Source organism: Marinicella sediminis, from assembly GCF_002000055.1.
Taxonomy (GTDB): domain Bacteria; phylum Pseudomonadota; class Gammaproteobacteria; order Xanthomonadales; family Marinicellaceae; genus Marinicella; species Marinicella sediminis.
This window is the reverse complement of sequence record NZ_MVBD01000011.1, coordinates 57,672-115,342: the sequence shown is the minus strand read 5'-3', so window position 1 is coordinate 115,342 and position 57,671 is coordinate 57,672. Positions and strand designations below refer to the sequence as shown.

Below are 57,671 nucleotides of genomic sequence, written 5' to 3'. Positions count from 1 at the left end.
GATTGTCGTCATGGCAGCCGGGTGCGGGGTTAAGTTCTCAGCTGAAGAATCGGCTGATGATGCGTTTACACTGTCATCTGTTGAAATCACCCTTGATCACTCAGGTGAAATCATTGATACCGGATATGAGTTATCACAGCCTCCTTGCAGCGAACTCCGACAAAACATGAGTAACCAACACATCACAACTGATCTGGAAGTTGTGTTTCATAATGAATTCATACCTTCACAGGCACCCATTGAACAAATCAGCAACCACATCAACCGACTGGCCAGAGGTGGTCAATTGATTTATGGAGGATTTCCATTGTCTGCCGATCACTTCGAACTGTTGTCAATCACATTCAATGAAATAATGGTCAAAGAATATCACGGCATCCGAATTCACCTGACCTTATTGTGCGATGTCAATAAGACCGATCCAGCCATCATTGCATCACCATTTAAAGTGATGTTTTTTCTGTATCCGAATGGTGAGATCTCAGAACTGTATGGTTATTTCAAAGGTGAGTTTGAAACCAGCTGCAGCCAATGAAACAGTGAGTGAAGCACCAGCAAAAAAAAGGGCCGCCCTTGGGCAGCCCTTTGATCTTACCTTGAACAGCCGTTTAACTGGCTTCTTTTCTCGCTTTGGCTGCCGCAATCACCTCTTCAGAGATGTTGTTTGGACACGCGCTGTAGTGCGAGAATTCCATTGAGAACTGACCACGACCAGATGTCATCGTACGCAATGAACCAATGTAGCCAAACATTTCTGACAACGGCACATCCGCTTTGATGCGAACAGCTGTGGCAGTTGGGTCCTGAGATTTAATCATGCCACGTCTTCTGTTCAGATCACCAATCACATCACCCACGTGATCGTCTGGTGTGAACACGTCAACTTTCATGATAGGCTCCATCAATTGTGGCGAACATTTCTTCACAGATTGACGATAAGCACCCTTGGCAGCTGCTTCAAACGCCATGGTGGATGAATCCACTGCATGGTACTGACCATCTTGCAAGGTGAATTTCAGGTCTTGCAGCGGGTACCCGGCCAATGGACCTTCTTCCAGCATGCTTTGGAAACCTTTCTCAATCGCCGCCCAGTATTCCTTAGGTACGTTACCACCGGTTACCGTCGATTCGAACTCATAACCTGAACCCACTTCACCTGGCTCAATGGTGTAATCAATCTTACCAAACTGACCGGAACCACCCGATTGTTTCTTATGGGTATATGAGTCAGTGATGGGCGCAGTGATGGACTCACGGTATGCAACCTGAGGCTGACCAACTTCCAATTCAACACCAAAAGTACGATGCAGGATGTCCACTTTGATGTCAAGATGCAATTCACCCATGCCTTTCAGAATGGTTTCACCTGAATCTTCATCTGTTTCCACCTGGAAAGATGGGTCTTCTGCAATCATTTTACCCAGCGCGTTGCCCATTTTTTCAGAAGCACCTTTGTCTTTAGGAGCCACAGCAATCGAGATCACAGGATCAGGGAAAATCATAGGCTCCAGGGTACAAGGATGTTTCACATCACACAGCGTGTGACCGGTTTGTACATTTTTCATACCAACCACAGCCAGGATATCACCAGCCTGCGCTGAATCCAGCTCATTGCGGTCATCAGCATGCATTTCCACCATACGACCGATTCGCTCGGTTTTACCAGTGGCGGCATTCAACACGGTATCACCTTTGTTGATTTTACCTGAGTAAACCCGGATAAAGGTCAAAGCACCAAAACGGTCATCCATGATTTTAAACGCCAGGGCGCGGAATGGCTCATCAATAGAAACAATGGCTTTCTCTCCTGTTGGCTCACCCGTTTCTTCATCTGTTAAATCCTGAGGATCAACTTCAACAGGGCTTGGCAGGTAATCCACAACCGCATCCAGAATCAATTGCATGCCTTTGTTTTTGAAAGCCGAACCACAGTAAGTCGGGAAAAATGCCAAGTCACGGGTACCTTTACGGATACATCGCTTGATGTCTTCCATTGACACTTCTTCGCCTTCCATGTAAGCCATCATCAGGTCATCATCCTGCTCTACGGCAGTTTCGATCAGTTGCTCGTGGTATTTTTCCACTTTATCAACCATGTCAGCAGGCACGTCCTGGATTTCATAATTCTCAGGTTGACCAGTGTCATCCCATACCCAGGCTTTCTTGCTCAATACATCTACCACACCAACGAAATCATCTTCGATACCAATGGGCAGTGTCATGACCAGAGGATTTGCGCCCAGGACTTTTTCTACCTGACCAACAACCCGGTAAAAATCAGCACCCATGCGGTCCAATTTATTGACAAAGATCAAACGGGCTACACCGGATTCGTTGGCATAACGCCAGTTGGTTTCTGATTGCGGCTCTACACCACCAGATCCACAAAACACACCCACACCACCATCAAGTACCTTCAGGGAACGGTATACTTCAACAGTGAAGTCTACGTGGCCCGGGGTATCAATGATGTTGAAACGGTGATCCTTCCAGAAACATGTAGTCGCCGCAGATTGAATGGTGATACCACGTTCTGCTTCCTGATCCATAAAGTCCATGGTTGACTCACCATCGTGAACCTCACCCAACTTGTGGATTTTACCGGTTAACTTAAGAATCCGCTCAGTGGTGGTGGTCTTACCCGCATCCACGTGAGCAAAGATACCAATATTTCTGTATTTTGCTAAATCTGTCATGACATTAATCTTGCGTTTTTATCACAGGGATAAAGTTAATAAACTGGTCTGTTATACGTTAAAGAGACCTTTGGCTAAGTGGCTGAAACCAATCAACATTCACTGCTTGAAATGATTCAACTCTTTAGACAAAAGTCTCTCTAAAACCTGACTAAACCTTAAAGTGCGCGCATCTTACTATAAAAGTGCCCCAGAGTTAAGGAATTCGTGAGATATTGGGCTATTTTTTTGCTTTTCAACCGAAAAAAGCCTGTCAGGCAAAAAACGCACCTGACAGGCATGAAATCACCCTTGCGGGCATTGTGATGTCAGAGGTAAACCACCAATCCCACCATCACCGCAGTAAGTACCAGTGACAAATGGATCACACCTTTGACACTGGCCATTGGACCCATTTTGCCAAACAATGCGTTGAGTTCTATCACCACTGCCAACGCCAGTGCTGCCAATAAGCCGTTAGACCAGCCACTGGTCACTGGAATCATTCCGGCCGCCACCGCGGCACCATGCTTGGATGCCAGCATACAAAACAACATGGGTGCTGAAAATAAAGTATTGGTTCGCGAAGCCAAACCTGCCTTGGCGGCACATGAGGCCACATCACCTGAGGTCAGGCCAAGAACCACTTTTTGGTTGGGCCAGATGACCAGCCACACATTGAGCATCATGAAGGTACCCAGCAACGCACCCAACAAGATCCAGCCGTTGACGGAGGCTCCAAGTACACCCAACAACACAACACCGGTGATAAAAGTCATCATGGCACCCCAACGAAACCACCACAGTGCCCGAGTGGCCAACTTGGCTTTCACATCAGGCAATGCTTCCTGAGCGGCTTCTTTGAAATATTCACCTTGAACGAAATTGAAATAATACAGCAATCCAATCCATGTGATGCCAAACAAACCGTGCCCCCAACGGGCCAACAGATCCACCCAAACGTTATCCATGCTACCTCCTCTTGTTATTAAAAAAATGTTAAAGCATTGTAGTTGAGAATGCCATGACGGGTCAATTAAAATATTGATATACAACACTTTTTACCCACTCACTCTGATTATCCCTAACACTCAGGTAGGCACAAAAACGTCCTGACATCATCTGCTGTTGTCAGAAAATGACGACATAAGCACTGTCATTTTCACACAACACAATGGTCAATCCGCTATTCAATCATCTCCAACAAAATCATAATATGTGCATCACAGTATATCTGTATTCTATTATTATTAACAAAGGGAGAAAAGACATGAAACGCAATCATTTAGAACAAACCCAGCAACGTTCAATCATCCGCCATCATTTAAGACTGGCACTCAGTCTGACATTATTGTCAGGTGCAGGCTTGGCAGACGAAGCCCACCTGCATGATGCCGCCACCCGCATATCCAATGACATGGCGGTTTTTGAAGACACTCGCTTACTGGCAAAAGAACGTGGAGTCAACATCAAAGATGTACGCCAGGCATTGGCGTTCCAGGATCAGTTCGCCAGCTATTTCGCCGAGCTTTTGGAGAAATATCCCAATCAAATCGCCCGCGTCTGGCTGGAACCTGCACCCTATCAGGATGCCCACATTCAGTTTGTAGGCAAAGCACCTGCCATTCAAGCACCTGCCAATGTAAACTTGTTTGGAGGTGGCAGCTACAGCATGCAGGAACAACAAGAACGCGCTGCACTTTTGTCAAAACTCTTGCGAGCCAATAACCACAGCAACTTCCTCACTTACTTTGATCAGCAAAGCGGACAGATCAAACTGGAAATGAAAACCAGCAGGGCTGCAAAAGCCATGTCATTGACGGATTTGTCTGATACTTTGTCGGCTGGCTTCAATGGCCTGGATATGGACGACAACAGATTGGCAAAAAGTCTTTCGATCAATGACATTGACTATGAGGTCATCATTGGAGAAGGTGAGATTTATGATTTTGACTATGCACGTGGTGGTGAATGGCTGACTGATGATGGTGGTAAAGAATGCACCAGTGGCTGGGCTGTTTCCGGCCCCAACGGAAACGGCATCATCACGGCAGCACACTGTACGGGGCTAAATGGTTTGGACCACCACTACACCACTTCAGACCCGACCATGACATTTCGTTCTCAGGAACGTGGCAACGGTGATGTGGAATATCACACCACCAGTCACTCTGAGGTCGCAGAATATTATGCCCGCGAAGATGAAGTCAGAGATGTCACTGGTATCAAATGGACCATCCTGATGTTACCAGGCCAATCAGTATGTGAATACGGCCGTTCGGACAATGTTCGCAGCTGTAATCATGATGTGATTGCCACCGGGGTCACCACCACCTTCACCGATGGGGTAACCGTCAGCAATCTGGTACGGGTTTCCGGTGATGACTCCATTGGTGGAGACAGCGGCGGTCCTTGGTCGTGGGGTACGGTGGCCTGGGGCGTGCACAGTGGCTCCAACGGCAGCACGTCTGTGTTTACCCCGGTACAACGGGCACAGTCAGAGTTGAATGTCACCATCCTGACTCAATAAAGCTGTATCCACAACCCACCGCAAAGCCTGGCATCTGCCAGGCTTTGTTGCATTAACATTTCTATCGGAACAAACAAAAACCATTACCTGAAGCCAATATGCTGCCATGTTGGCTTTAACTCTCTGGTGATTGCTCACGCTGCAAAGTATTTGCTGATGACTGACTCTGCTTGACGCATTGAATCAAGAGTTCAGAACATGTCTGTATCGAACTCCATGACTTAAGAACCACGAATGACAGGCTGTCATTTGTTAAAATAGATGACTTAGCGTCCTGAATATGGGTTACCCCTTGACAATACGCATGCGTATGGTGACAATTAAAAACATCCTTTTTATCGACTGAATACTTATGATTTTCAAAGACTCCAAAGTCGCTGTGATTGACGGCTTAAGAACACCGTTCATGAAAGCCCCAACTGGCAAAGCCCAGGACCTCAAAGCCTATGATCTGGCCAGAGAGGCCATCAATAACATCAAACACCGTTATCCTTTTTTACAGGATGAATGTGACCTGGTGACCATGGGTACTGTGATACAGAACGCATCAACGTCCAACATCGCCCGAGAATCTATGATTGGAGCTGGACTGAATCTGAACACTCCTGCTTACTCAGTAACCATGGCCTGTATTTCCGCCAATGTCGCCATCACCAACAGCGCCATTGCGATTCAGTCAGGTTCAGCTAAAATAGCCCTGGCTGGCGGCGTGGAATCATCATCAGATGCCCCGGTCCGAATCACACACAAACTAAAGAAAACCCTCCTCCAGGCACAAAAAGCCAAAGGCATCAAAGGTTTCTGGCAAGTCTTTAAAGACTTCAAATTCAATTCACTGGCTCCTGAAGCACCTGCCATTGCTGAGTTTTCCACAGGACTGACCATGGGCGCGGACGCCGATCAGCTGGCCGCCAAATTTGGTATCAGCCGAAAACAACAAGACGAATTTGCCTTGCGTTCTCATCAAAACGCAGCAGCAGCCTGGGAAGCCGGTGAATTTGATCAGGAAGTCTGTCCTCTACCCATTCCTCCCACATTTGATGTGGTTAAACAAGATGACACCTTCTATGCCAATTCATCACTGGAAAAACTGAGCACCCTGAGGCCGGCTTTTGTTCGGCCACATGGCACCATCACTGCTGGGAATGCCTCACCCATTACCGATGGCGCGGCAGTGAGTTTGCTGATGGATCTGGATGAAGCCAAATCCCGAAAATTGAAACCTCAGGTGGTGATCGAAGGTTTTGCTTTTTCTGGCCAGAACCCTCAAGGTGAATTATTGCTCGGACCTGCATACACCATGCCTCAATTACTGAACGAAGCCGGATTGACAATCGCAGACATTGATGTTTTTGAAATACATGAAGCATTTGCCGGACAGGTACTGGCCAACCTGGCGGCCCTGGAAGACGAAACCTTCTGTAAAGACAACCTGGGCCTGAATGGTGCTTTTGGCACCATTCCGATGGACAAGGTCAATACACAAGGTGGCTCTTTGTCGCTGGGACACCCGTTTGGAGCCACCGGCTCACGGCTGTTGACCAGCGCCACAAGAAGACTGGTACAGGAAAAAGGTAAATACGCGCTGATCAGCGCTTGTGCAGCAGGCGGACTGGGTTCATCAATCTTACTGAAGAGAATAGGATAATCATCATGGCAAACTTTACGCTCACCAAAGACAACAACATCGCCACCATCTGGATGGACCAAAAAGGATCCGAAGTAAACACCCTGTCGGTTAAGATGCTCGATCACTTCAGCCAACTGCTGGATGACATAGAAAGTGACAGCGAAATCAAAGCTGCCGTACTGATTTCCAGGAAAGACAATTGCTTCATTGCCGGTGCTGACATCAAAGACCTCATGGCCATTGAAGACTCCAAGGAAGTGGAAAACCTATCACGGGAAGGCAACAAAATACTGTTGCGGCTGTCCAGGTTAAAAAAACCTGTGATCGCAGCCATCAATGGTGCTTGTCTGGGCGGTGGCCTGGAAGTGGCCATGGCTTGTCACTATCGGATTGCCACCACCGACAAAAAAACAGTGCTGGGCTTACCAGAAATGAAAATCGGCTTACTGCCAGGTGGCGGCGGCACTCAACGACTGGTCAGATTAACCAATCTGCGCTATGCCCTGGATGCTTTACTGACCGGCAAAAACATCTACCCTTTCAGCGCCAAAAAATCAGGCTTGGTTGACTCACTGGTGCACAAAGAAGGATTGCATCAGGCTGCGCTGCAAGTGGCAGCCAGACCAATCAAGCGCAAGAACAAGAAATTGAGCCTGATAGACAAAGCCCTGAACACCTCAGCGGGTCGAAACTATGTATTGAAAAAAGCCCGCGAGACTGTGATGCGTAAAACCCGTGGCAATTACCCGGCTCCTTTGAAAATTCTGGACTGTGTGGAAACCGGCCTGGAACACGGTCTGGAAGCAGGCCTGGAAGCCGAAGCAATTGGTTTTGGCGAATTGCACGCCACTCAGGCATCAAAGAGCCTGATCAATCTGTTCATGGCCATGCAGGAAAACAAAAAACTCAAAAACAACACCAAAACCGAAAATGTTGACAGCCTGGCCATGATTGGTGCGGGCTTTATGGGTGCTGGCATCACTGAAGTATCCATCAAAAATGGATATGACGTGGTGCTCAAGGACATTTCTCACGAAGGTCTGGCCGCCGCTTTAAAAACCATCTGGTCTGATTTCAGCAAGCTGGTCAAGAAAAAAGCCATGGGCGCCGTGGAACGTGACCGACTGATGTCACGGGTGAAAACCACCATCAATGATGAGGATCTGAATGCCTCAGATCTGATCATTGAAGCTGTGTTTGAAGACATCGAGTTAAAACAACGGATATTAGCCGACGTGGAAAAACGATGCAAAAAAAGCACCATTTTTGCCACCAACACTTCCTCACTGCCTCTGGAACACATCACTGCCAATGCCGCCCACCCTCAAAATGTCGTGGGCATGCATTACTTCTCTCCAGTACCCAAAATGCCTTTGCTGGAATTGATTGTCACTGACAAAACCTCCAAAAAAGCCAGACAGATGGCGACCAACGTCGGAATTAAACAAGGCAAAACTGTGGTCGTTGTTAAAGATGGACCAGGATTCTTTACCACCCGTGTTCTCTCAGCTCTGACCCACGAAGCCATCAAGGTACTTCATGACGGGGCTGAAATTGAACAGGTGGACAATGCCATGAAAGACTGGGGATTCCCTGTTGGTCCGTTGGCACTGATGGATGAAGTAGGCATCGATGTAGGTGCGCACATTGCCAGGGGCGCGCTGGGCGACATGTTCACTGAACGCGGTATCGAACAGGATGACACAGTACAAAAACTGGCTGATGCCAAATTGTATGGGCGCAAAGCAGGTAAAGGCTTCTACACCTATCCGAAAAAAGGCCGGAAATCCGTTAACAAAGACATTTATCGTTTTTTTGGTGGCGAGGAACGCAAACCCATGGCCAAACAGACCATTCAGCACAGAATTGGCCTGTCCTTCGTGAATGAGTGTGTTCGTTGTCTGGAGGAAGGCATCTTGTTTACCGCCAGCGATGGTGATTTGGCTGCCATACTGGGCCTTGGCTTCCCGCCGTTTACTGGCGGCCCATTCAGCTACATTGACCATCAGGGAGCTGATGAGATTCTCAAAATCCTGCAGTCTTTGAATGAGCAGCACGGTAAACGTTTTGAGCCTGCTGACTTATTGGTCAAACACGCCAAGGATAATACCCCGTTTGTTGGCTGACTGAATGCCCAACAAAAAACGACCACAAGCCCATCAGGACCTGCCTGGTGGGTTTTTTTGTTACACAATAACAGTCGTTCTCAGGCGCTGAGCTGATTATCCGGGCCGCCTCCAGGTTTTTTGGACACGTCATCTGCATGGTCTTTGTAGTTAGCCACAACCACGGCATTTTTGCCATTGCTCTTGGCTTTGTACAGCGCTTTATCTGCCCGGTTAAGGGTGTCATTCAATAATGATTCCTGCCGTACCCACTGTGCCACACCCAAAGAAACCGTCAGGTTGATTTTTAAATTCTGATTGATGATGAAGGTGTGTTCAGCAACTATTTTAACGATCTTGTTGGCCACCTGATGAGCTTCAAATAAACCAGTGATTGGCAACAACACCACAAATTCTTCACCACCCCAACGGTAAACGCTGTCTGATCGTCTGATGAAGCTGTTGATCAGAGCACTGAGTTGCTTGAGCACTTCATCTCCGGCCACGTGACCGTAGCGGTCGTTGATTTCTTTAAAATCATCAATATCCAGCATAATCACTGAAAAATCACTGCCCGAAGTCAAACAGAAATCCAATTCACGATTCGAATTGATGGCAAATGCCCGTCTGTTAAATAGTCCGGTTAAATCATCTGTGAGGTTTTCATGAATCATGACCTTCTTGACTTTCTTGTGGTAGCGCCCCCACTTGGTCACCCCATAAGCTCCCATGCTGTAACCAATGATCAACATCATCCCAGATACGTACCAGACCAGATTTGAAGGAATCTGGTAAGCAAAAGAAATCGCCACCAATGACAAGGCAAGATAGCAAATAAAGAAACTCATGGCCATGGCACGGCCATTCAGCTTTTTGGCATTCAAGTCATTGACGATGAAAAAGTAATACGTCAGGGTGGCCAAAAAGGCATACACTCCAACCAACACCCAATCAGGTTGTTGCTGTCGACTAAAGAAAAAATCAAAACCAAACACCACCAAGATACCCAAGGCGACAAAAAGCCCAAGATAAACGCCAATTCGCATGGCCATTGAAGACTGCTTCTTAGCTGTAACTGTTTGGTTCATACACGACACACTGTACTTATTGAAATCATTATAGCCGTAAAAAATGATGATTTTCTGTGATTGACCTCTCATTAGACCCAGCACACAGGCGCCTGGCTGGCATCAGGACAAAAAAAAAGGCCGGATAAACCGGCCTTCTCTTTGCAATGGTGTTGTATCTGTCGCAGTATTAACGTTTCGAGAACTGGACTGAACGACGGGCCTTTCGCAGACCGACTTTCTTTCTTTCCACTTTACGTGCATCACGGGTGAGGAAAGAGTGCTCTTTCAGCTGAGGCTTCAGCGACTCATCTGATTCCAGCAATGCCCTGGACAGACCCAGGCGGATTGCACCAGCCTGACCGGTGGTACCACCACCAACCACTGTGGCTTTGATGTCATACTGTTCCAGCATGCCAAGTTTTTCCAAAGGCTGTCTGACCACCATTCTGGCGGTTTCACGTCCAAAGTAATCACTGATTTCTTTGTCGTTAATGATGATTTTGCCTGAACCAGGAGTCAAAAAGACGCGCGCAGATGATGATTTTCGTCTGCCAGTTCCATAATATTGTTGAGTTGCCATGATAGTCTTATACCTCTAATACTTTAGGTTCTTGTGCTTCGTGCGGGTGATTAGGACCAGCATACACTTTCAGTTTACGGTACATTTGACGGCCCAGTGAGTTTTTCGGCAACATGCCTTTAACTGCTTTCTCCAGAACCCGTTCAGGGTGTTTGGCCAACAAATCTTTCAGGTTAATTGATTTCAGGTTACCCACGTATCCTGTGTGGTGATGATACATTTTATCATTCAATTTATTACCGGTTACCGCTACTTTTTCAGCGTTAACAACCACAATGTAATCACCGGTATCTACGTGAGGGGTGAATTCAGGTTTGTGCTTACCACGAAGCCTTAAAGCAATTTCAGAGGCCATGCGACCCAAAGTTTTACCTTCGGCATCAATCAAAAACCATTCGCGATTGATTTCTTCTGCTTTTGCGCTAAATGTTTTCATATTAATCTACGTTTTTTTAATTATTGGGCTTGTCCGGAGATTGTGCCCTCAGACCACGCCATTTACAAAGAGCGGGAATGGTACTTAATTCGGCGTTTGGATGCAAGTATTTTGTTGATTAATTTATGTACCTGGCGCTGCTTTGCCCACGATTCATTTCAACATAAAGCAGCATCACTCCAGAGCGTACGTATTCAGTGATTTCATAAAAATCCAACTCCTCTGCTTCCAGGCCCTCCAGGTCATGGTCAATCCGGGCGATCTTATCCATATCCTGGATGAATTCCTGACCGTCAGCACTCAACTCAGCGGTCACCAATCCAGCTGTTCCCAAGCCGGACAGAAAAGTGGCCACCCACTCACTGAGGATTTCCACCCTTTGTATCAAAGTGCTGTCATCCTGAGGTAACAATAACTCAAATGAATAATCATCTTTGGCCAATTGCTCTTTGGCATAATCAAACACCGCGGACATGACGTGCTGCAAATTAGAATCACTGGCATTTTCAATGCAGTAGTCATCACTGATGTGTTTCAGCCAATGTTCAAATGGCAAAGCTTTGTTGGCACACAGAGCAGCGCTGGCCTGGGCATGTAATTCTGACGGCGATGCCAGCACACCGATTCCTTTCAAATGTTCGGCAAATGGCTGATAGGGAATCATTTTCTCGTTTAATCCTTATTTTGTGATGTATTTTATGATATTTTTCATTAACTTGTGATATTTTTCTCACAAGCTTGTTGACCTTTTCGGGTGAACAATCTATATTGATTCATTGAACATGGCTTATTGTGCCAATTTTAATCTCAACATGCGGCGACCACAATGGAAGATTTAAAACAATTAGAACTCACCGTCAATCAATTGATTGAGTTCCTGGACAAAATCAAAGCTGAAAACCATGCGTTGAAAAGCAAAATGGAAGAGTTGTCGCAGGAAAAATCTTTATTGATGCAAAAAAATGACCAGGCCAAAAACCGCCTGGAGTCTATGATATCCCGATTGAAGACATTAGAGCAAACCGCATGAGTCAAGCAAAAATCAAAGTCCGCATCCTTAACCGGGAATACCAGTTTGCCTGCGAGGATGATGAGCGTTCATCTTTGTTATCTGCTGCAGACTACCTGGATAAAACCATGCAAAGCATCAAGGACAACAACAGCACCATGGCGGCTGATAAAATTGCCCTGATGGCTGCGTTGAACATTTCACACGAACTGATTAAGTCTCAATCCACCAACCAATTTTACGACACCGAAGTATTAACCACCGTCAAAAAACTCAACGATAAACTTGAACAAGCCCTGACCAACGATTAAAATAACTTCAATGGTGTTGACTGCCGTGTTCGAGGTATATAAGCATATGCCTTGGCCCTAATTATATTTAACAGGAATCTTTTTTTTAATGTCAGTGTGCATGCTCATCAATAGATGTGAGAAGCCTGAGACAGTGATGGAATTTTCCGCCTTGTACCTTTGGTACCAAGGACGCCAGTATATCACGGCACAGGTGGTCAACATCACCATCATTCCGACAACACTTCGTTGCCATTACCATGCTAAAAACTGAACTCAGGGCAGATTTACGACAACGTCGTGCTGCCATACGTGATGACGAAAGGAGCGGCCTCAACCGCCGCCTGATCAGACACATCAGCGCATCTTCACTTTGGCAGGAAGCCAGACATGTGGGCCTGTACCTGGCCTTTAACCGAGAAGCAGACATCACTGCCCTGCTCGAGCAATCAGACGACAAAAACCTCTACCTGCCAGCCATTTCGGGCAAGCTGATGCAATTTCAGCCAGTGACCAGTCAAATGCAGATGGAAACCCTGTCTTACGGCCTGCAGCAACCTGTTTTTATCCCGGGTGCATCACAACCGGACATTGATCTGTATCTGATGCCTTTGCTTGGTTTTGATGGCAATGGCAACCGACTGGGCATGGGCGGAGGATACTATGACCGTTATTTTGCCGAACATCATGCGGGTATACGTGCCGGCATTGCATATGCCTGCCAACAGGTTCAGCAATTGCCCACTGACCCCTGGGATGTTACACTTCAGCACATCTTCACCGAACAGGGACACCATGAATTCTGAACAACTGAAAAAACAAGTCGCCGAGGCTGCATTGGCCTACATCAATGATTACGACATGGTGATTGGTATCGGCACCGGCTCCACAGTTAATCAACTGATTGACTTGCTGCCTCAAGTCAAAAACCGCATTGAAGCGGTGGTTTCCAGCTCTGAAGCCTCAACCGAAAGACTCGAAGCCCTTGGCTTCAACGTCAAAGCACTGAACCAGACCGGCGACTTATCCCTGTACATTGACGGCGCAGATGAATGTGACGCCCACAACCGCCTCATCAAAGGTGGTGGTGGTGCCTTGACCCGTGAAAAAATCATCGCCGCGGCAAGCAAACAATTCGTTTGTATCATTGATGAAAGTAAGTGTGTCGATTTGCTCGGCGCCTTTCCTTTGCCCATAGAAGTGCTGCCCATGGCCCGCAGCTTTGTGGCCAGACAAATGGTCAAACTCGGCGGTCAACCGATTTACCGGGAAGGCTTTGTCACTGATGAAGGCAATCAGATCATTGACATCCACAACCTGAAAATCCTTGATCCGGTGGAACTGGAGCTGAAAATCAACCAAATTCCCGGGGTGGTCACCAATGGACTATTCGCCGGCCGCAAAGCCGACGTGACCCTGATCGCGCAAAACGACGGCACCGTCAGAACGCAGTGATCAACTGACATTAAAAAGATGTTTGCAATGGTTGGGCTTGGTACCTCAGCCCTACCTGCGTGGTGCTGTTTTGACACATGTGAAAACGGGTATTGAAGTCCACGCTTCGTGGTACCTTTTTAAGCGTCGGCTTCAGCCGAGGTCAATGAATGAACTTGTGCTCATCAGGACTCAAAAATAAACAATCCCAACAATTCATCGTCATCCAGGGCAAAGCGCAGTTCCTTGAAAATGCGGTCGGTCTTGATTTGGGTGGGGTTGAGTTCACGGGTGAACTGCATGTCCCGGTCCAGCCGGTATGACACCACCACCGACAGGTATGCCGGATCACCGGTGGTCTCAAATTGTTCAATCCGAAACGCCGAAACAGCCTCATTTTCGATCTGCTCAATCACCGCTTTGCTGTTTTCATACATCTGTTCAAGTTTCATGTTCACTTCCACTCCTGGTGCTGTTGTCTTTTATTGATATTGAGACGCCACAGACATTATCAAAGGCCAACAGCCAAAAAACTGAACCACAACACAACGTCAGGCGACATGCTGTTATGATGAATTTCTCAAAATACTCAGATGTTCACAGCCTGATTCAGATTTTGCGTTATGATGCGTTCTTTCTTAATGAGACAAGGAGCAATCATGAACAAAGCAATGATCCTCGGACTGACCGTCAGCCTGTATGCCAGCAACGCCCTGGCCGGCGCCTGTGATGCCGGCAGCCCTGAAGAAATGGCTGTCTTGTACGGTGTGGACACCACTGCGGTGACTGAAGAGGTGACTTACGAACGCAAAACCACCTCTGAGTGCATGTGGACCTTCCAGGATGCCCAAGGCCACGAAATCAGCATCACCTACCGCACCTTTGATAAAACCGAAAAAATCACCAATCCTGATTTTTTCAAAAACAACCAAAAATACCTGGTGGACAATGGTAACAAGGTCGGCAAAATCGAACTGAGCTACCATTTCGAGCCTTTTGAGAACACCGAGCACGGCATCCTTTCCAATGAATTTGGCAGCAAGTACACCCGCACCCTGCAATACATCTGGATCGAAGGCGAACAACGTCGCCTGGGCGTTACCTACAACACTTCAGTCAATGACGAAGGCCACGTGGCCACACCCACTGAAGCGGGCATCCGCAAAGCCGTGGCCATTTTTACTGATTGAATCCACAAAGAGCGAATCCCTGGCGTAATTCCAGGGATCATGCATTGCGTTTGACAACGTGGACTGAAGAACACGCTTCAGAATAAACGTTGGAGCGTCGGCTTCAGCCGACGTCACTACAGATCAACCACCAAAGATAAAATCAATCGCTGCCTGACCGGCACCAACTGTTCCCTGATACAACTCTGAATACTTGCACCTGTGACAGGTGATGACCCGGTATTTCTCGTTTTGGACATCAAACAAAGCACTGATGCCACCGCCTGAGGCCCTGATCTGCCGCTCTTCATATTCCCTGTGACCACAGGCCCGACACTGATAATCAGCAGTCGGCTCCCTGAGTTTAAGCTCAGCCTTCAAATCGCCCAGTAAACCCAGGTATTCATCAGAATTGACTTTGGAAAGGCGGATGTGCTCCACCAGGGCATCATAAGACAGGCCCTTGATGTCTTCTTTTTGAATAATGGTTTGCATTGATAACTCCTTGTTTTTATTTCATCAATAAACCCAGCTTAGCATTGATCATTGCCTGCTGACATGTGCCAGAATATTCATTACCTCAGAAATCACCTTCACCAATCAAGCGTCGGTTTCAACCGACGGTTTTGTCTGTTTGCCATTGGCCTTATCTACTCAACATTGTCAATACTGTGAATCAGTCAGAGCTGATGTCACGAGTTGAGGATAACGTGGACTGAAGTCCACGCTCCAGAACAACTGTTGGAGCGTTGGCTTCAGCCGACGTTGTAATATATGTTGGCCCAGAGTCCTGACCAAAGAGCATGTTATCAGGGTAAAGGGTATAATTTGGAAATGGCCTTATGCAGTTTAAATGAACCGGGTTGATCCACCGACTTGGTCAATTCATCTGCATATGATTGAATCACAGCAGTTAACTTTGTTGCTGAGATGGCTGATCCTGAATAGTGAACCTGGGAATTCAACCTATTGGCTAAACGCCAAACCTGATGAATAAAAGATTCCAGATTCTCAATGGGCATGGAAGCCAGCAAATAACCCAACTGCACTTCATCAATCACAGGGTCTTCATTCTTGAAGTAAAACAACTCCTGTCCATCAGAGAAGGTGTAAACATTAATTAAGGTATCCGTTTGACATTTTTCAACCTGGTCTGAACGCAACATGTAAAACACATCTCCCTCAGAAAAGCCGGTTCTTTTGAAACCCAATTCATACAGAATTTTTGCCAGTTGTGAAAACCGCACATTCAATGGACTCAATGAAACAAAAATTTCTTCATATTCTTTCAGATTCATAAGATCAGTGCCTGTTCTTCATGCCTGGGTTCAGCTACCGGCCTGGCGCATCAACCATTGTTTGATCAATGGCATGAGGTTTATACCATCCTTACACGTACTCCGCAGCCACCTCAACAAGATGCATGCCATGTAACATCATGAAGGTGTTTTTTACATGATTTCAAGTTTCGACCCAAACTCTTCTCCATCGTCATCAATAAAGCTCATTTTAAGTATGGTTTTTCCAATGTCAAACCAGATGGCTGAAGGAATGAGTTGATCAGCATCACCTGTGCACTCTATGCTGTTCACCTGACAACCCAGTACATCATGCTGCTCACCAAGATCAATAACGAGGTCATCTTCCAGATCTTCTGCAATGACTGCTTGTTCCCACTCTTCCCAAAAGCCAATGAAGGCATCCAGGAAAAATCTTTGCCACAGTTTTTTTTCTTTCAACTTAAGTAAAACCAGAATCAACTCTGCAGGGTCATCAGAGGAATAGATTCCGTAAAAAGCTTCCACCGTCAGACCCGATAAAACATGACAATTGAAGGCAGAGTCATTAACCAGTCTATCACCTTCCATTGTAAACCCCCTTCAAATAATAATTGAACTCAGAATGCTCACTTGCGGATTCCATCTGCACTCATCATTGCTCAATGATATCATCAGGCCTTCAGATTATCCACACTGGCTTATTTCCAACTGGCCACACAAGTATTGAAATCACCTCACCAACGCTCTGTGCATTCTGACAGTACGAATTTGGCTGCGCAAAGATTGATGTCATGAGTTAATGCAAAAGTAGACTTAATAACACGCTCCAGATTAAACCTTGGAGCGTCGGCTTCAGCCGACGTTGAAGTGTTTGCAGGTCATGCCCCCCCAATGACCATCGTCAGTATGGTGGGTCAAACCAATCTGATGATACAAGCTGATGAAAACGTGGACTGAAGCCCCGCTCCATAGCCGCTCTGTTCAATATGGCAGTAAACGATGAATACGGGTTCAGCTACCGGCCTGGCGCATCAACCATTGTTTGATCAATGGCATTTGATTGATGGCATTCATGCCAGTACCACGAAGCCAGCCTGCGACCGGTTGCTGACTGGTGAACAGGTGATGTAAGACGTTCATCATTTCTGAGGTCTTAAATACTTCGGCCTGCCGCTCTCGCTGGTATTTACGCAAAGCGCGGGCCAGGGATTCAGGATCCCTGAGGCCATATGTACTGATCCTCCTGATCAGACACTGTCCGTCCTCGATACCCAGGTTGACACCCTGCCCAGCCAAAGGGTGAATGGTGTGGGCTGCATCACCAACCAGCACCACCCGACCTTGATGATAATGACGGGCATACATTTGACGCAATGGAAAGGCTGCCCGTTCACTGATCAGACTCAGTTCACCCAGGTTTCGGTTAATGTGGATCTGCAGGGCACGTTCAAATCGGGCCACATCACAATTCAGCCAGTGGCCCACCTGATCATTGGGTAATGACCAGACCACAGAAAATAAACCAGACTCATTCATCGGCAGAATACCAACCGGCCCGGATGCATTGAATGATTGCAGCGCGGTGCTGGCTGGTGCGTCACTCAATTGAATCAGACAGACCAGACCTTTTTGTTCATAGTCTTTGGTTTTCAGTGGTATGTTCAGTGATTCACGAACCGTGGATTGCGCGCCTTCAGCTACCACCAACAGTCCAGCAGACAGCTGTTCCCGGTCCGCTAAGCTGACCCGCACTTTGCGTTCACTTTGTGACCATTCAGAGATCGAGGTTTGTTGAAAAACCTTGATGTCCGGGCAGGTGCTAACAGCCTGCCATGCTGCTGCCACCAGGTGATCGTTTTCGATGATCGCGCCCAGAACACCCTCCCCACTTTGCTCAAAAGCCAGTTCACCGGTTGAACGGTTATCCCAGACTTGCATGTGTTTATAGTAACCCAGCCGTTCAGCCATCAAGCCAGTCATCACGCCCAAATCATCCAACACTTTTAAGTTGTGCCGTGAAATCGCAGATACCCGAAGTTGACGTGGTGATTCAGCGGAAAATACAGGTGCTGAATTGCGGTCCAGTAAGGCCACTGAAAAGCCTGCTTTGGCCAATCCAAGTGCAGTGATGGCACCGACCATTCCGGCACCGCTGATGATGACATCAGTATGGTTCATATCAGTAATTCAAACCTCCGGCCAATTCATACAGCCTTTTTTTCAGCGTTGGGCTGCTGTCGATCGCCAACAACCCCAATGAACGTAACCCGGCGATCACCGGCTCATCAATTTTAAACCAGGTCATCAGATCATCGGTATAGTTCAACACCTGTTGCTGATCAGGCAATGAAGCCACCTGGTATTCAGCCAGTAATTTTTCCGCACCTAAATCACCGCCATGAGCATGGGCTTCTGTGAGGAGTTGGGTCAACCTCCTGACTCCACGAACCGCCAGATTCAGTCCCTGGGCTGATACCGGACTGACGGCATGAGCCGCATTACCCATCAACACCACGCGGTTGGCATATTGCCGCTCTACCCTGACTTGGTGCAACGGATAACTGTGGCGCTGTCCAATCTGCATAAAACGCCCAAGGCGCTGACCGAAAGCGGCCTGTGCAGCATTTATGAACCTGCCTTCGTCCATGGCCAGTAAGCGGCCTGCCTGTTCATGTGTATTGGACCACACCAACCCCATTCGATCACCAAAAGGCAACAAGGCGAATGGACCTGTACGGGTCAGCCTTTCATAAGCGCGATTGCGGTGCGGCTGTTCGGTTTTCAGGTTACAGATAATGGCAGTCTTTTCATAAGCTTTGGTGTGAGTTGGCAGATTCAGTTGTTGCCGGATTGATGATTGTGCACCATCCGCTGCTATCAGCAACCTGGCCTGCAATTTTTGGCTGAGTTGTTGATGCTTGAACTGTACTGTCACATGCTCATCACTGACTTCGAATGCGGTCAATTCAGCAGGCGCTATGAGGTGTACGCCAGTCGTCTTTTTGACTTGTTGCCACAACACTCCTCCCAACACTTGTGCTTCCACAACATGCCCGAGGGCTTCAACGGAGAATTCATTTTTATCGAACAACACGGTACCAAAGTGGCCCTGGTTGGACACATGAACCTGATCAATAACTGCAGCAGATTGACTGATCGACTGCCAGATGCCCAGATCCTGCCAAAATTGCCTGGATGCCGGGTTGACCACCAGGGTACGGCTGTCAAAACTGTTGTGATGCATGGTCTCTTTGGGCAAACTGGCTTCAAGCATTGCCACCTTGATACCGCTGCGAGCCAACCTGAGAGCAGTGGCCAGCCCAACCATGCCACCACCGACAATGATCACATCGCAGCGATGGTCCTGATCAATGGAGTTATTGTTTGGCGTCATCACTCCTCATGGCACCGATTTTGGCAAAGTACTCTTTGGGTACATTGGTGACATATTCATTGGAAAAACAAGATGAATCAAACCGGTCAATTTTAGGATTACCTTCCATGCAGGCAGCCTCAAGATCCTCAAGGGTCTGATAGATCAATCCGTCAGCACCCAATAATTCACCAATTTCTTCTTCGGTGCGGTTGTGGGCGATGAGCTCTTCAGCCACTGGCATGTCTATGCCATAAACATTGGGATACCGTACTGGTGGTGCTGCTGAGGCAAAAAACACTTTTTTGGCACCGGCTTCACGGGCCATCTGGATGATTTGTCTGGACGTTGTGCCCCGCACAATCGAGTCATCAATGAGCAATACGTTTTTATTGCGAAATTCTAATTCCACCGCGTTGAGTTTGCGTCGTACAGATTTGATGCGCTGTTCCTGACCTGGCATGATGAATGTCCGGCCAATATAACGGTTTTTTATGAAGCCTTCACGAAATTTAACCCCCAGACTGTATGCCATGGGAATGGCACTGGTGCGGGATGATTCAGGAATCGGAATCACCACATCGATGTCTTCATCAGCCCAACGCTCCTTGATCCTTTCTGCCAGTTTTTCACCCATCCGCAAGCGGGCTTTATAAACCGATACATCATCGATCATCGAGTCAGGTCTGGCGAAATAAACGTATTCAAACACACACGGAGACAATTGCGGGTTCTCAGCGCATTGACGGCGGTGCAACTGACGATCATTGGTAATGATGATCGCTTCACCTGGAGCGACATCATCCAGCAATTCAAAATGATGCAAATCAAGGGCAATGCTTTCAGAGGCCACCATGTACTCATCGCCCTCAGCTGACTTGCGCACCCCATAGACCAAGGGCCGGATACCATTGGGGTCACGGAAAGCGACAATGCCATAGCCGGGGATGATCAACACATTGGCATAAGCGCCTTGACAGCGTTTATGCACCCTGGACACTGCGTGAAAGACCGCTTCAGGGGTGATCATCAGGCCAGAAGCATTCTGCAGTTCATGGGCAAATACATTCAGCAGTACCTCAGAATCTGAGTGGGTATTGATGTGTCGTCGATCTTCGGCAAACAGTTCTTTCTTCAATTGCTCTGCGTTGTGCAAATTGCCATTGTGAGCCAAAGCGATGCCAAAAGGAGAGTTCACATAAAATGGCTGAGACTCTTCATAATTACTGGAGCCGGCAGTGGGGTATCGCACATGGCCAATACCGGCATTGCCCTTAAGTATCTGAGCACTTTCTGATTTAAACACGTCACTGACCAATCCATTGTTTTTGACCAGTTCCAACCGGCCATCCTGACAAGTGGCGATACCAGCGGCATCCTGACCACGGTGTTGCAAGATGGTCAGACATTCATAAATGGTTGAGGCAACATGATTGTTGCCAATGATTCCAACAATTCCACACATTATTGCTTGGGTTCCTGTTCTTGGGTATTGGACTGTTCATCGGGGACCGGGGTTTCCGCTCCCTGATGGTCGGGCGATGTCAGAGTCTCTTTGAGTTTTTCTGCATCAATAAAAGAAAAATAACCGGCCAGATCTTCGGGCATTTTAGACTTCACCCAGTCGGCCATTTTAGAAAACTGAGGCTGTAATCTGGACTCGTTCCACCAGGGATCCTGGGTAAATGGCGTGGCCTGTAAAAACAACACCATCGCAGTGACTGCAATGATGCCACGTCCCAATCCAAAAAACATGCCAAAGAACCGGTCTGTAGACCCCAAACCGGTTTTGCTGATCATTTGTCCGACCAGATAGTTAATGATGCCACCAACAATCAAAGCAGCCAGGAACAAACCGATAAAAGCGATCAGGTGCCTGGCTGATGGCAACTCTATGACGTTACTTAACCAGCCAGCGCCATCATCCACAAACGTCCAGGCCAACCAGAATGCTCCCACCCAGATCAGCAATGACAACACTTCACGAATCAATCCCCTGAACAAACTCACCACCACTGAGACAATCAGGATGGCAATGATGGTCAGGTCAAACCAGTTCATCAGTTGACCAGCGTGCCCAGTTCATGACTTTTCACCAAACCATCCAGCTTTAACCGGGTTTTGATTTGTTGCTGCAGGTCTTCAGCATCCTGGCGTTCCATCAGCGGCCCCACCCTCAGGCGATACAACTGCACCCCTTTGCTGTTGGTGACCACATCAACGAACCCGGCAAATCCTGCGGCAGACACTTTATTGCGCAATTCAATGGCGTTGTCACGGGAGGAAAAACTTCCCAATTGAACCACCCAACCCAATTGCCCCTGTTCGGCCATAGCGGATACTTCATCTGCCCCCAGAGTAATCACTTTGGGGGTGCCAATGTTCAACTTAAGTCTGTTCACCGCTGACACATAGTCTTCGGCGCGGGACTTATTCTGGTACATTTCCTGTGACCAGACCCGGTACAATTTCAGTCCTGCATTGAATTCCACTATGGCTTTGATGTTATTCTGCAGCAGGCTACTGCGTACCCGTTCGGCATTGGCTTGTTGTGAAAAGCTGCCCAACTTGACGCGATAAACTTCGGTCAATGATTTATCCAATACGGCAGCACCCCGGTCCGAAGTCGGTTGTTGTATTGGTTTTTGCGGCGTGGTTTCAACGGGTTTTGCAACCTCAGTTTGCGCTACCACTGGCTCAGGGGCGGGCTTTTTAACAGGCGGTTCTTCAATCACCTGATCATTGCCCTTGGCTGGTGGTTGTTCGGCAACCGTTGCAGATGAATCGACGGTATTGGCCACGGTAGTTTCAATGTTTCCCTGTGCTTCAACAGGCTCATTGGTTTCTTTTGGGATCAGTATCGCCTGCTGCTGCTCAACGGCCAGTTCGGCTTCTGCTGGCGGCAATTCGACTTTTTGAGCAACCGGCTTATCAATGTCAAATTTTTTAACCTCCAGGCCATTGTCTGGTTCCTGGGGGATGTTGATGCTGATGTTTTTGTTATGCTTTTCTTCAATGTTGCCGTCGAACAACATCGGCACGAAAATCACCGCCAGTGCAATGATCACTGAAGCTCCGATCATGCGCTGTTTTAATTCCTGATCCATGATTCACCTTTATTGATTTTGAAGGGTACTCAATAATGAGACCAGCTCATCGAATGAAAGTTGCTGTTGACCAAATTCACGGTCTTGCAAGGCCTTCACTGCATACTCGTTGTTGGCCAGCTCATTCTCACCAATGATTATAGCGAACCTGGCACCAGATTTATCGGCTTTTTTGAATTGTGATTTGAATGATGCTTTACCCATGTTGACCATCATGTTCAGTCCTGGAATCCTGGCCCGGATGTCTTCTGCCAGTTTGATGGCCACTGCAGACGGGATGCTTTTATCCCTGATCAGGTACACATCAGTTTGTTGCTCGGGATGCCACAGCTCATGATCAATGATCAACTCCACCAGGCGGTCAACGCCCATGGCAAAACCGGTGGCAGGAGTGGCTTTACCGCCCTGCATTTCCACCAGTCGGTCATATCGGCCACCGGCACATATGGTTCCCTGAGCACCCAGGTCATCAGTGATCCACTCAAACACATTGTGGGTATAGTAATCCAGCCCACGGACCAGCTTGGGATTAATCTGATAATCCAGACCGCAGGCATCAAGGATCTCACACAATTCAGCGAAATGCGCCCTGGCATCCACACTGAGGTGATCCTGAATCATAGGCGCTTGCTCAATCACCGGCTTTAATGCCGGATTTTTAGAGTCCAGAATCCGCAGAGGGTTACTGTACAAGCGGCTTCTGGCCTCCTCATCCAACAACTCCAGGTGGGCTTCAAAATGTTTGATTAACACCTCACGATACGCATCCCGACAAGCTGGTGTACCCAGCGAATTGAGCTCCAGCCGAACGTTCTTTATGCCCAATTGGTCCCACATGTGCCTGGTTAACAACAAAAGCTCCGCATCAACATCGGGTCCTTCAAAACCAAAAACTTCTACACCCACCTGAGAAAACTGCCGGTTGCGGCCTTTCTGGGGTTTTTCATATCGAAACATCGGGCAGTTGTACCACAGCTTTTGTGGGTCATTGAATAACAAGCCATTCTGCAAGGCCAGCCTGACCGTAGACGCGGTCCCTTCCGGACGCATGGATACCGATACACCTTTGCGGTTTTCAAAAGTGAACATCTCTTTTTCAACCACGTCAGTTACTTCACCAATGGCTGAATGGAACAAGGCAGTTTCTTCAAGTATCGGAAAGCGAATTTCCTGATAGCCATATTCACTGAGGATGCGGGTCACAGTGGCTTCCAGTTTTTGCCAGACCCATACCTGATCGGGAGTTACATCGTACATCCCACGCAATCGATTGATTTTTTTACTCAAAACTTAATCCGTTCCTGAACAGTGAGGTATGATCCGGGAAATTCATTCACTTCCCGGATGTGAAGTGAATATGGCCACAACGATCATATCGTTTAATTTTACGCTCGACCTGTCAAAGTCATGCTGACGCGGGTCAGTTCATTACTGTCACATCAGATCGGCGGATAGACTGCAGAACAGGCCAGCTTATGCGGGCTGATCCAGCAGTTCACTGGTTGCTGCGTTTCAGCGTATGATTTTGATTGAACACACCATCAACCATCAACCATCAACCAGGGTTTTGTGGCCAGTCGAAGTCAGCAATGTCACGACGCATAAATGGCTGTAAATCTATATTGGCATCATTGATCATTAACCGGGTATTCCTGGCATTACCGATCCGCACATGAACCGGTTGGGCTGAGTGAAACTGACGCACACCCGGCTCAAGCAAATCATGAACAACATTCTCTCCATCGGTTGTTTTGATGGAAACCCAGGCCTCCTCGAGAATTTCTAACTCGATGGAAAAACCAGCCATTTGTTGTAATTCTGTGTCATCAACATTGAGCTGTTCATCAACGGCACTGTCATCATCACTGATCGAGGCTTCATCCGTGACTGATGGCTGTACAGATTCTGAACCAGACTCGTTGGTTTCGACTTCCGCCGGCAGTTGCTGAACCTGCATATTGACTTGCGGTAACAACGACGAATAGGTCATTTTGGGTTTCTTGTCAGTGGTTGCATCATCACTGCTGGCATCACTGTCCACCAGCTGCAGATCACTCACATCAATGGCCCCGGCAGGTACCGACCATTTATCCCAGACAAAATAGAAGCTCAACGCCAACATGCCTAACAAAGCCGTGCCTACGGCGTATTTGCCAAGGTGATTAGAACGACTTCTGACCCGTGCCAAAGGACTGCTGGCCATACCATCTGCTGATTTGAAAGATTGCACAGTCAGTAAATGGGCGGGCACCTGACTGAGGATGTGCTGCGGATCAATGCCCAATTCTTTGCAGTAATTGGTCACATGTCCACGAATGAATGTGGGCGCCCCCAGTTTTTCAAATGCGCCTGACTCAATGTAACGGATAAAATCACTGCTGACTTTGATGTGGTCAGCCACCGTTTGTATGCTTTGTTTCTTGTCTTCGCGATATTGCCTGAGCTGGTCAATGGCAATATGACTTTCAAGGTTGGTTTGAGTGTTCATGTTGTGTTTGTGTTTTTTATGATTTTTTTAATTTTCTCAGCTGCACCAGGTATTCATTGGCCAACCGGTCATTCCCCATTTTTTTCTCAACTTCGTATGCCACCTTAAGCACTTTTTCATCCAGCTCAGTCAAGGACTCTAATCGCTGAATAAAGGCCCGGGCCCGCATACTTTCACCCTTCCCCGCGGAAACAATAACCATATTATAAATAGATATGATCATGTTCGGATTCGCTTCCAATGCCTTTCTGAAATGATACTCGGCTTCAGCCTGCTGATCAGCTTTCATCAGACAAACACCAATATTTTCATGAACCGTCTCAGGAGTCCGGTAGAAAGGATTGGCCAGTGTTTTTTTATAGTACCCTACGGCTTCCAGATACTGGCCATTCTGGCACAGATAGGTTCCGTAATTATTGAGTATGTTCGGGTCATTCGGCGCGTATTTGACCGACAACTCATAGTGTCTTTCAGCATCTTTCTGGGCATTCATACTGGTGTAAACCAGCGCAATGGCAGAATGCGCAATCGCCAACTTAGGATTGTGCGCCAAAGCCCTCTTTAATTTTTCCAGAGCGGTGCGGTAATCTTCTCTTTCCAGGTAGGCCACACCCATTTTAACGTTCAGCATGGCTGGGCTGTTTTCCGGTTCCTGCTGGCTGTCTGATTCCTGATATCGCCGGGGTTGACTGGTTTGTGCACATCCTGCCAACACACACAACACACACATCAGCCATATCCATCTGTATCGCTTCATACCACCTCCAATTGTAATTTCTTGATTTGAGAGGAGCGACGGGTGCGATCCATGAATTCTCCGGCCAACTGACCACAGGCGGCAGCGATGTCATCACCACGGGTTTTTCTCACTGTGGCAATGAAGCCTTGTTGCATGCAAATTTGCTTGAACCGTTCAATGGACTCTGGCTTCGACTGTTTGAAGGCTGTGCCTGGAAATGGATTGAATGGTATGAGGTTGATCTTACTGGGCACATCTGACAACAGGCGACACAAGGCACGCGCATGCTCCGGCTGATCATTCATGCCATCAATCAAAGTATATTCAATGGTGATGCGGGTTTTCTTTTTGCCTTCCAGAAAGTCTTTACAAGCACCCAACAATTCAGCGATGTTGTATTTCTTATTCAGTGGAACCAATTGATTGCGCAATTCATCGTAAGGCGCATGCAATGAAATGGCCAGAGCCACATCAGCATCTTCATTAAGCTGCCTGATGTACGGGACCAGGCCTGCTGTACTGACCGTGACCCGACGGTTGGCAAATCCAAACCCAAAGTCATCTCGCATGATGTTCAATGCCGGCAGTACATTTTTGTAGTTTGCCAGCGGCTCACCCATGCCCATCATCACCACGTTGGTGATTTTACGGTTTTTATGGTGGTGCCCCAGTTGTTTGGCAGCAACCCACACCTGGGCAATGATCTCGGCAGTGGTCAAATGCCGGTTAAACCCCTGTGCCCCGGTGGCACAGAAGGTACAATTGAGGGTACACCCTACTTGCGATGAAACGCACAGAGTGCCGCGGTTTTTTTCAGGTATATAGACTGTTTCAACGGCATTTTGCTCATCAACTTTAAGCAGCCATTTGATGGTGCCATCAGTTGATTTCTGTTCACTGAGTAATTCAGGCATCATCAAACTGTACTTGGCTTTGAGCTGTTCTCTGAGTTTGATGCTGAAGTTACTGAAGGCATCAAAGTCCAATTGATGCTCGCCATAAATCCACTTCATTGCCTGCCCTGCACGGAATTTTTGCTCACCCATTCCGGTGAACAAATCTTCCAGACCAGTGCGGTCTAGGTTCAGTAAATTTATGGCGTCATTTTTCAATTTATTTCGTGTCTGATTAATTCAATTCAATTGAAGAAAAGAAGTAAGCAATCTCAACAGCAGCTGTTTCAGGCGCATCTGAACCATGGACAGCGTTGGCATCAATGCTTTCTGCAAAATCAGCCCTGATGGTACCGGCCGCCGCTTCTTTCGGATTGGTGGCACCCATGATGTCGCGATTTTTACTGATGGCATTGTCACCTTCCAGCACCTGGATCATCACCGGGCCTGAAGTCATGAACGCAACCAATTCACCAAAAAAAGGTCTTTCTTTATGCACAGCATAAAAACCTTCAGCCTCTGCCTGACTCAGGTGTTTCATTTTAGCAGCAACGATTTTCAGTCCTGCATCTTCAAATCTTTGGTAAATCTGGCCAATGACGTTTTTCGCAACAGCATCAGGTTTAATGATTGACAAAGTTCTTTCTTTAGACATTTTTTACTCCAAATGGGTACATAAATCAAGATTTTCTTTTAATATCTGAGATTTACGTGCATATTTAAACAATCTTCTTAACATGTGATCAAGCCTGATTTCAAACGGTTGATGAACAACCCCGGCTTTACCACAAAAAAACCCGCGCATTGTAACAACTTTATGGTTTATAAGGAACCGCAATTAACGTTTTTTACCCGCTTACAGCGCCCTGATCACAGCACTTCTGACAGTCAGTCAGCATCGCCCAGCACAAGATTCTGAGCACGTTGCGGACTCAGAAACATTCTGGGCTGAAAAAAATTAAAACAACCGTTTGAATTGCCATGCCCTGACATCTCCTATAAAATGCCTGCATCAAAACAAATCAGTCGTAATTTATGACCACGCTATCTACCAAGGAACGCATCCTCAACAGCACGGAAAAACTGATCGCCGAAAACGGCTTTGCAGAGCTGTCTATTCGTAAAATCAGTCAGCAGGCTCACACCAATCTGGCCGCCATTAATTATCATTTTGGCAATAAGCAGCAGCTGATTAACCAGGTGTTGGAACGACGACTGAACAACCTTTTTCAAGTCAGGGAAAAAATGCTGCACGACCTCAATCAGGGTGACAGCCAGCAAACCTGCAACCTTGAACAAATACTACACGCTTTCATAGCCCCGGCGCTGTACATGATCAATGATCGCCACCAGGGCGGAAAGGTTTTCATGAAAGTGTTGGCCCGGGCTTATGCCGAGCAAAGCGAATCTTTGCACGAGTTGCTGGCCACCCGCTACACCCCGATCATCAAAGAATTCGCCGAAGCGATTCACCTGGCTTGCCCGCATTTACCCAGACAAACCATCTTCTGGCGCTTTCACTTCATCATTGGAGCTTTGACTTACACCATGGGTGATTTTGGCGCCTCAAGTTTATCCAAACAAATGCCGGAAGCCGAATACTTCAATCAATCAGTAGAGGAGCTGATCCAGTTTGCCGTGGCTTCACTGACCAAGCCTTCGGCTCAATGACCGTATATTTACTGACTTTATTTCTTCTCGGCCTGGTACATGCATTCTACCTGTTGCCGTTCTGGTTACTGTCTGTACTGTGGTTTCTGACCCCATTTGTTTACTATAAGCTGCAGTTCATCACCAACACCCAGGGCATCATCACCCTGTTTCTGTTATTGAACATCATCATCATAGGCAACATCCGCTACATCCGCATGTTGTTCATCACCTTGCCCATACTGCGTATTTTCAATGCCAAAGACCGCATCAACTGGCAACGCTTCCAACAAATTGATGACGGCTGGTTGGTCACTGATTTTGAAAAATCAATTTACAATGGCAACCCCAACTTTAAATTCAAGCCAGCTGAACAAAATCCGGTATCCAGCGCGGCGAAAAAATTTGCTGATCAGATTCTCAAACACAAACACGACAACGTGGTCTCGTTCAGACAATCCATCAAAGCGAGTCAATATACTGGTTTGACCGTAGACCGGAATTATGGTGGCGAGGGATTTAATCGCCAGGAAATGTCTTATGTCCTCAACCGCATTGCGCAACTGGATCCGCTGCTGGCATCTTTGATTGGCATAGTCAACACCGAGTCGGTGATCAGCATCATTCATAAAAATGGCACCAAAGAACAAAAACGCGTTTACCTGCCAGCCTTTTCTGCGGGTGAAAAACAACCCTTTTTAAACACCACCTTTTTGTATGAATTGCTGGAAAGCGGCAAATCTTCCATTGAAGGAAGGGTTGACATAGAAAGTCATCAGGACGGATCAGTTCACGGGATCCGACTGAGTTTTACCGACATCATCATGTTGGGTACCGCCGAATCTTCGGTCTTCTATCTCGCTGTCAACCTCACAGACTTTGCCAACGAACTGAGCGAGCGAACCCGCCTGGGAACCGTTTTGTGCATCCTGGATGCAGATCAGGATCGCATCGAAATCAAACAGGGCAATGTGGCTTATAAAGGCTTGTTTCATTACTACAGTTGTTCGGCAAAAGACATTTTTATTCCACTCAGCCAAATTGTCGGTGGCTTCAAAAACCTGGACATGGGAATCCGGCAAATGTATGAAAAGCAAGCATCAGCTGCCAGTATCTGGCCAGCCGCTGTTTCCCGGCCGGTGCATGACAGCACCGCCTTCATTTCCTGGTTCTTTGCACACATCAAAAAACAAAACTCCAGAGCACTGCTGAACTACAAACTGGTCCGAAAACAACTCAACCGACAATTCAGCCACCGGCAAAGGCTGATCAATATCCAACAGATGGCACTGATCAACGGTGATGCCCAATTGATGAGCTATACCAACATCCTGTTTAAAAACTCCATTTTTGACATCAGTCTGCATCAACTGACCTGGTTACGCACCATCCTGGGCTCAAACGCCCACCAGATCAAAAGCGAGAACAACCTCAATCAATATTTCCGGGTCAAACACCTGAGTATGGAACTGGATGGCAACAGTCATGAAATCAACCAGTTACCATTGATGAAAAAAGTCGCATTGTCAGCCCATCCCTGGTATGCCAAAGAAGTGGCGGTACTGAGCAAACCTGGTGTCGATATCAAAGCCATGGACTACTTGCTGTTCAAACACCTGGCGTTCATCATGCATAACTGTGCTCGGGTCTGGGTGTACGCTTTTCGCACATCCTGGATGGGCCGTTTTATCTGGCGCAAATCCAAGCACAAAAACCTGGTCAGAAGGATGAGCAGCAGCTTTGCATTCATAGCTGACCTGGCGCTGATAAAATGGTCTCTCAAAGAGGAAAACAACACCGAGTTCACAGGCTATCTGGCACAATGTAATCAACAATTGTTGATCCAAATGGCGGTGTTGCGACAATACCTCGACGGAGACAACGACGACAACACCAAATTCATCCTGAAACAATCCATGCGCGACAGCTTTTACCTGAGTCAGAAAAACCTCAACCAGACCGTTAACAGTGCTTTCGGGAGGCTTTCTGCCCTGTTGTTGAAAATCATGATCTTCCCTTTTGGCAAACCGTTCCATCAGGCCAGTTTTGCCACCAAGCACAATGAAACCGTGGTGGACATGGCAGAAGTCAGAGAATTGGCCGAAAACAATCAGATTCTGGCGCGTATTTCCAAAGCTTCAGCACAATTGAATGAAGTCAATAACATCGAACATGCGGTCACCAATGCCACCGGTTTTGCCGTGACCACCAAGAACTATCAGGTTCTGATTGATCGCACCCTGGCCGCCGGTATCATCAGTGTCGAACAGGCTGAACAAATCAGAACCGCTTACGATTCCATCCACGAACTTGAATTAATTAACCATTTCGGAAACCACAATGAAAACTAAAAACATCAAAAAAGTGGCCATACTGGGCGCCGGGGTGATGGGGGCTCAAATCGCTGCCCATTTCGCCAACGCCGGTATTCCGGCCATCCTCTTTGACCTGGCAGCCAAAGAAGGGCCTAAAAACGGTATTGTCAACAACGCCCTGGCTACCCTGAAAAAACTCAAACCGGCTCCATTAGGCAGCAAAGACGTGTTGTCACTGGTTGAAGCAGCCAATTATGAAGATGACCTGGACAAGCTGAAACAGGCAGACCTGATCATTGAAGCAGTGGCTGAGCGCATGGACATCAAAAAATCTGTGTATGACATGGTGGAAGACTACATCCGCGAAGATGCCATTTTCACCACCAACACTTCAGGCTTGAGCATCAACGAGCTGGCCACTGTGCTGCCAGCATCGCTGCAGTCAAAATTCTGTGGGGTACATTTCTTTAACCCACCACGTTACATGCACCTGGTGGAAATCATTCCCACCGACAACACCAATCAACAGGTCATCGATGACCTGGAAGCGGTGCTGACCACTGTGGTTGGTAAAGGTGTCATCATTGCCAAAGACACCCCCAACTTCATCGCCAACCGCATTGGGGTATTTTCAATCGTCTCAACCATGCATCATGGCGCTCAATTCGGCCTGCCGTTTGAGACCATTGACGCCCTGACCGGGGTTTTGATCGGCAGACCTAAGTCCGCCACCTTCCGAACCGCTGATGTGGTAGGCCTGGACACCCTGGCACACACCATCAACACCATGAAAAATGGCTTACCTGATGACCCGTGGCATGCCCATTTTGATCAACCTGCATGGATGCAGGCACTGATTGAGAAAGGCGCATTGGGGCAAAAATCCGGTGCCGGTGTATACATGAAAAAAGGCCGCGACATTCTGGTGTTAGACACCGAAAAAGGTGAATACCGGCCACAAAATGCTGAACTGGATCCTCAGGTCATTGAAATCATGAAGAAAGGCCAACCTCAGGACCGCCTGGTGGCACTGCATGCACTCAAAGATTCTCCACAGGCACAATTCCTGTGGTCCATTTTCCGCGATTTGTTCCATTATTGCGCCACCCAACTGGAGCACATTGCCGACACCGCCCGCGACATTGATTTTGCCATTCGCTGGGGCTTTGGTTATGGCCAGGGACCTTTTGAAACCTGGCAGGCTTCAGGCTGGAACCGCATTGTCGCCATGATCGTAGATGACATAGATGCCGGTAAAACCATGGCCTCATCAGCTCTGCCTGCATGGGTGATGAAAGTGGACGGCGCACATGGTCCTGAAGGTTCATACTCGGCGGCCGACGACAGTTTCAAACCACGTTCTGCGGCTCCGGTTTATCAACGACAGCTGTTTCCGGACCGTCTGATTTCAGAGCAAGCAGACTATGGTGAAACCCTGTTTGAAGATGATGACATCCGTATTTGGCATCAGGGTGATGAGATTGCCATTGCCAGTTTCAAAACCAAGAAACACATCATCGCCGAAGGCGTACTTAAAGGTCTGCGCAAAGCCGTGGCCATTGCAGAGAAAGACTTCAAAGGGCTGATTGTTTGGCAAACCGAAGAACCCTTTACGCTGGGCGCCAACCTGGCTCCAGCCGCCATGGCAATTGCTGATGGCCAGGTAGATGCGGTCACCCAATCGGTGGACTTCTTCCAACAAACCTCACAAACCCTGCGTTTCAGCGCGGTACCAACTGTGCTGGCAACCCGTGGCATGGCCCTGGGCGGTGGTTGTGAATTTTCCATGAGCGCCACCTCTGTGGTTGCCGCCTTTGAGACTTATATTGGTCTGGTGGAGGCCGGTGTTGGATTGCTGCCTGCCGGAGGTGGTTTGAAAGAAATCGCCCGCCGCACCGCCAAAGAAACATTTGGCAAGGATCTGTATCCAATGCTTGAACATTACTTCAAGAAAGTGGCCATGGCCGCAGTGGCCGGCAGTGCCCTTGAAGCCAAGGAAATCGGTTTCCTTAAAGCTGACACCGAAGTGGTTTTCAACCCGCATGAAATCCTTTATGTGGCCAAAGCCAAAGTCAACTACCTGCATGACAAAGGATATGTCCCACCAGCCAATGAACAAAACATTCCAGTGGCTGGCGAACCTGGTATCGCCAACATGGAAATGATCCTCGCCAACATGCTCGAAGGCCACATGATTTCTGAGCATGATTACGAAATCGCCAAACGCATCGCCATCGTGATGTGTGGTGGTTATGTGGATGCCGGCTCGCTGGTCAATGAGCAATACCTGCTCGACCTGGAGCGAAAATACTTCATGGAACTGATCCAAATGCCCAAGACCCTGGCCCGCATTGAGCACACCCTGAAAACCGGCAAACCTTTGAGAAACTGATAGGAGTTAACTTATGAAACCAGTATATATTGTAGAAGCTGTCAGAACCCCTATTGGTAAAGCGCCAAGAGGCATGTTCAACAAAACCCGTCCCGATGACCTGCTGGCCCGTTGTTTGTCAGAAATCATCGGCCGCAACCCGTCCTTTGATCCACAAACCATTGGTGATGTGGTGATCGGCTGTGCCATGCCGGAAGCCGAACAAGGCATGAACGTGGCGAGAATTGCTGCCCTGCTCGCCGGTTTACCGGAAAGTGTACCAGCAATGACCATCAACCGCTTTTGTTCATCAGGCATCCAGGCCGTGGCCATCGCGGCCCAGCAAATCGCCACCGGACAAATGGAAGCAGCCATCGCTGGTGGCACTGAAAGCATGAGTATGGTGCCGATGATGGGTCATAAAATCGCCATGAATCCAGCCGTCTTTGAAGACGACCAGGTGGCCATTGCTTACGGCATGGGCATCACCGCAGAAAAAGTCGCCGAACAGTGGAATGTCTCCCGAGAAGATCAGGACAGGTTTGCCGTTGAATCACATAACAGGGCAATCAATGCCATTCAAAATGGTCATTTCGATGATGAGATCATTCCTGTAGAAATCACCAGCAAACAACCTGACTTGAGCAACGCCGGACACACCGTCCACACCCGTGTGGCAGACAGGGATGAAGGTCCACGGCCTGGTTCTTCAGAAGAAGTGCTGAATAAATTGCGCCCGGTGTTCCGCATGGGTGGTTCAGTGACCGCAGGTAACTCATCACAAATGTCAGATGGCGCCGGAGCGCTGTTACTGGTCAACGAAGAAGTGTTGAAACGTGACAACCTGACACCAATCGCTGTGTTCCATGGCTTCTCGGTCGCTGGTGTACCACCTGAAATCATGGGCATCGGCCCGATCAAGGCCATCCCCAAAGTGCTGAGTCTGACTGGCATCAAGCAGGATGATCTGGACTGGATTGAGCTGAACGAAGCTTTTGCTGCACAATCTCTGGCAGTGATTGGCGAATTAGGCCTGAACCCGGAAAAGGTCAACCCCAATGGCGGCGCGATCGCCCTGGGTCACCCGCTGGGTGCCACCGGCGCCTGTCGTGCTGCCACCGCCATCCACGGCCTGCGCCGCACTGGTGGCAAATACGGCATGGTCACCATGTGTATTGGCACCGGCATGGGTGCCGCCGGCATCATCGAAGCGCTGTAACCCAGCCCTTCAGAGCTGTAAAAATAGGCCGCTTGATGCGGCCTTTTTTCATTCTGGCTTTGCGTTAAACGGCATGTTTCAATTTGTGTCAGCCACTGAACACCTCTTTGCAAAACGCCCCGCTTTCAGTAGCTGCACCATTTTCATAAAAACCAATAATCTCCTGGATTTGTTCAATCAATTCTGCAGTGAAGGGTTGGGTTCTGGTGATGTTTGAAAACTGTTCACATAGTTCAACATCTTCTCCGTCTGGACTGGCATTCACATCACATGCCTGACTGATCAATGCTGTCAGCTTGTTTTCTCCATTGACCACCACACCCCCACTGTCGGTTTTGCAAATCACTCCATCCTTGGTGGAAAAGTACAAATCTGCTGCTTGAAAGTTTTGATATCCGCAAGATGTCCGCAATTCCTGACTGGGTTCGTCAATCTTTTCCAATGTCATTTTCCGTGGGATGTTTTTAGGATATGCTGCTGTCAATAAGGTATGGCCATCATCAAGTGATTCAGTCATGTTTGACTGAAATTGTAAATACCCATCGGATTCAACTGTTGCAACCTGCACCAACTTCAAATCGTATTCATTTCCAAAAGTACACTCTCGCAATGGATGGGTGTGTTTGGAATCAGGCTTCCAGGAAACTACAGTCAACCCATCCAATATGGGTTTAACCGTATGTTTGTACCTGACAAGATACTGATTATTCAACAGACAATGCTCAGCGGTGACCATCCACTGAGAATTCAACAAACCACCTGAACACAACACCGCACCTCGCTCATTCACAATGGACACCATCCAGGGCGGTACAGAAACCATTAATTCTGAATTGACCGCTAAGAAAGGCTCACCATCGATGACACGATCCAGTAATTCCAGATTCTTTAGTTTCACCACTTCCTCAAATAAGGGTTGCCCTGTTGAAAAATCGTCACCATTGATGAAAATTTGAAGCGTCGAAAGGCATAAAATAAATATTTTTAACATACCATTCTCCTCAAGGTACCGGATGAATGGTACCATCGTGAGATGCATTGGTTCCGCTGTGGTCATCAATTCTGTGATAATCAATTTCCAGCAACGGAGACCTCACCAGGTATATTAAACGAACTGTTAACTCAAAATCTATCTGATTCAGTCGCCTGATACCGCGAAATATGTCTTCATTATGAACATACCTTAACTGCGTCCTTTGTGTGCCCATGTCCAGATAAATGACATGATCATCGTGTTGACATAGGCCTAATACCATTTCCCTGTTTTGTCTGAATTCATTGTTTTCATAAGCCGGTACAAAAAATTCAGTTTTGAATGTGTTGTCCTCGCTTGAGAGCACCTGGCACTTAAAAACCTGATTCGTCCGACCAAACTTCTGAATGTATTTCATGATGTTGCCGTGAGTGTGGAACATTAACGATCTCCTGTTATGGTTTTGAATCATTATTAAGTGATCGCCAAGTTACAATTATCTCACTAAAAGTAAGATAATTTAATCATCATGGAATCGGATGGATGGTCCCATCATGAGACGTCAAAGGCCTTTTTTCATCTTCATCAATGCAATGATAATTGAATGCAAGGATTAAGTCTGAAAAAACATGATTAGCACATAACGTAACAATATATTGTTTTCCCCTCACTATTCGAATCCCTGAATATTCATTATGATGATAATCAAAATATATCTTGTTGCGGTTTCCTTTAAGCACTACCTCCAATACAAGATTATCCTCGTGCACTTTTTGAGTTGCGTCTTTTACTTTTCGAATTTTAAAAACATCATTATGGTCAACTCCTTCAATGTTGTCTGCTCTTATGCTTGCAAAACTTTTCCTAGTGATATCACTGTTTAATTTTGGAAATTTCAATTCGACACAACCCAAGCAGTTACAGTCATTTGACTCACAGGAACAAATAAACTGTTCAATTTCTTCGTTCAATAAACACACAACACATCTCCTATAAAAATTTAAATTTAACCCAGGCCGGGTCGTTGGCGATCAGCTGGATTTCACCGGTTTTCGCTGACCTTTGGTACATGTTTTTGACATCCTGATAAGCCTTGTTGTCACCGATTGGCCACAAGGTGGCGTACACTTCACGGGCACCTCCGGCCAGAAAGGCATATCCCACACTGATCAAACCTTCATCAACGATGGCTTCACCCAAGCCTGTTTCACACGCGCTGAGCACTACCCGGTCAGCTTTGATATCAGCGGCAATGATTTCACTGACCGACAACAAATCATAGTTACGTTGCTCGGAGGCCAAAGCCAGGCCGGTGAGTTCAGGTATTTGTTCACTGAACAATCCATGGGTAGCCAGGTGAGCAATTTTATGGGGTTGTGAAAGCGCCAGCAAAACATCAGCTTTATTGGCTTTTTCAGCCAACAGCCGGGTGATTTCAGCCGCACCATACATTTGAACCAGATGATCAGCCTCACGGGCAGATCTTGGCAATGATGCGATATCCCGGCCGGTCAGATCGTTGCGGTAGGCCGGATGGCTGACAAGCAGCAACTGCTGTTGGTGTATTTGAACTGGAGGCTTTCGCCGCATCAACAGCGATGGGGTCAGGGACATATCCAAATGAGCCAGTCTGTCATCAAATCTAAGGGCATTAATGGGGAAGCCCTGCCAATACCCATGTGGTGAAAAGATTAACTCATGATATGACTCGACTTCCAGGTCACCCAACAGGTGGTGACTGAGGTCAATGATGATACTTTTAATTTCTGCAGGCATCCTTACCGCGCCATACCTTGGCACTTTGAAATACGCCCTGATGCGTTTGACTTGTTCACTGAACTGACTGCCCTCAGGCAATAGCCTGTGGTGTATACCCTTGGCATCAATAAACCACACCACAGATTGCTTACCCAGCTGACGTACAGCCAACACCAGCTGACCTGGCTCAATGCGTTGTTGCAAGTCAGAAAACCACTGAAATTCCTGGTATTCATCTTCGGTTTGTTCAAATTGGTCAGATAACAACTGCTCAATGGATCTCTTTCTGTTATTGATCTGTCTGTTAAGTTCCAGCATTTGAGGCCCGCTGTTCAAACCCCTTTGCTGAAATGACTCTATGGTCAGGTGTAATTGTTGCAATTCATCAATCAGTTCAGCCAGGGATGATGTTACAGAATGAGTGGATTGTTCATGACTTCTTCGGGACATTTCTCTTAAACTTCGAGCTTTCAGTTGCTCAGACCAGTACAGTGACTGTATCAGTCCTGTCTCAGGTGCAGAATGTTGATTCAGCAGTGAACGAATCAACAGTTCACTGATCTCATTCAGATTGGTATTGAACCTTGAACGCAACAGTGGAGATCCCACCAGACTTCTGGATTTCAGTCCATCTTTTAACAGCCCAATCAACTGATCTTGTATGGTAGGGGTAAGCCCACTTTTGAGCAGTTCGAGTTCAATCCTCAGCCGCCTGATGTCAAACAAACTGGAATGATCCAGTTGATCCTTCGCCAGTTGCTCTGCCATTACTAACACTTCATTGGCCAAAATAGGTTTGTTCTGTATTTTATAAATACTGGCTTGTATCAATTGCCAACGCGATCTGAGTGGCAGTAAATCTAATTCTGTAATGATGGTGTCGGCAGTGTTCATCAATTCGGCCAACTCCCTCCAATAAACAGGCACCTGGTTATCCTGATCTGGTTCAGCAAGCTGTTCAAGCATCATTTGAGACAAAGACAGTGCATTCAGTGCTGCCAGATATTGATTCTGTTGACTCAGATTGAGCCTAAAAGCCTGCAGCAACAGTTGATGCGCCTGCCTGAAGTTACCCAAATGATGGTGAACCTCACCCATTTGATGCAACAACATGGTTTGATCCTGAATGTCCATCAAATCGACTTTAAGCACTTCCAGATCACTGCGCAACACATCCAATCTGGTAATATCCGTGGTTTTGTTTGCCTGCCAAATTTGTTTTAATTTAAATTCAAAAAATGGGGCGAGTGTGGACAGCGAGAAACTCAGTTTTTTATAGGCAGCAGCCAATTCCAGGTGGTTCAATGCCTGTCGGTAAGCACCCATACTGTTATAAACCGTACCCAACAAGCGGTTGGCCCTGATCGCACCGGCTTTTCCCGATTGTTGTTCATGAAACTGTAACACCTGCTCCCAATCAAGCAATAATGATTGCCATCGACCCTGAGTTTGTTTGAGCCAGGCTTGCATTTCCAGTGCATCATGATGGATATGCTGATTGTTCAGCTGATCTGCCAAATCCATTGCTGACTGGAATCGGTACTTAGCCTGAATAAAGTCACCCTCCATCAAATATACTCCACCCATGTTGATGTGATGACGGGCTGCCATGCTTGTGAATCCAAGTTCCTGATAGATGCTACCGGCCAGCTGATAATGAGATTTGGCCTCATCCATCAAACCACGACGATGAAAAGACAACCCCAGGTTGTTAAAATTTGAGGCCATGGCTTTTTGATCAATTGTTGGTTCCAGTAACTGATTGGCTCGCTGGTAAGCGACGATTGAGGCTTCGTAATCAGCCAGCAAATAGTAAATCCTTCCTGTGTAGGCATGTGCGTATGATTGCTGATAAGGACTGATATATAGATGAGCTGCAAGCATCTCCTGAAATGTCTTCAGCGCATATTGGTAGAGATCCAGCTCATAGGCCACGATTGCTTTCATATATAAACCACGGGCCAAAAACTGATGATCGCTGAATTTATGCTGTTGCAACACCGCTTCAACTTGGGCAAGTGCCATTGCTTTGTTACCTTCGCCGTAAACCTTGATTGCTTGATTCAAGTCGTACCAGGCCTTAACCTGGTGAACTGGAATTGACACGCGTTCGAACCAAACTTGTCCGTTGGGAGCGCCTGGGTGGCGGTGGGTAATCAACAGACGATGAACTCCTGATCCTGCTTGGAGCAACAAAAACTCACTGTTTTCTTCATGGCCAGGCTGCGTTAATAACAGCTCATGAGGCGAAATCCCAACCTGTAAGACAACATCGGTATTTTGATGTAAAAACAACAAGTTGTGCTCATTTTTAGAGGCAGCTACTCGCAGTTCTAGCCGTTGTTTCTTCTGAATGTCGTAACGCACATCGACCTGCAACTCACTGGCAAACAATTGAGCATTGTACAACCCAAAAACCAGACAGATGATCCATGTGAGATGGCTGATCTGGTGTGTTTTCATTGACCCTTATTCAACCAGTAAGTAGTTCATTGAAAAAACCACATTCTTGTTCTGGTCTACTTGCTCAATACTCAACACCTGTCCTACAGCTACCGACTCACGACTCAATACCAGCCAAGTTTGATCATGAACCAGAATGACTCGAACACCTGAGTGCATAACCCCATCCAGTTTCACTTGCAGAGCCTCCTTTGATGAACTCTGGACATCAACTGGTATCATCAGCACCAGATCCTGATCGTCTTTGCCCAAGTGAATTTCAGCCTGTAACTCACTGTTTCCCCGCATCACCTCAACGGGAACGTACAAGGCATTAACCATTCGCTGTTCCAGATTATTAACTAATCCCTGATGAAGAAAAAAACCTAGCAAGAAGGCAAGGACCATCAACGGAGGTGTCCAATACCAGGCTTTTTCTCTCAAACTGTTTGCTATTACAGCGGGATCAGTAAGTACTTGGTTTGAGTGCAAGCGTTTCAGGCCCTCCTGCATCAACAGGTCAAGTTCCAGCACTTCCAGTTCATCGGGGTGATCGGCCAGCCACAGCTCATAAGCGGCCAACTCACTGTCACTGAGTTTGCCTTGCAGGTAGCGTTCGGCCGTGTCTGGGGCTGGCTGGTAACTGGTCATACCGTTCTCCATCGCCCATGCTGTCGCCATGCCCTGAGCAACTGACTGATCAGGTTGTGGGCACCGGAAATCATCCGGTTCAACACATTGGGTTTGGTCGTTTTGTTGTTTGTGGATTGTTCATTGAGTGTATTGGCACCACCAGAACTCCCACCAGAACGCTGAATCAGTTCTTTCAGCCGCTGCCGGGCCCGGTAAATTACCCGATCGAAATGCGCCGGACTGAGATCCAGTTGTTCACAAATTTCGGCTTTACTGTGATGGGCAAAGTAAAACAGGTTCAGGATGTCGCGATCGCGCTCAGTAGGTAAATCACCTATCACCTGCTTAACCTGTTGCAAGCCATCTTCCCAGGCCAGCTGATCGAGGATGTCGGTTTGTTCATCGGCCAGCCAGTCCAGTTGATCCTGGGACAGGGATGAACTGTATTTCTGATTTTTGCGTAAATATTCATGGCCGATGTTAATCGCACAGGTACGTAAATAAGCCCGGATGGTGTTTAACTGTTTGACTTCGTTGGTTTTCAATTTGGTGATCACCAGCATAAAAGCATCCTGCACGATGTCCATGTGCAAGTCGGTGTTGCGGAATTTCTGGCGAACAATGAACAACAACCAACGGTAATGATCAGCAACAAACTGATTCTCTGCGACCACATCTCCGGCCATGATTTGTTCACACACCCTGGTGATCATATCACCCGGCTTCTGGGTTGAATCTGACTGAACAGCCATAATTATGTAACACCCTTTTCAAAAGCAATGTCCCTTAATATACACATTTATTTAACATTTTCACAATTACAAAGTGAGATAATCGATAAAAACAAACCACAACATAACGACATAAACAAAAATGTAGCAGTGTGTGTAACCGAGGAGGCATCATGAGCAGCGACCAGGACAACCAGATCAACAATCACATCACCAACGTGGCACCGGACCTGCCTGACATCCGCGACTGGATGTATCAGCCGGCACTGGTCAACCTGGAAAGTCGTTGGGATCCGCCACGTAATCTGCATATTCTTGACCAGAAAAATGAAGGTGCCTGTACGGGGTTTGCGCTGGCAGCGGTGATCAATTATCTGAATCAGCAACGCGGCGATGATGACAAAAAAGTTTCCATGCGTATGTTGTATGAAATGGCCAAACGTCATGATGAGTGGGAAGGTGAAGGCTATTCAGGATCATCTTGTCGTGGGGCCATCAAAGGCTGGTACAACATGGGTGTCGCTGAAGAGGGCCTGTGGTCATTTCAAACCAATAAGCCGGGACGTTTCAGTCTGGAAGCGGCCAAAAATGCACGCAACAACACCGTTGGTGCTTACTACCGGCTCAATCACCGGGTGTCCGATTTTCATGCCGCGATCAATGAAGCCGGGGTGATTTATTGTTCGGCACGGGTGCACCAGGGCTGGGCCCGTGATAACGTCATCGATGGACTGATCAGTGACCATGAAGAACATGCCGGCAGCCATGCTTTCGCCATTGTAGGCTATGATGAGAAAGGCTTCTGGATTCAAAACTCCTGGGGCAAACAATGGGGCAAGGATGGCCTGGCCATCTGGACCTATGAAGACTGGCAGAAGAACATCCAGGATGCCTGGGTACTCAGGCTGGCTCTGGAAACCCCGCAAATCTGGCACCTGGACCCCAAAAACCAGGCCTCCTATGCGGCCAAAGCCATGAGCAGTAAAAAACCCAACCGGGCAGAAATTGCCGGTCATTTTGTCCATATTGACGATGGCAAATTCGATGACGCCGGCAAGTATTGGTCCAACCTGGATGACGTTAAAATCACCACAGATCTGTTAACCACTTCAACAGATTACCAACATATTTTATTGTATGCCCATGGCGGCCTGAACAGTCCCGATGCCTCTGCCAGGCGCATCAAGGGCATGAAGGAAGTGTTCAAGGACAACGGCATCTACCCCTATCACTTCATGTATGACACTGGCCTGAAGGAAGAGCTCAAGGACCTGATCTTCCGCAAAAAAGATCCGGTGGAAGACCGGGCCGGTGGCATCACTGACGCCACAGATTGGCTGATAGAAAAGCTCACCCGCATTCCCGGACGGGCTTTCTGGCGGGAAATGAAAGCTGGCGCCCGATTACCATTCAATAAAAACGGCGCTGGCACCAAAGTGTTGGAGCTACTGCTCAAAGCCATCCATGCCAACAACCACAACCGCGACGCAGAGCAGATGGTCAAACTGCACATGGTTGGTCACAGCACCGGTGCCATCTTATTGGGCTGGTTACTGAATCGCATGAAGCAACTACCCACGGCTCAGCGCATGCGGTTGAGTACAGCGGCCCTACTGGCACCGGCGGCCAGTGCTGATTTTTATGAAGATCATTACCACCCTGCCCTGCAGTCTGCAGCCAAAACCCATGGCATTGATCAACTGCATCTGTTCAACCTGAGCCAACGTCTGGAAAAAGATGACACGGTAGGACCCTATCGGAAATCACTGTTGTATCTGGTGTCAAGGGCTTTTGAAGAACGCAAAAAAACCGCCATCCTGGGGATGGAAAAATATGCCGGCCAAATCCCTGAACACAACAAACTGACCCGCATCATTTCTGAAGGTATGAATGGCGATGAAGCCACCAGTTGGAGTGAGACCCATGGAGGGTTCGACAACGATGTGCGGACCATGAATACATTGCTACGCAACATCCTGAGTGCCGAACCGAATCGTTTGTTCACGGCAGATGATCTGGATTATTGACTGTCATTGTTGAATAAGCCATTCCCTCTGTCACAAAACAGGCGTATGATGAAGACCATGGTTACCCGTCAACAGTCTACGCTTTCATCTGATCTGCAAGGCATCAATCAATTAACCGCTGATGGCATCACCGGTGTGGTTGACCTGGTGGAGTCCATGCACCAGAGAATCACTAGCCTCGGCGGCACCCTCAATACCGGCGACCTGAATCGCACCAGCGGCATCACTGGCTTTGTTTACCGACGCATCCGGCAAACCACCCACCTGATTACCGGCGGTCTGGGACTGGCGCTCAGAGCAGTACCACCGTGGCAATCAGCCGTGGATAACAGCCCAACACGTCAGCAATGGCTATCCATTCTCAATGGCGTGATGGGTGATCACCTACAGGCCACTGGCAATCCCCTCGCCTTGCCCATGAGCCTGCAATACCAAAAGCAAACCCTCACCGCACAACAAGCCGCCCTGGCCAGCTCCAGTGAGTCAGGTCACCCCCTGTTATTACTTCATGGTTTGTGCATGAACGATTGGTTGTGGCGCCGGCATGGCCATGATCATGGCCAGGCGCTGCATCAGGATGCACAACTGACGCCCATTTATGTGCGCTACAACAGTGGGTTGGCGGTTTATCAAAACGGACAACAACTGGCCGCGCTGTTAAAACAATTCCATGCTGATTTACCGGCTGACAAACAATTGCAGGTATTGTGTCACTCCATGGGTGGTCTGGTCATGCGCAGTGCCATGCATGTGGCTGAACAAGCGGGTGATGACTGGCCTGAAAGATTGGGCAAAGTGGTGTTTCTGGGTACGCCGCACCAGGGTGCGGTGCTGGAAAAAACCGGCAACCTGATTGATTACCTGTTGACCATCAATCCTTATACGGCACCATTTGCCAAACTGGGCCATGTCCGCAGTCATGGCATCAAAAACCTGCGCCATGGAACCATCACCGCCGATCATCAGACCATTCAGTTACCGCCAGGCGTTGACGGCTACGCCCTGGCTGCCAGCACCCCGGTTGAAGGTCACCAATGGCACCAGAAATGGATTGGCGATGGCCTGGTCAGTGTCGATTCGGCCCTTGGCGGGCACCGACATCCGGAACGGGAAGTGCTGTTCAGGGCCAGTCATAAATACACCTTCGAACAAGTCAGCCACATGGGTCTGCTCTCTGACCAACGGGTTTACCAGACACTGAGAAAAATATTTTCAAATGAACCACTTCACCAGTGCTGACCACCCATCCGATTAGGAATGACCTTGGGACTTGATTCACTTTTGTTCCTGACAAAAGTGAAAGCCGACTCTACCGATGGAGGAGTTAGGGTCTCGTCTGGAACAGAGACCGAGGCCTCGGCGATCATGTCGTGTGATCAAGCGCTCGACGCTCTGATTCGCTATCGCTCACGGCTTATCGATCATTCCATTATGGCTTCTTGACTTCGTCAAACCGCCATATCTGCAAGATCTGCCTAACCAAGTCGGCGGGTCGAGCTGATCATCAGCTCTCCATTGATCGCGTCAGCTGTTGGTGAACTCCGGATACGCTTCCATTCCGCATTCAGATAAATCCACACCCTCGTACTCCTGTTCAGCAGTCACCCGGATACCGATGGTTTTCTTCAGCAAAAACCACACCACTGAACTGCTGACAAACACCCAGCCAAAGATGGTCAGGGCTCCAATGATCTGGCCACTGAGTTTCACCTCTCCATTGGTCAGGGGCACCAGCAACAAACCAAGTAAGCCAGCGGCGCCGTGCACTGAAATGGCACCCACCGGATCATCCAGACGTAATTTATCCAGCAACACCACAGAAAACACCACCAGTACGCCGCCCATAGCACCAAACAAAGTGGCCAGGGCCGGGGTTGGTGTGGTGGCCTCGGCCGTGATGGTCACCAGGCCTGCCAGGGCACCATTGAGGGTCATGGTCAGGTCAGCCTTGCCAAACAACAGGCGGGCTGTCAGTAAAGCGGCAATTAAACCACCAGCCGCCGCCGCATTGGTGTTGACGAACACCACCGCCACTTTGTTGGCACTTTCCACCGATGCGGTGGCCAATACCGAACCGCCATTGAAACCAAACCAGCCCATCCACAGGATAAACATGCCCAATGTGGCCAACGGCAGATTGGCTCCGGGAATTGCCCTGGGGCGTCCGTTGGCATCATATTTGCCGGCCCTGGGACCCAGAAACAAAACGCCGCTGAGTGCCGCCGCTGCTCCAGCCATATGAACAATACCGGAACCGGCAAAATCGGAAAAACCCAGATCAGCCAAAGCATACAACCCAAACACAGATCCCTCGCCCCAGGTCCAATAACCTTCCATGGGATAAATAAAGCCGGTCATGACCACTGCAAAAGCCAGAAAAGCCATCAGTTTCATGCGTTCAGCCACTGCACCAGAAACGATGGACATCGCAGTGGCAACAAACACCACCTGGAAAAAGAAATCCGCCGATGGCGCATAGGTTTTGTCATCATTCACACCATCCCCGGTGATGCCACTGAGCAAAGACTGCCCCAGTTCCGGGTACATAATGGCATAACCGATGAGCAGATAAAGCGTACAGGAAACGGCAAACAAGGCAACGTTTTTGGTGAGGATTTCGGTGGTGTTTTTACTGCGCACCAGTCCGGCTTCAAGCATCGAAAAGCCAGCAGCCATCCACATCACAAAGGCACCGGAAACCAGGAAGTAAAAGGTATCCAGGGCGTAGCTGAGTTCAAAAATCTGTGTTTCCATCGGGCTCTACCATGATTTGTGTTCAATCCATGGTAAAACCCTCACCTCGGCTTGTATATCCGTTGAATTGCGTATGTTTGACTTCAGCCCCGTTCTGCGGCAGGCCGCAGGTGGGTGCGGAAAAAGTCAATGGTTCGCTGCCAGGCCAGTTTGGCGGTCTCCGGGTTGTAACGAGGGGTAGAATCGTTGTGGAAACCATGTTGGCTGTTGGTGTAGAAGTGAACCTGGTATGATTTGTTATGGGCTTTCAGGGCCTTTTCAAAATCGGGCCAGCCCGCGTTGACCCGCTCATCCTGATCACCATACTGAATCAATAAAGGTGCTTGTATGTTGGCCGTGTCTTCAGCCGATGGTTGCCTGCCATAAAACGGCACGGCAGCTTTGAGCCCGGGTATTCTGGACGCCATCATGCCTGCCACCCAACCACCAAAGCAAAAGCCCACCACGCCGATGCAACCATTACAATTGGGGTGATCACTAAGGTAATCATAGGCAGCGATGAACTCCTTGAGCATCACTTCACGATCTCGTTGACGTTGCATCGCACGGCCTTCATCGTCATTGCCGGGATAACCACCCAGCGGACTCAGGGCATCCGGTGCCAGAGCGATGAAGCCATCAACACTGGCCCGCCTCCCGACATCGGCAATGTATGGATTCAAGCCACGGTTTTCGTGCACCACAATCACCCCAGGCCATTGTTTATGCTCAGCCGTAGGCCGACTCAACTGGGCTTTGATGGTGGTTTTGGTTGCCTTAGATTCATAGTCAACCATGGACACCTTTACCCGTGGATCAGACACAGGGACCTGAATGGCGTTGGCGTAATTGGGCGCCAACAACGCCAGAATACCGGAGGCTGACAACCCTGCCAGGGTGTATTTACCTACTTTTTGTAAAAACTGTCGGCGACTGATGTGACTGTGTACGTATTGGTCAAACAATTCAAAGACCTGTGGATCCAATTGATCCAAAACCTGGTTTTTTTTCATCTGGCTGATTCCCGCTGTTTTTATTGGAAGAGACAAACACCCTAACCGCCCCGACATCAAAAGTCTGTGAAGAACAGCAACTGAGCCAGGCGTTGCTTTTTGAGTAACTGCTGACTATCATTAAATCTTCTCAAAGCAAATCACACCCATGACAGCGATCACATTTATTGCCGGCGGTTCCAAAGGTTTGGGCCTGGCCATGCTCCAACGATTTCAAAAAGCCGGCCATCAGGTCATAGAATTTTCCAGAAGCGGGGATGGTAAAACACACCTCAACTGTGACATGTCACAACCTGATGAAGCCCGACAGGTTTTTAAATCTGCATTCAACAACGCCGCCAAAGACCCCGAGTTGAGGTCTGTAAACCTGATCATCAATGCCGCCACCCTCACACCATTTGGTGAATTGGCTCAATATGCAACCGCTGAGATGGAACAACACCTGACCATCAATATCCATTCAACCATGACACTGCTGCATGAATTCATGACGGCTTTTCAGGATAGAGCGATCGGTAAAGGGCTCGCCTATATGTCATCAGGGGCCGCCAGAAGAGCGATACCAGGCCTGGGCATTTATTCAGCCAGCAAAGCGTTTTTTGAACGATTCATTGACACCCTTGCAACTGAACAGCAGTCACAATCAAACCCGGTCAAATGCCTGATCATCAATCCCGGAGTGATGAACACCGACATGCAGGCAGAAATTCGTCAACAGCATGTGGATGATTTTCCCATGTTGCCTTGGTGGCAGGAGCTGCACGATAAAGGACAACTGGCTGATCCGGTTGACGTTGCTGAAGTGTGTTACCAATTGATCAGTGAATCAGGTGAAAACGGCGGTTATTACACCGCACAGGAGTACCTGAATAAACCCTGATCACTGAACCATGATGCGGTCAAGGTAGGCATCCAACTCAATCATCAACTGATCATCGGGTCTGGTTTGCTGTCTGATCTCAGCTTTCCTGGAAGCCAGTTGTTCAGCCTTTTGATGGCGCAAACCAAGTTCCCAGTCTGACAGATGGAATTCATCTGCAAGCTGGTCAGCAACCAACAGAAACACCGTCATTTCATCAACATCATCCTGGTTCACCCATGCAGCAAATTGCTCCATGACATCCCTCACTTCAGCTTCACGCTCCAATTGCCAACCTGACAGTACAAAGGCTGCACGGGCATAGAGTTGAGCCTGGCGGTTGGACTGACCAGAATCAATCATTGGTTTAGATCTGGTGAATGCTGAAATGTTATCGCGGGTAAAATAACTGTTGTAAGCCAGTAAAGCCTGAAGCTCCTGTTGTTCTTCCACGGTCAGCTGTTCAGCCGCCAGGGTATTCAGTATAGCTGTGCTGCGCTCATGTTGTTGCTGTGCACTGTAAATTTTGGCAAGCTGTAATTCTGCGGTCACCAACATCACCTGATCATTGAATTGTTGCTGGGTATCAATCGCCCGTTGCAGGTATTTCTCTGCCAGGTCATCATGACCCAACGGCCTCAACAACAAATAGAATGCACTGAAGCCCTGTTGGAAAACGTTGGTGTCATGTTGATTGATGACAAAGCGCAAAGCCAATTCTGCTTGTTTCATGGCCTGCTTGTACTGGCCTTTTTGAGCATGGATTTCTGCCAATTCACCATATGAGTAAGCCGCGTATTTACCATCGGCCAATTGCAGCGCCAATTCCAGAGAATGTTGCAGAGACTGCATTCTTTGGGCCGGTTGGCTGAGTTGCTGATGGGCATAAGCCAGGTTGCTGTGAGCCCGCAATTCATGTGATTGACTGCCCTGGGCTCTGGCCTCAGTCAACACCTCGTGCAACAACTCAACTGAGCGATCAAACGCCAGCAACACCTGATGATACCGTGCCCGTTCAATGGCCACATCCAGTAATCCCTCGTTGTCTTTCAACACCGCATAAAGTCGTTGTGCCTCATCCAGGTGATGTTTCAGGGTATCCCTGTCATCCCGGTAGATATACATCCTTGCCAACAGATAGTTGGTATCAGCCAACAATGGGTGAATCGGTTGACCCTGGTGCAATTTCAATCCCTGTTTGAGCAACTGGATCGACTGCTCATAATGGCCGGATTGATGAGCCTGCACGGCATGTAAATAGCGAACCATCAATTGGTCCACCGGATGACCGCTGTTGGCCGCAGGTACCGGTGGTAAAACCACTTCAGCTCCGGATTGAATGGCATTTAATTGTGTATTGAATTGTTGATCGGTTAATTGCGGTGCCGGGTCTGTCTGCGTGAAAAACCAAAGCATTGTCAGGATAACCAACAACAAACCAACCAACATGAAAGGAATTCTTGAACGGGGTTGTTTTTGTGGAACCTTCCATTGATAACCTTTGCCGTAGACATTGACCAGCACCTGCTGTTTCACACCCAGCTTTCTGATTTCACTCCTGATTTCCTGAATCACTTTAAACAATGAATCATCACTGACCACAAGTCCTTGCCAGAGGTGTTTCATCAATTGTTCCTTATTCAGGATCCGGCCATTTGATTGCAACATCATGATCAGGGCGGCATGTCCTCTGGCAGATAAATTCAGGCCATGGCCGTTGGCATAAACCCGATCATTGCGTATTGTAAGGGTATGTTGGAAAAGCGGGTATTTCATTGATTTGAAAACAATGTGCTGATTTTACTCATGGGCTAAAGACAGATTATAACGCATGTTCGACAAATTGAGACATGCATCACAGCTGTGATGAATTCCGCTTTTTTTCAGACTCTTTTCAGGCTCTTTCAGACTTCAGAATGTAAAAAAGAACCTTTTATGATCAAGGGGTTATCCATGTATGTATTGAAAAGGGTTTTTATCACACTGTTGTTACTGTACAGTCAGCAATCATTGGCATTTATCACAGTCGGTCTGGATCCGGATTGTGATTACGACAATATATTTCCGGCATATCAGGATGGCGATCCGGAAATCAGGGTCACCAACCAACAATTACACGCCAATAATTTTGTGATGGACACCATTAAAGTGTTCAAAGGTGGCTATGACAGTTGCCAGGATGCAGTCAATGATGTGCCTGGTGAGGAAAACACCCGATGGAGCGGACTCAATGCCATCAACAACACCGTCATTGAACTGGATGCCAACCTGCCTTTTTTGGTGACCGTGGTCATGGAACGGTTTGATATTTTTGATGGCGAAAACACCACAGCTGCTGGAGCCGGCGGAATCAAGGTCAGCGGCTCAAGCCGGTTAATCCTTCGCGACTCCAGGGTTTATGACAACCTGGGACAGGAAGGTGGTGGCATCCATGTCTCTGGCGTGAATGCATCTTTGGTGCTGGAAAATACCCTGGTAGAAGACAACACGGCCAACGGTTATGGCGGAGGGTTGTTCTGCACCCTGGGCGCCTCCATCTCGATGGATGCCGACAGCGCCAGTCGCACCAACTCAGCCAGTTTCAATGGTGGTGGAATCTATGCCGATCAATTGTGTGAAGTCATCAGTTACAGTGGGCGGTATTCTCTTGAAGACGGCTCCAAAGGCTTGGTGCAAAACAGAGCAGCCAAAGGCGGCGGTATATACCTGCAAACCGGCGCCCGTTTTGAAAGTCATGGCAGTCAGGAATTTCCGGCGAGGATTTATGTAAACTATGCCACCCAGCACGATGAAGCCGGTGGCGGCGGACTCTATCTGACCGGCGCAGGTACCCGAGCGGTATTAACCAATACCTACATTGACAGCAATGCATCTTTATTCCATGGAGGTGCCATGGTGGTGACCAATCAAGCCGTCCTGGAAATGGGTCAAAGCCCTCTCGGGTGCAGTTTCAACGACCTGGGACATTGTTCACGCATCCATGGCAATGGCACCGATGGTGCAGTTGCCTCAGGAGGTGCCGGCCACCTGGTCAACGGCGGGGAGGCTCACATATCGCAAACCCTGATATCCAGGAATCGTTCTGCACTGACCGCAGGCTTGGAGGTTCTGGAACAAGCCTACCTGAAACTCGAAGGTAATGTGATCACCCATCACAGTGACAACTCAGGTAATCAGGCCAGTACATTGATGGCGGTCAGGGGTGATCCCGGTTTTCAGTCTCGTATTGACTTTGCCTATAACACCGTGGCTGACAACAACACAGACCGGATTTTTGTGGTCAATGGCTTACTCCAGGGACAGTCTCTGAACGTATTTAACTCCATTATCTGGGACCAGGGTGATGTGTTCACCGTCAGTGGCAATGACAACGCGATTCAAATTGATTGTTCTGTGGTTCATGAAAACCAAAGCCTGCAAGGCAATGTGGGTGTCATCCTGACCAACGACCCACTGTTCACCAACACGGTCAATGAAAATTACCGTTTAACCCTTGCCTCAGATGCCATCGATTTGTGTGATCAGTTTTTTTACCAGGCTGAACACGAAGACATGGACGGCTTTGACCGGGGCATTGATGAAAGCAACATCAACGATTTCCTTGGGCCCTATGAGGCAGGTGCCTATGAATACAGTGCAGACATCATCTTTAACAGTAATTTTGACTGATTGACTGTTGCTGCCCGGTTACCATCGAACAGGTTAACCGGGCATGTAACTCTACATTGGCTGAATTGACGGGTCATGCTTTCAGCGGATAATGCAGATACCTGTTTGAGGTGTCGGTGCGGTGTTCATCAGGCTTGATTCCGGGACTGTAAATAGGCCAATAAATTTGCAGGCCGGTAGCCAGACAAATCACTGACAATTTTTCCCGGCTCACTGTTCATCCGCGTGAAGACACTGTCATCAATGAACAGTCCGGAGTCCTTGTATTCAGGGTCCTGGCTGGTGTATATGTTGCGACGACCCGAACGGCTGGTCAGCCGGTCTTTGAGCTGATAAGCCCATTGATATGAATCCACCAACTCATCATAAGCAAAGGCTTTGTAATGTTTCAGATAGCCATGGTTCAAGGCAACCTGCGGGAATAAGTGACACAATTCCTGCAACATCCAGTGCAGTGTTACATTGGCCAGACCATCGCGCACATAACCGCCACCGACATTGGCATGACTGCCAGCAAACCAGTGTTGTTTCAGGGTTTGCTCCTCACGACTCCGGTGACGCCAGATGGCCGGCAAAAAGTCATGGCGGCATTCATCAATGGCCAGCGCCTGGCGGGCGTGATCGACGCAAGATGCCGGGGCGTTATGCAGGTAAAACTGTCGGTCCTGACGATGCCAGAATCGGCTACCCAGGGCCAGCACGCTGTCCCACACCCCTAAAAAGTCAATTTGCAGTTGATGCCAACTGGCAAAAGGGTGATCTATGATATGCCGACTGCGTTCTCTGTTGAGTTGATCAATGGCTGACTTGATTATATGTTTGACATCCTCAACAGACTGCCGGCCTTTTGAGCGCATGTAATGGCGATAGATTTTGGGCAAGTAAAATGCATCTGCTTTGACCGGAACACCACCCATCCAGCCAATCAGCTGAGTCAATGCGCGAGCCGTGGCGGCACCCCTGGAAAAACCCAGAATAAAGACTTGATCACCGCTGTTATAGTTATGTACCAGAAAGGTCAGTGCTGCTTCTACTTGCCCCTCAAATCCAGCACCCCAGGCACCACCGAGGTATTTGTCAAATCGGCGCAACAGTCGGTTTGACATACCAGGGTAGCGGGACATAGAGCCCACACCGGTGCGGTAATAGACCACCTGTTGAATGCCTGCATCATCCACTGGCTCAATCGCACGGGCAGCTTTCAACACATTGGTGGGCTTGACCACCCGCATGCCATCATCACGCTGACCCTTTCGATAAGTATTGTTCCAGGTACCATCCAGACACAAAAATATGCGTTTCATCATTGCCCTCAATTATTCATAAATAGCCATTTAATCATCATGGTGTCGCATATTCTGCGAATCAAAGCAGCACTTTCTCTGATTAATCAGTCACTGTGAGAAAAAACGGCATGAATCAGAAAAAACAACCCAATCAAGTAGATCTGCTGGCCCTTTTATCGATACAGTTGATGGTGGTGAATCCTGAAGATTCAATTTTGCCAGGTTCAAAGCCTTCCGGGATTTACCACAGCACAGTGTTAATGAGATCACAATTTCAATGCCCCAGATGATGATATCCTAACCAGCTACAAAGGAGACAACTATGAAACACCACATATTAACCGCCTGTCTGATCCTGAGTTGCTTCATATCAACGGCTTCAGACCACCATCAATTGATGGTCAATAACTTGTTTGGTGATGATGGTATCACCCACACAGCCAGTCAGTCCGGTTCCTGGTTTGCCACCAGCACCTGGCAGGAAGGCAGCATACCAGATGCCAATGCACAGGTGTTGATTCCCAGCGGCACAACTGTGGTGTATGACCAGGTCAGTGCAGTGAGCCTGCAGGCGGTCCGGGTTGAGGGACAATTGACCTTCGCTGTTCATCAATCCAGTCAAATGATCGTTGATACCCTGTTGGTACAACCCAGTGGCCGTTTGGTCATGGGCACAGAAAATCGCCCGGTAGCGCCAGGAGTCACCATTGATTTGTTGTTTCGTGACACCGGCGACCTGGATGTGACAAGCGACCCAAGCCTAATGAGCCGCGGCTTATTGGCCAGTGGACCCGTGATCATGCATGGTTTACCCAAAACACCGCACAGCAAAGTGGCTGTTGACCCAATGGCCGGTGACCAGCAACTGACCCTCGCAACTGCACCACTGAACTGGCAGGTCGGCGATACCCTGGTACTCGCAGGCACCAAATACTCTGGCTGGAAATGGGACAACAGCATCCAGGCAGTCAGATACCATGGCACCCAGGATGAAGTGGTCACCATTGCAGCCATCAATGGGGCTGTCATTGGCCTCAATGAGACCCTTCAGTACGACCACTTCACCCCAAGAGCTGATCTGAAAACATCGGTAGCAAACATGAGCAGAAGCATCACCCTGGCCACTGAATTTCCTGACACCACACCCACACATCGCCGGGGGCATGTGATGTTTATGCAACAAGCGCATGTCGATGTGCGTTACGTTTCATTCTGGCAATTGGGCCGCACCGACAAATCGATGCCAAGCCTGGAAGCGGCTGATTTTGGCACCATCACCCCAACCAGCAATGTACGTGGCCGTTATGCCTTTCACTTGCACCGCAAAGGTGCTTTTCATGATCAAGCACCAGTGATTGCCATTGGCAACGCAGTATTTGGATCGCCAGGTTGGGGGTATGTACATCACGACAGCCATGCCATTTTTCACAACAATGTGTCATTCGATACTTTTGGTGCCGGATTCGTCGCAGAAACCGGTAATGAAATCGGTGCCTGGACAGCCAATTTGGCCATCAAAGCTGAAGGAAACAGTGCATTTAACCCAAAAAATGGCAATGACCGGGATGCTTTTGACATGGGCCGCACCGGTGATGGCTTTTGGTTTCAGGGCCGTCTGGTACGCAGCGTTAACAACATTGCCGCCAGTGTCAATCACGGCTTTGTCTACCTGCACCGGGGCAGTGGTATGCTGCCTTTTCCCGGCGCAGAATTCATGTTGCCTGAGGCACTGCCACGGGGCGTGCTCACCGCACCGGATGACGCACCTGTCATGTCTTTTCTGGGGAATGAAAGTTTCGCTTCAACAGTTGGCCTTTATGTGGTGAAAGCCAACCCCAACCAGCAACACGATGTCCACAGCCACTTCAAAGATTTCACCGCCTGGGAAGTCCGTGCTGGCTCTGCCATGGAATACACTGCACATTACCTGTTGGAAAACTTTGATGTCATAGGCAACACCCCGGAACCATTTCGCAATCCGGCATTTGGCATTGAGTTTGGTACCAACACCAGTGATATGGTGATCAATGGTGCGCAAATTGCCGACATGAATGTCGGAGTGATTCTGAGTAAAAACTACACCGACCCGGTTCCGCCTGAGACCAACCAATATGTGCTGATTGATGTGCAATTTAATAACGTCAGCCAACATTTGGAAGAATATGATCCTTCAATTGATCAGTTGCTCAGCCAGGCAGACCTGATCCCCGAACAGTTCAATATTGACATCAATGGTGGGATCTATGAATACCTCTCACCAGCCACTGGTGCGGGCTCAGGGTTGCCCTGGGTGGGACAAAAGACCGACCAAATCGGCAACAGCCCGATCCCTGCTGGCACCGATGATCTGGGTGTGCCGGTCTTTGACATGATCAACACCCTGGAAGAGGATGGCTATTACCGGACTGCCGGTGGAACACCCTATGCGATCGTTGAAGAATACTTCACAGAACGAGCCACTGGCACGATCCACAAAATGGGTTTAAAGACATTACTTGGACCAGATGTGGACGCTTTACTTGGCAATGAATTTCACGCCTGGCGTGATGCTTTTCAAGCCGGTATGATAGACCTCAGCTCGCAATCACCAGTAGCCATGGATGATCAGTACTGGGTCAGCACTGCTCGTCCAGCAGTACTCAATTTAATAGCCAATGACACCGACCCTGAAAGTGACCCATTGAGCATTGATGGCATTGTTCAGCCTGAACATGGCCTGGTCACTGACAACCTGGATGGAACCGTGACATACCTTACAGACTTTGGCTTCTCCGGCACCGACTCATTCCGGTATTGGGCCACCGATGATCAAGGTAATTACACCCCGGCGAGGGTCACCATCAATGTGGTTAATGATGTGATCTACCGAAATGACTTTGCTGAATAGTAACTGCCAGAATGTTATGACCATTGCCTGTTAACAGGTCTTTAAATCAGCTGTCAGATTAAGCATGAACTGAAAACACACAACTGATACAATAAAGTTTAACACAAACGCTGATCACACCATGTTTGACACCCACCAGGTAAGTAACCAGCCCAAACCATTAACTGACTACAATTTAATGCTCAGCGATCCTCAACTGGTGCACTGGGTTCAACATTTTAACGGACACTGGGGCGCCAGTGATATTCAGGAGTTGGCCAGCACGCTCGGTCAGCCGGCCTGGATTGAGCGGGGACACACAGCCAATGAGCACATCCCTCAGCTGTTCACCCATGATGCGGCAGGATACCGCAGGGACGAAGTCAGGTATCATCCGGCTTACCATGCGTTAATGGATTTAGCCATCAGTCATAACATCCATGCCCTCCCCTGGCAGACCCAACAAGCAGGAGCACATGTGGTCAGGATGGCCAAGAATTATTGTCATAACCAGAATGAAGCAGGCTCTGCCTGTCCCCTGACAATGACATTTGCCTGTCATCCCAGCCTGCAGGCTTCACCGGCCATTGCTCAACACTGGCTGCCCGGTGTCACAGCGAGTCAGTATGACCCTTCCAACCAGCCCATGCAGGACAAAAAGGGTTTGACCATCGGTATGGCAATGACTGAAAAACAAGGTGGCACTGATGTTCGGGCCAACACCAGCAGGGCCATTTATGATGGTTCTGATGACTGGGGTGAACGTTACCTGATGAGTGGCCACAAATGGTTTTGTTCGGCGCCCATGAGTGACGCTTTTCTGACCCTGGCTCAGACTGAGCAGGGCCTGAGTTGCTTTTTGATGCCACGCTGGACCCTGAACGGCGATAAAAATCCAATTCACATTCAACGCCTGAAAAACAAATTAGGCAACCGTTCAAATGCCTCATCTGAAATTGAATTTCATCAGGCTCAGGGCTGGTTGCTGGGTAAGCCCGATCAAGGTGTTCGGACCATCATTCAAATGGTGGCATTGACCCGCTATGACTGCATGATTGGCTCCACTGCTTTGATGCGTCAGGCTTTGAGTCAAGTAATCAACCACATCAGTCAACGCACAGTCATGGGCAAAAAATTGATTGATCAGCCATTGATGCAAAATGTGGTGGTTGATATGGCATTGGATTGGGTAGGCGCTTTGGCGTTGACCAGTCGCCTGGCACATGCCCTGGATCAAAATCACGACCCCGCTGAGCAGGCCTTCGTTCGATTAATGACTGCCGTGGGCAAATACTGGATTTGTAAACAGGCCATGATGCTCACCGCGGAGGCCTGCGAATGTATGGGTGGTGCCGGCTACATTGAAGAACACATCAATGCACGCCTGTACCGTGAAGCACCGGTCAATTCCATTTGGGAAGGCAGTGGTAATGTACAATGCCTTGATGTACTTCGCGCTTTGCAAAAGCAACCAGACAGCTGGACAGCCGTCAGCCAGATGTTGCAGCAGGCCTGTGGAACTCAGGACATCTACGACCAACAGGTAATGCAATTCATAGAACACCAGCACCCTGCTCAGGTAGATACCTATCGGGCCAGGTCATGGGTCTCAGAACTGGCCATGTTCATGCAGGCTGGATTGTTGCTTCAGCATGACCAGCCGGATTGGGCTGAAGCCTACTGCATAGGTCGTCTGTCAAAACCACGCTTTGGTGCCTACGGCCAACTGCCAAAACTCATCGACACCGCCACACTGATCAACAGAATTCTGCTGAAATAAAACCATTTCCACAGGATTTTGACTGTTCATTGTTTACCGTGTTGACGATAATAAACTGTCAACGTGTATTTCAACCACCAACCTTCAAGGATCACCAACATGTACATTTTTTTCCGGGCATTCCTCACCGCAATGCTGTTAACCATATCCACAACCCAAAACGCTTCTGACCACCCAGCTCCTGCTCTCACTGACGTTCAGTTCACTGATCAGTGGCCAGCTGATGGGCACCTGATCCTGGGTGTCTTTCAGGAACAGTCACCCACATGGCCAAACACTGAGGGATCCACAGAGATCAGACTGGCCCTTTCACATGCGCTTAAAGCCAACGATTTCACCGGCGAATGGCTGAAAACTCAGGTCATAACTGCTCCGGCAGCATCCGGGCTGAAACAAATTCTGCTGGTTGGCATGGGCCATCCTGATGACCCCAGAAAACCCATAGACTGGCAAAACCTGGGAGGCCATGCCATACAAACTGCCGTCAATCACTTTTCAGCTGCTGCACCGATGTCATTTGATGTTGCAAACGTACCTT

At 48.2% G+C, this 57,671-nt stretch carries 50 protein-coding genes and 1 other RNA gene (2 of these 51 cut by a window edge); 21 read left to right on the top strand and 30 right to left on the bottom strand.

The genetic code is table 11. From position 1 onward, the window contains the following. Positions 1–535, top strand: the 3' portion of a protein-coding gene (locus tag B0475_RS14345; RefSeq protein WP_157892986.1) for a hypothetical protein. Its footprint begins 218 nt before the window's first position; only the last 535 of its 753 coding nucleotides appear in the window; the start codon falls outside the window, past its left edge; the stop codon is at positions 533–535. Positions 536–608: 73 nt separating this feature from the next. On the opposite strand, the gene fusA is transcribed toward B0475_RS14345, so the two are convergent. Then, positions 609–2,696 (bottom strand): elongation factor G, encoded by a 2,088-nt coding sequence (gene fusA / locus B0475_RS14340; RefSeq protein ID WP_077412573.1) that lies wholly within the window; start codon positions 2,694–2,696, stop codon positions 609–611. A gap of 308 nt (positions 2,697–3,004) precedes the next feature. Beyond that, a complete protein-coding gene (locus B0475_RS14335; RefSeq protein ID WP_077412572.1) occupies positions 3,005–3,646 on the bottom strand; it encodes a urate hydroxylase PuuD in 642 nt (213 codons plus the stop codon). A 299-nt stretch (positions 3,647–3,945) separates the two neighbouring features. Here B0475_RS14335 and B0475_RS14330 point away from each other — a divergent pair, with 299 nt between their 5' ends. The 3 genes from B0475_RS14330 to B0475_RS14320 all read left to right on the top strand — a co-directional run bounded on the left by B0475_RS14330 (position 3,946) and on the right by B0475_RS14320 (position 8,961). After that, positions 3,946–5,205, top strand: coding sequence for a S1 family peptidase (locus B0475_RS14330; protein WP_077412571.1), 1,260 nt, complete (start codon positions 3,946–3,948; stop codon positions 5,203–5,205). A gap of 352 nt (positions 5,206–5,557) precedes the next feature. Continuing rightward, positions 5,558–6,853 (top strand): acetyl-CoA C-acyltransferase, encoded by a 1,296-nt coding sequence (locus B0475_RS14325; protein WP_077412570.1) that lies wholly within the window; start codon positions 5,558–5,560, stop codon positions 6,851–6,853. 5 nt (positions 6,854–6,858) lie between these two features. Next, complete coding sequence (locus B0475_RS14320) at positions 6,859–8,961, top strand: 3-hydroxyacyl-CoA dehydrogenase NAD-binding domain-containing protein (RefSeq protein WP_077412569.1); 2,103 nt, start codon at positions 6,859–6,861, stop codon at positions 8,959–8,961. Positions 8,962–9,041: 80 nt separating this feature from the next. On the opposite strand, the gene B0475_RS14315 is transcribed toward B0475_RS14320, so the two are convergent. The 4 genes from B0475_RS14315 to B0475_RS14300 all read right to left on the bottom strand — a co-directional run bounded on the left by B0475_RS14315 (position 9,042) and on the right by B0475_RS14300 (position 11,690). Then, a complete protein-coding gene (locus B0475_RS14315) occupies positions 9,042–9,992 on the bottom strand; it encodes a GGDEF domain-containing protein (RefSeq protein WP_198538305.1) in 951 nt (316 codons plus the stop codon). Between the two features lie 205 nt (positions 9,993–10,197). Continuing rightward, on the bottom strand, positions 10,198–10,590 hold the full coding sequence (rpsI, locus tag B0475_RS14310) for a 30S ribosomal protein S9 (RefSeq protein WP_077412567.1): 393 nt from the start codon (positions 10,588–10,590) through the stop codon (positions 10,198–10,200). Between the two features lie 7 nt (positions 10,591–10,597). Continuing rightward, positions 10,598–11,026 (bottom strand): 50S ribosomal protein L13, encoded by a 429-nt coding sequence (gene rplM / locus B0475_RS14305; protein ID WP_077412566.1) that lies wholly within the window; start codon positions 11,024–11,026, stop codon positions 10,598–10,600. A 118-nt stretch (positions 11,027–11,144) separates the two neighbouring features. Next, a complete protein-coding gene (locus B0475_RS14300) occupies positions 11,145–11,690 on the bottom strand; it encodes a UPF0149 family protein (protein WP_077412565.1) in 546 nt (181 codons plus the stop codon). 162 nt (positions 11,691–11,852) lie between these two features. Between B0475_RS14300 and B0475_RS14295 the strand changes: the two genes are divergently transcribed. The 5 genes from B0475_RS14295 to rpiA all read left to right on the top strand — a co-directional run bounded on the left by B0475_RS14295 (position 11,853) and on the right by rpiA (position 13,780). Continuing rightward, positions 11,853–12,056 (top strand): TIGR02449 family protein, encoded by a 204-nt coding sequence (locus B0475_RS14295; protein WP_077412564.1) that lies wholly within the window; start codon positions 11,853–11,855, stop codon positions 12,054–12,056. Continuing rightward, positions 12,053–12,346 carry a cell division protein ZapA gene (locus B0475_RS14290; protein ID WP_077412563.1) on the top strand — a complete coding sequence of 98 codons (294 nt, stop codon included), beginning with the start codon at positions 12,053–12,055 and terminating at the stop codon, positions 12,344–12,346. Before B0475_RS14295 ends, B0475_RS14290 begins: the two co-directional genes overlap by 4 nt. A 14-nt stretch (positions 12,347–12,360) precedes the next feature. After that, positions 12,361–12,550: non-coding RNA, 6S RNA (gene ssrS / locus B0475_RS14285), on the top strand. A gap of 35 nt (positions 12,551–12,585) precedes the next feature. After that, positions 12,586–13,131: a 5-formyltetrahydrofolate cyclo-ligase gene (locus B0475_RS14280; RefSeq protein WP_077412562.1), complete on the top strand. Its 546-nt coding sequence runs from the start codon at positions 12,586–12,588 to the stop codon at positions 13,129–13,131. Then, the gene (gene rpiA, locus B0475_RS14275) at positions 13,121–13,780 is read left to right on the top strand and encodes a ribose-5-phosphate isomerase RpiA (RefSeq protein ID WP_077412561.1); all 660 of its coding nucleotides are present in this window, start codon (positions 13,121–13,123) and stop codon (positions 13,778–13,780) included. Before B0475_RS14280 ends, rpiA begins: the two co-directional genes overlap by 11 nt. 164 nt (positions 13,781–13,944) lie before the next feature. On the opposite strand, the gene B0475_RS14270 is transcribed toward rpiA, so the two are convergent. After that, the gene (locus tag B0475_RS14270) at positions 13,945–14,211 is read right to left on the bottom strand and encodes a hypothetical protein (protein ID WP_077412560.1); all 267 of its coding nucleotides are present in this window, start codon (positions 14,209–14,211) and stop codon (positions 13,945–13,947) included. 207 nt (positions 14,212–14,418) lie between these two features. Here B0475_RS14270 and B0475_RS14265 point away from each other — a divergent pair, with 207 nt between their 5' ends. Next, positions 14,419–14,949, top strand: a complete 531-nt coding sequence (locus tag B0475_RS14265; RefSeq protein WP_157892984.1) for a hypothetical protein — start codon at positions 14,419–14,421, stop codon at positions 14,947–14,949. A gap of 123 nt (positions 14,950–15,072) precedes the next feature. Here B0475_RS14265 and B0475_RS14260 read toward each other — a convergent pair whose 3' ends face one another. The 13 genes from B0475_RS14260 to ndk form a co-directional block, all read right to left on the bottom strand. Continuing rightward, complete coding sequence (locus B0475_RS14260; RefSeq protein WP_077412558.1) at positions 15,073–15,423, bottom strand: zinc ribbon domain-containing protein; 351 nt, start codon at positions 15,421–15,423, stop codon at positions 15,073–15,075. Between the two features lie 314 nt (positions 15,424–15,737). Then, positions 15,738–16,226, bottom strand: coding sequence for a hypothetical protein (locus tag B0475_RS14255; protein WP_077412557.1), 489 nt, complete (start codon positions 16,224–16,226; stop codon positions 15,738–15,740). Positions 16,227–16,379: 153 nt separating this feature from the next. Next, positions 16,380–16,796 (bottom strand): hypothetical protein, encoded by a 417-nt coding sequence (locus tag B0475_RS14250; protein ID WP_077412556.1) that lies wholly within the window; start codon positions 16,794–16,796, stop codon positions 16,380–16,382. 423 nt (positions 16,797–17,219) lie between these two features. Then, positions 17,220–18,386, bottom strand: coding sequence for an FAD-dependent monooxygenase (locus tag B0475_RS14245; protein WP_077412555.1), 1,167 nt, complete (start codon positions 18,384–18,386; stop codon positions 17,220–17,222). 1 nt (position 18,387) lies between these two features. After that, on the bottom strand, positions 18,388–19,602 hold the full coding sequence (locus B0475_RS14240) for a UbiH/UbiF/VisC/COQ6 family ubiquinone biosynthesis hydroxylase (RefSeq protein ID WP_077412554.1): 1,215 nt from the start codon (positions 19,600–19,602) through the stop codon (positions 18,388–18,390). Continuing rightward, a complete protein-coding gene (gene purF / locus B0475_RS14235; protein WP_077412553.1) occupies positions 19,586–21,046 on the bottom strand; it encodes an amidophosphoribosyltransferase in 1,461 nt (486 codons plus the stop codon). Before purF ends, B0475_RS14240 begins: the two co-directional genes overlap by 17 nt. Next, positions 21,046–21,642 carry a CvpA family protein gene (locus B0475_RS14230; RefSeq protein ID WP_077412552.1) on the bottom strand — a complete coding sequence of 199 codons (597 nt, stop codon included), beginning with the start codon at positions 21,640–21,642 and terminating at the stop codon, positions 21,046–21,048. The genes purF and B0475_RS14230 overlap by 1 nt, the downstream gene beginning before the upstream one ends. After that, positions 21,642–22,688 carry an SPOR domain-containing protein gene (locus B0475_RS14225; RefSeq protein ID WP_077412551.1) on the bottom strand — a complete coding sequence of 349 codons (1,047 nt, stop codon included), beginning with the start codon at positions 22,686–22,688 and terminating at the stop codon, positions 21,642–21,644. The genes B0475_RS14230 and B0475_RS14225 overlap by 1 nt, the downstream gene beginning before the upstream one ends. 9 nt (positions 22,689–22,697) lie before the next feature. Next, a complete protein-coding gene (gene hisS, locus B0475_RS14220; RefSeq protein ID WP_077412550.1) occupies positions 22,698–23,975 on the bottom strand; it encodes a histidine--tRNA ligase in 1,278 nt (425 codons plus the stop codon). A 268-nt stretch (positions 23,976–24,243) separates the two neighbouring features. Further along, positions 24,244–25,176: a helix-turn-helix domain-containing protein gene (locus B0475_RS14215; RefSeq protein WP_077412549.1), complete on the bottom strand. Its 933-nt coding sequence runs from the start codon at positions 25,174–25,176 to the stop codon at positions 24,244–24,246. Between the two features lie 16 nt (positions 25,177–25,192). After that, positions 25,193–25,933, bottom strand: coding sequence for a type IV pilus biogenesis/stability protein PilW (pilW, locus tag B0475_RS14210; RefSeq protein WP_077412548.1), 741 nt, complete (start codon positions 25,931–25,933; stop codon positions 25,193–25,195). Next, positions 25,930–27,027 carry a 23S rRNA (adenine(2503)-C(2))-methyltransferase RlmN gene (gene rlmN / locus B0475_RS14205; RefSeq protein ID WP_077412547.1) on the bottom strand — a complete coding sequence of 366 codons (1,098 nt, stop codon included), beginning with the start codon at positions 27,025–27,027 and terminating at the stop codon, positions 25,930–25,932. The genes pilW and rlmN overlap by 4 nt, the downstream gene beginning before the upstream one ends. A 16-nt stretch (positions 27,028–27,043) precedes the next feature. After that, the gene (gene ndk / locus B0475_RS14200) at positions 27,044–27,463 is read right to left on the bottom strand and encodes a nucleoside-diphosphate kinase (protein WP_077412546.1); all 420 of its coding nucleotides are present in this window, start codon (positions 27,461–27,463) and stop codon (positions 27,044–27,046) included. 380 nt (positions 27,464–27,843) lie between these two features. Here ndk and B0475_RS14195 point away from each other — a divergent pair, with 380 nt between their 5' ends. From B0475_RS14195 to B0475_RS14180, 4 genes are read left to right on the top strand one after another with little or no spacing between them, the layout of a single operon-like run. Further along, positions 27,844–28,479, top strand: coding sequence for a TetR/AcrR family transcriptional regulator (locus B0475_RS14195; RefSeq protein WP_077412545.1), 636 nt, complete (start codon positions 27,844–27,846; stop codon positions 28,477–28,479). Continuing rightward, on the top strand, positions 28,476–30,809 hold the full coding sequence (locus B0475_RS14190; RefSeq protein WP_077412544.1) for an acyl-CoA dehydrogenase domain-containing protein: 2,334 nt from the start codon (positions 28,476–28,478) through the stop codon (positions 30,807–30,809). Before B0475_RS14195 ends, B0475_RS14190 begins: the two co-directional genes overlap by 4 nt. After that, a complete protein-coding gene (locus B0475_RS14185) occupies positions 30,799–33,165 on the top strand; it encodes a 3-hydroxyacyl-CoA dehydrogenase/enoyl-CoA hydratase family protein (RefSeq protein WP_077412543.1) in 2,367 nt (788 codons plus the stop codon). The genes B0475_RS14190 and B0475_RS14185 overlap by 11 nt, the downstream gene beginning before the upstream one ends. A 13-nt stretch (positions 33,166–33,178) precedes the next feature. Continuing rightward, positions 33,179–34,363 carry an acetyl-CoA C-acyltransferase gene (locus B0475_RS14180; RefSeq protein WP_077412542.1) on the top strand — a complete coding sequence of 395 codons (1,185 nt, stop codon included), beginning with the start codon at positions 33,179–33,181 and terminating at the stop codon, positions 34,361–34,363. An 88-nt stretch (positions 34,364–34,451) separates the two neighbouring features. Here the strand turns inward: B0475_RS14180 and B0475_RS14175 are convergent, their stop codons facing one another. From B0475_RS14175 to B0475_RS14150, 6 genes are all read right to left on the bottom strand, one after another. Next, complete coding sequence (locus B0475_RS14175; protein ID WP_157892983.1) at positions 34,452–35,354, bottom strand: trypsin-like serine protease; 903 nt, start codon at positions 35,352–35,354, stop codon at positions 34,452–34,454. Positions 35,355–35,364: 10 nt separating this feature from the next. Further along, positions 35,365–35,778, bottom strand: coding sequence for a hypothetical protein (locus tag B0475_RS14170; protein ID WP_077412540.1), 414 nt, complete (start codon positions 35,776–35,778; stop codon positions 35,365–35,367). A gap of 85 nt (positions 35,779–35,863) precedes the next feature. Next, the gene (locus tag B0475_RS14165; RefSeq protein ID WP_157892982.1) at positions 35,864–36,307 is read right to left on the bottom strand and encodes a hypothetical protein; all 444 of its coding nucleotides are present in this window, start codon (positions 36,305–36,307) and stop codon (positions 35,864–35,866) included. A gap of 19 nt (positions 36,308–36,326) precedes the next feature. After that, the gene (locus B0475_RS14160) at positions 36,327–39,557 is read right to left on the bottom strand and encodes a CHAT domain-containing tetratricopeptide repeat protein (protein WP_077412538.1); all 3,231 of its coding nucleotides are present in this window, start codon (positions 39,555–39,557) and stop codon (positions 36,327–36,329) included. A 6-nt stretch (positions 39,558–39,563) separates the two neighbouring features. Then, positions 39,564–40,187, bottom strand: a complete 624-nt coding sequence (locus B0475_RS14155; RefSeq protein ID WP_157892981.1) for a hypothetical protein — start codon at positions 40,185–40,187, stop codon at positions 39,564–39,566. After that, entirely contained in the window at positions 40,184–40,921 is a 738-nt protein-coding gene (locus B0475_RS14150; RefSeq protein WP_077412536.1) for an RNA polymerase sigma factor, read from the bottom strand. Before B0475_RS14150 ends, B0475_RS14155 begins: the two co-directional genes overlap by 4 nt. Before the next feature lie 152 nt (positions 40,922–41,073). Between B0475_RS14150 and B0475_RS14145 the strand changes: the two genes are divergently transcribed. Together B0475_RS14145 and B0475_RS14140 are read left to right on the top strand one after the other, a co-directional pair. Then, positions 41,074–42,927 carry a C1 family peptidase gene (locus tag B0475_RS14145; RefSeq protein ID WP_077412535.1) on the top strand — a complete coding sequence of 618 codons (1,854 nt, stop codon included), beginning with the start codon at positions 41,074–41,076 and terminating at the stop codon, positions 42,925–42,927. Positions 42,928–42,972: 45 nt separating this feature from the next. Continuing rightward, positions 42,973–44,166, top strand: a complete 1,194-nt coding sequence (locus B0475_RS14140; protein WP_077412534.1) for a DUF7379 domain-containing protein — start codon at positions 42,973–42,975, stop codon at positions 44,164–44,166. Positions 44,167–44,451: 285 nt separating this feature from the next. On the opposite strand, the gene B0475_RS14135 is transcribed toward B0475_RS14140, so the two are convergent. Both B0475_RS14135 and B0475_RS14130 read right to left on the bottom strand, forming a co-directional pair. Further along, positions 44,452–45,681 (bottom strand): ammonium transporter family protein, encoded by a 1,230-nt coding sequence (locus tag B0475_RS14135; RefSeq protein WP_077412533.1) that lies wholly within the window; start codon positions 45,679–45,681, stop codon positions 44,452–44,454. A gap of 83 nt (positions 45,682–45,764) precedes the next feature. Then, positions 45,765–46,673, bottom strand: a complete 909-nt coding sequence (locus B0475_RS14130) for a dienelactone hydrolase family protein (RefSeq protein ID WP_077412532.1) — start codon at positions 46,671–46,673, stop codon at positions 45,765–45,767. A 148-nt stretch (positions 46,674–46,821) separates the two neighbouring features. Here B0475_RS14130 and B0475_RS14125 point away from each other — a divergent pair, with 148 nt between their 5' ends. Continuing rightward, a complete protein-coding gene (locus B0475_RS14125; RefSeq protein ID WP_077412531.1) occupies positions 46,822–47,553 on the top strand; it encodes an SDR family NAD(P)-dependent oxidoreductase in 732 nt (243 codons plus the stop codon). Here the strand turns inward: B0475_RS14125 and B0475_RS14120 are convergent, their stop codons facing one another. Then, complete coding sequence (locus tag B0475_RS14120) at positions 47,554–49,308, bottom strand: winged helix-turn-helix domain-containing protein (RefSeq protein ID WP_077412530.1); 1,755 nt, start codon at positions 49,306–49,308, stop codon at positions 47,554–47,556. 159 nt (positions 49,309–49,467) lie between these two features. On the opposite strand from B0475_RS14120, the gene B0475_RS14115 reads away from it, so the two are divergent. Beyond that, a complete protein-coding gene (locus B0475_RS14115) occupies positions 49,468–51,201 on the top strand; it encodes a hypothetical protein (protein ID WP_077412529.1) in 1,734 nt (577 codons plus the stop codon). 128 nt (positions 51,202–51,329) lie between these two features. Here the strand turns inward: B0475_RS14115 and B0475_RS14110 are convergent, their stop codons facing one another. Next, on the bottom strand, positions 51,330–52,508 hold the full coding sequence (locus tag B0475_RS14110) for a T6SS phospholipase effector Tle1-like catalytic domain-containing protein (RefSeq protein WP_077412528.1): 1,179 nt from the start codon (positions 52,506–52,508) through the stop codon (positions 51,330–51,332). 301 nt (positions 52,509–52,809) lie between these two features. Between B0475_RS14110 and B0475_RS14105 the strand changes: the two genes are divergently transcribed. From B0475_RS14105 to B0475_RS14095, 3 genes are all read left to right on the top strand, one after another. Further along, entirely contained in the window at positions 52,810–55,374 is a 2,565-nt protein-coding gene (locus tag B0475_RS14105; protein WP_077412527.1) for a G8 domain-containing protein, read from the top strand. A 121-nt stretch (positions 55,375–55,495) separates the two neighbouring features. After that, positions 55,496–57,133 (top strand): acyl-CoA dehydrogenase family protein, encoded by a 1,638-nt coding sequence (locus tag B0475_RS14100; RefSeq protein WP_077412526.1) that lies wholly within the window; start codon positions 55,496–55,498, stop codon positions 57,131–57,133. A gap of 99 nt (positions 57,134–57,232) precedes the next feature. Next, positions 57,233–57,671 carry the start of a leucyl aminopeptidase gene (locus tag B0475_RS14095; RefSeq protein ID WP_157892979.1) on the top strand. 1,154 nt of this gene lie beyond the right edge of the window, so the window shows 439 of its 1,593 coding nt (coding positions 1–439); the start codon lies at positions 57,233–57,235; the stop codon falls past the right edge of the window.

Bases quoted from the DNA above. Each gene is read 5' to 3' on its own strand.
- B0475_RS14150 (WP_077412536.1), bottom strand. From the start codon at position 40,921: ATGGCTGTTCAGTCAGATTCAACCCAGAAGCCGGGTGATATGATCACC.
- B0475_RS14240 (WP_077412554.1), bottom strand. From the start codon at position 19,602: ATGACGCCAAACAATAACTCCATTGATCAGGACCATCGCTGCGATGTG.
- B0475_RS14105 (WP_077412527.1), top strand. From the start codon at position 52,810: ATGAAACACCACATATTAACCGCCTGTCTGATCCTGAGTTGCTTCATA.
- B0475_RS14155 (WP_157892981.1), bottom strand. From the start codon at position 40,187: ATGACCAGTTACCAGCCAGCCCCAGACACGGCCGAACGCTACCTGCAA.
- B0475_RS14255 (WP_077412557.1), bottom strand. From the start codon at position 16,226: ATGAATCTGAAAGAATATGAAGAAATTTTTGTTTCATTGAGTCCATTG.
- B0475_RS14130 (WP_077412532.1), bottom strand. From the start codon at position 46,673: ATGAAAAAAAACCAGGTTTTGGATCAATTGGATCCACAGGTCTTTGAA.
- B0475_RS14290 (WP_077412563.1), top strand. From the start codon at position 12,053: ATGAGTCAAGCAAAAATCAAAGTCCGCATCCTTAACCGGGAATACCAG.
- B0475_RS14230 (WP_077412552.1), bottom strand. From the start codon at position 21,642: ATGAACTGGTTTGACCTGACCATCATTGCCATCCTGATTGTCTCAGTG.
- B0475_RS14115 (WP_077412529.1), top strand. From the start codon at position 49,468: ATGATCAAGGGGTTATCCATGTATGTATTGAAAAGGGTTTTTATCACA.
- B0475_RS14325 (WP_077412570.1), top strand. From the start codon at position 5,558: ATGATTTTCAAAGACTCCAAAGTCGCTGTGATTGACGGCTTAAGAACA.
- B0475_RS14140 (WP_077412534.1), top strand. From the start codon at position 42,973: ATGATGAAGACCATGGTTACCCGTCAACAGTCTACGCTTTCATCTGAT.
- B0475_RS14185 (WP_077412543.1), top strand. From the start codon at position 30,799: ATGAAAACTAAAAACATCAAAAAAGTGGCCATACTGGGCGCCGGGGTG.
- B0475_RS14300 (WP_077412565.1), bottom strand. From the start codon at position 11,690: ATGATTCCCTATCAGCCATTTGCCGAACATTTGAAAGGAATCGGTGTG.
- ndk (WP_077412546.1), bottom strand. From the start codon at position 27,463: ATGTCTAAAGAAAGAACTTTGTCAATCATTAAACCTGATGCTGTTGCG.
- B0475_RS14315 (WP_198538305.1), bottom strand. From the start codon at position 9,992: ATGGCCATGCGAATTGGCGTTTATCTTGGGCTTTTTGTCGCCTTGGGT.
- B0475_RS14280 (WP_077412562.1), top strand. From the start codon at position 12,586: ATGCTAAAAACTGAACTCAGGGCAGATTTACGACAACGTCGTGCTGCC.
- B0475_RS14145 (WP_077412535.1), top strand. From the start codon at position 41,074: ATGAGCAGCGACCAGGACAACCAGATCAACAATCACATCACCAACGTG.
- fusA (WP_077412573.1), bottom strand. From the start codon at position 2,696: ATGACAGATTTAGCAAAATACAGAAATATTGGTATCTTTGCTCACGTG.
- B0475_RS14170 (WP_077412540.1), bottom strand. From the start codon at position 35,778: ATGTTCCACACTCACGGCAACATCATGAAATACATTCAGAAGTTTGGT.
- B0475_RS14110 (WP_077412528.1), bottom strand. From the start codon at position 52,508: ATGATGAAACGCATATTTTTGTGTCTGGATGGTACCTGGAACAATACT.
- B0475_RS14250 (WP_077412556.1), bottom strand. From the start codon at position 16,796: ATGGAAGGTGATAGACTGGTTAATGACTCTGCCTTCAATTGTCATGTT.
- B0475_RS14135 (WP_077412533.1), bottom strand. From the start codon at position 45,681: ATGGAAACACAGATTTTTGAACTCAGCTACGCCCTGGATACCTTTTAC.
- B0475_RS14180 (WP_077412542.1), top strand. From the start codon at position 33,179: ATGAAACCAGTATATATTGTAGAAGCTGTCAGAACCCCTATTGGTAAA.
- purF (WP_077412553.1), bottom strand. From the start codon at position 21,046: ATGTGTGGAATTGTTGGAATCATTGGCAACAATCATGTTGCCTCAACC.
- B0475_RS14175 (WP_157892983.1), bottom strand. From the start codon at position 35,354: ATGTTAAAAATATTTATTTTATGCCTTTCGACGCTTCAAATTTTCATC.
- B0475_RS14215 (WP_077412549.1), bottom strand. From the start codon at position 25,176: ATGAACACTCAAACCAACCTTGAAAGTCATATTGCCATTGACCAGCTC.
- B0475_RS14295 (WP_077412564.1), top strand. From the start codon at position 11,853: ATGGAAGATTTAAAACAATTAGAACTCACCGTCAATCAATTGATTGAG.
- rplM (WP_077412566.1), bottom strand. From the start codon at position 11,026: ATGAAAACATTTAGCGCAAAAGCAGAAGAAATCAATCGCGAATGGTTT.
- B0475_RS14270 (WP_077412560.1), bottom strand. From the start codon at position 14,211: ATGAAACTTGAACAGATGTATGAAAACAGCAAAGCGGTGATTGAGCAG.
- rpsI (WP_077412567.1), bottom strand. From the start codon at position 10,590: ATGGCAACTCAACAATATTATGGAACTGGCAGACGAAAATCATCATCT.
- pilW (WP_077412548.1), bottom strand. From the start codon at position 25,933: ATGAAGCGATACAGATGGATATGGCTGATGTGTGTGTTGTGTGTGTTG.
- B0475_RS14335 (WP_077412572.1), bottom strand. From the start codon at position 3,646: ATGGATAACGTTTGGGTGGATCTGTTGGCCCGTTGGGGGCACGGTTTG.
- rpiA (WP_077412561.1), top strand. From the start codon at position 13,121: ATGAATTCTGAACAACTGAAAAAACAAGTCGCCGAGGCTGCATTGGCC.
- B0475_RS14225 (WP_077412551.1), bottom strand. From the start codon at position 22,688: ATGGATCAGGAATTAAAACAGCGCATGATCGGAGCTTCAGTGATCATT.
- B0475_RS14160 (WP_077412538.1), bottom strand. From the start codon at position 39,557: ATGAAAACACACCAGATCAGCCATCTCACATGGATCATCTGTCTGGTT.
- B0475_RS14265 (WP_157892984.1), top strand. From the start codon at position 14,419: ATGAACAAAGCAATGATCCTCGGACTGACCGTCAGCCTGTATGCCAGC.
- B0475_RS14190 (WP_077412544.1), top strand. From the start codon at position 28,476: ATGACCGTATATTTACTGACTTTATTTCTTCTCGGCCTGGTACATGCA.
- B0475_RS14245 (WP_077412555.1), bottom strand. From the start codon at position 18,386: ATGAACCATACTGATGTCATCATCAGCGGTGCCGGAATGGTCGGTGCC.
- B0475_RS14120 (WP_077412530.1), bottom strand. From the start codon at position 49,308: ATGAAATACCCGCTTTTCCAACATACCCTTACAATACGCAATGATCGG.
- B0475_RS14195 (WP_077412545.1), top strand. From the start codon at position 27,844: ATGACCACGCTATCTACCAAGGAACGCATCCTCAACAGCACGGAAAAA.
- B0475_RS14320 (WP_077412569.1), top strand. From the start codon at position 6,859: ATGGCAAACTTTACGCTCACCAAAGACAACAACATCGCCACCATCTGG.
- B0475_RS14330 (WP_077412571.1), top strand. From the start codon at position 3,946: ATGAAACGCAATCATTTAGAACAAACCCAGCAACGTTCAATCATCCGC.
- B0475_RS14125 (WP_077412531.1), top strand. From the start codon at position 46,822: ATGACAGCGATCACATTTATTGCCGGCGGTTCCAAAGGTTTGGGCCTG.
- B0475_RS14260 (WP_077412558.1), bottom strand. From the start codon at position 15,423: ATGCAAACCATTATTCAAAAAGAAGACATCAAGGGCCTGTCTTATGAT.
- B0475_RS14100 (WP_077412526.1), top strand. From the start codon at position 55,496: ATGTTTGACACCCACCAGGTAAGTAACCAGCCCAAACCATTAACTGAC.